The 54,050-nt window shown below is 60.2% G+C and carries 61 protein-coding genes (1 of these 61 running past the window's edge); 24 read left to right on the top strand and 37 right to left on the bottom strand.

Features of this window, described 5'->3' with window-relative positions; translation table 11 throughout:
• The 4 genes in view from proS to BM229_RS06425 are tightly spaced (at most 54 nt apart) and all read left to right on the top strand, a layout consistent with a single transcriptional unit that may run on beyond the window.
• Positions 1-750 carry the 3' portion of a proline--tRNA ligase gene (gene proS / locus BM229_RS06440; protein ID WP_093926792.1) on the top strand. The gene continues 591 nt to the left of window position 1, outside the view, so 750 of the gene's 1,341 nt are visible here — the last part of the coding sequence; its start codon lies beyond the left edge, outside the window; it ends in the stop codon at positions 748-750.
• Between the two features lie 8 nt (positions 751-758).
• Positions 759-1,265, top strand: coding sequence for a DUF2937 family protein (locus BM229_RS06435; RefSeq protein ID WP_093926791.1), 507 nt, complete (start codon positions 759-761; stop codon positions 1,263-1,265).
• Positions 1,266-1,319: 54 nt separating this feature from the next.
• Positions 1,320-2,615, top strand: coding sequence for a lipoprotein-releasing ABC transporter permease subunit (locus tag BM229_RS06430; protein ID WP_243262559.1), 1,296 nt, complete (start codon positions 1,320-1,322; stop codon positions 2,613-2,615).
• Positions 2,608-3,291, top strand: coding sequence for an ABC transporter ATP-binding protein (locus BM229_RS06425; RefSeq protein WP_093926790.1), 684 nt, complete (start codon positions 2,608-2,610; stop codon positions 3,289-3,291). The genes BM229_RS06430 and BM229_RS06425 overlap by 8 nt, the downstream gene beginning before the upstream one ends.
• A 1-nt stretch (position 3,292) precedes the next feature.
• On the opposite strand, the gene BM229_RS06420 is transcribed toward BM229_RS06425, so the two are convergent.
• The 6 genes from BM229_RS06420 to BM229_RS06395 form a co-directional block, all read right to left on the bottom strand.
• Positions 3,293-3,970: a hypothetical protein gene (locus BM229_RS06420; RefSeq protein ID WP_093926789.1), complete on the bottom strand. Its 678-nt coding sequence runs from the start codon at positions 3,968-3,970 to the stop codon at positions 3,293-3,295.
• Positions 3,971-4,182: 212 nt separating this feature from the next.
• A complete protein-coding gene (locus BM229_RS06415; RefSeq protein ID WP_139226264.1) occupies positions 4,183-4,683 on the bottom strand; it encodes a hypothetical protein in 501 nt (166 codons plus the stop codon).
• Positions 4,684-5,035: 352 nt separating this feature from the next.
• The gene (gene parE, locus BM229_RS06410; RefSeq protein ID WP_093926787.1) at positions 5,036-6,991 is read right to left on the bottom strand and encodes a DNA topoisomerase IV subunit B; all 1,956 of its coding nucleotides are present in this window, start codon (positions 6,989-6,991) and stop codon (positions 5,036-5,038) included.
• 96 nt (positions 6,992-7,087) lie between these two features.
• The gene (locus tag BM229_RS06405) at positions 7,088-7,465 is read right to left on the bottom strand and encodes a type II toxin-antitoxin system death-on-curing family toxin (protein ID WP_093926786.1); all 378 of its coding nucleotides are present in this window, start codon (positions 7,463-7,465) and stop codon (positions 7,088-7,090) included.
• On the bottom strand, positions 7,462-7,710 hold the full coding sequence (locus BM229_RS06400) for a hypothetical protein (protein WP_093926785.1): 249 nt from the start codon (positions 7,708-7,710) through the stop codon (positions 7,462-7,464). Before BM229_RS06400 ends, BM229_RS06405 begins: the two co-directional genes overlap by 4 nt.
• A 47-nt stretch (positions 7,711-7,757) precedes the next feature.
• The gene (locus tag BM229_RS06395; RefSeq protein ID WP_093926784.1) at positions 7,758-8,645 is read right to left on the bottom strand and encodes an alpha/beta fold hydrolase; all 888 of its coding nucleotides are present in this window, start codon (positions 8,643-8,645) and stop codon (positions 7,758-7,760) included.
• A gap of 148 nt (positions 8,646-8,793) precedes the next feature.
• On the opposite strand from BM229_RS06395, the gene BM229_RS06390 reads away from it, so the two are divergent.
• Positions 8,794-10,149: an MATE family efflux transporter gene (locus tag BM229_RS06390; protein WP_093926783.1), complete on the top strand. Its 1,356-nt coding sequence runs from the start codon at positions 8,794-8,796 to the stop codon at positions 10,147-10,149.
• 3 nt (positions 10,150-10,152) lie between these two features.
• Here BM229_RS06390 and BM229_RS06385 read toward each other — a convergent pair whose 3' ends face one another.
• Together BM229_RS06385 and BM229_RS06380 are read right to left on the bottom strand one after the other, a co-directional pair.
• The gene (locus BM229_RS06385; protein ID WP_093926782.1) at positions 10,153-10,554 is read right to left on the bottom strand and encodes a hypothetical protein; all 402 of its coding nucleotides are present in this window, start codon (positions 10,552-10,554) and stop codon (positions 10,153-10,155) included.
• 9 nt (positions 10,555-10,563) lie between these two features.
• Positions 10,564-11,766, bottom strand: coding sequence for a pyridoxal phosphate-dependent aminotransferase (locus BM229_RS06380; RefSeq protein ID WP_093927242.1), 1,203 nt, complete (start codon positions 11,764-11,766; stop codon positions 10,564-10,566).
• A gap of 85 nt (positions 11,767-11,851) precedes the next feature.
• On the opposite strand from BM229_RS06380, the gene BM229_RS06375 reads away from it, so the two are divergent.
• The 3 genes from BM229_RS06375 (at position 11,852) to BM229_RS06365 (ending at position 13,097) form a co-directional block, all read left to right on the top strand.
• Entirely contained in the window at positions 11,852-12,253 is a 402-nt protein-coding gene (locus BM229_RS06375; protein ID WP_093926781.1) for a helix-turn-helix domain-containing protein, read from the top strand.
• Entirely contained in the window at positions 12,246-12,512 is a 267-nt protein-coding gene (locus tag BM229_RS06370) for a succinate dehydrogenase assembly factor 2 (RefSeq protein WP_093926780.1), read from the top strand. The genes BM229_RS06375 and BM229_RS06370 overlap by 8 nt, the downstream gene beginning before the upstream one ends.
• An 84-nt stretch (positions 12,513-12,596) precedes the next feature.
• The gene (locus BM229_RS06365) at positions 12,597-13,097 is read left to right on the top strand and encodes a MarR family winged helix-turn-helix transcriptional regulator (protein WP_093926779.1); all 501 of its coding nucleotides are present in this window, start codon (positions 12,597-12,599) and stop codon (positions 13,095-13,097) included.
• Here the strand turns inward: BM229_RS06365 and BM229_RS06360 are convergent.
• From BM229_RS06360 to BM229_RS06340, 5 genes are read right to left on the bottom strand one after another with little or no spacing between them, the layout of a single operon-like run.
• A complete protein-coding gene (locus BM229_RS06360) occupies positions 13,091-13,831 on the bottom strand; it encodes a DUF1194 domain-containing protein (RefSeq protein ID WP_093926778.1) in 741 nt (246 codons plus the stop codon). The two genes, BM229_RS06365 and BM229_RS06360, sit on opposite strands and share 7 nt — an antisense overlap.
• A complete protein-coding gene (locus BM229_RS06355; protein WP_244152126.1) occupies positions 13,828-14,499 on the bottom strand; it encodes a DUF1194 domain-containing protein in 672 nt (223 codons plus the stop codon). Before BM229_RS06355 ends, BM229_RS06360 begins: the two co-directional genes overlap by 4 nt.
• Before the next feature lie 41 nt (positions 14,500-14,540).
• Positions 14,541-14,975 carry a VOC family protein gene (locus BM229_RS06350; protein WP_093926777.1) on the bottom strand — a complete coding sequence of 145 codons (435 nt, stop codon included), beginning with the start codon at positions 14,973-14,975 and terminating at the stop codon, positions 14,541-14,543.
• Positions 14,976-15,002: 27 nt separating this feature from the next.
• Positions 15,003-16,346, bottom strand: coding sequence for a surface lipoprotein assembly modifier (locus BM229_RS06345; RefSeq protein ID WP_093926776.1), 1,344 nt, complete (start codon positions 16,344-16,346; stop codon positions 15,003-15,005).
• Positions 16,343-17,197: a hypothetical protein gene (locus BM229_RS06340; protein WP_093926775.1), complete on the bottom strand. Its 855-nt coding sequence runs from the start codon at positions 17,195-17,197 to the stop codon at positions 16,343-16,345. Before BM229_RS06340 ends, BM229_RS06345 begins: the two co-directional genes overlap by 4 nt.
• Positions 17,198-17,393: 196 nt before the next feature.
• Between BM229_RS06340 and BM229_RS06335 the strand changes: the two genes are divergently transcribed.
• The 3 genes from BM229_RS06335 (at position 17,394) to BM229_RS06325 (ending at position 19,167) form a co-directional block, all read left to right on the top strand.
• A complete protein-coding gene (locus BM229_RS06335) occupies positions 17,394-18,227 on the top strand; it encodes a thymidylate synthase (protein ID WP_093926774.1) in 834 nt (277 codons plus the stop codon).
• A complete protein-coding gene (locus tag BM229_RS06330) occupies positions 18,227-18,706 on the top strand; it encodes a dihydrofolate reductase (RefSeq protein WP_093926773.1) in 480 nt (159 codons plus the stop codon). Before BM229_RS06335 ends, BM229_RS06330 begins: the two co-directional genes overlap by 1 nt.
• Positions 18,707-18,873: 167 nt before the next feature.
• Positions 18,874-19,167, top strand: coding sequence for a hypothetical protein (locus BM229_RS06325; RefSeq protein ID WP_244152125.1), 294 nt, complete (start codon positions 18,874-18,876; stop codon positions 19,165-19,167).
• A 54-nt stretch (positions 19,168-19,221) separates the two neighbouring features.
• On the opposite strand, the gene BM229_RS06320 is transcribed toward BM229_RS06325, so the two are convergent.
• Complete coding sequence (locus tag BM229_RS06320) at positions 19,222-19,428, bottom strand: cold-shock protein (RefSeq protein WP_093926772.1); 207 nt, start codon at positions 19,426-19,428, stop codon at positions 19,222-19,224.
• Between the two features lie 45 nt (positions 19,429-19,473).
• Between BM229_RS06320 and BM229_RS06315 the strand changes: the two genes are divergently transcribed.
• Entirely contained in the window at positions 19,474-19,917 is a 444-nt protein-coding gene (locus tag BM229_RS06315; RefSeq protein ID WP_338117453.1) for an ArsC/Spx/MgsR family protein, read from the top strand.
• Here BM229_RS06315 and BM229_RS06310 read toward each other — a convergent pair.
• The 5 genes from BM229_RS06310 to thrS all read right to left on the bottom strand — a co-directional run bounded on the left by BM229_RS06310 (position 19,914) and on the right by thrS (position 24,587).
• A complete protein-coding gene (locus BM229_RS06310) occupies positions 19,914-20,453 on the bottom strand; it encodes a DoxX family protein (protein ID WP_093926771.1) in 540 nt (179 codons plus the stop codon). The genes BM229_RS06315 and BM229_RS06310 overlap by 4 nt on opposite strands.
• Positions 20,450-21,208 carry an HvfC/BufC N-terminal domain-containing protein gene (locus tag BM229_RS06305; protein ID WP_093926770.1) on the bottom strand — a complete coding sequence of 253 codons (759 nt, stop codon included), beginning with the start codon at positions 21,206-21,208 and terminating at the stop codon, positions 20,450-20,452. The genes BM229_RS06310 and BM229_RS06305 overlap by 4 nt, the downstream gene beginning before the upstream one ends.
• On the bottom strand, positions 21,205-22,050 hold the full coding sequence (gene bufB, locus BM229_RS06300) for an MNIO family bufferin maturase (protein ID WP_093926769.1): 846 nt from the start codon (positions 22,048-22,050) through the stop codon (positions 21,205-21,207). Before bufB ends, BM229_RS06305 begins: the two co-directional genes overlap by 4 nt.
• A gap of 63 nt (positions 22,051-22,113) precedes the next feature.
• A complete protein-coding gene (locus tag BM229_RS06295) occupies positions 22,114-22,416 on the bottom strand; it encodes a BufA1 family periplasmic bufferin-type metallophore (RefSeq protein ID WP_093926768.1) in 303 nt (100 codons plus the stop codon).
• A 224-nt stretch (positions 22,417-22,640) separates the two neighbouring features.
• The gene (gene thrS, locus BM229_RS06290) at positions 22,641-24,587 is read right to left on the bottom strand and encodes a threonine--tRNA ligase (protein ID WP_093926767.1); all 1,947 of its coding nucleotides are present in this window, start codon (positions 24,585-24,587) and stop codon (positions 22,641-22,643) included.
• 173 nt (positions 24,588-24,760) lie between these two features.
• Here thrS and BM229_RS06285 point away from each other — a divergent pair, with 173 nt between their 5' ends.
• The 3 genes from BM229_RS06285 (at position 24,761) to BM229_RS06275 (ending at position 27,708) form a co-directional block, all read left to right on the top strand.
• Positions 24,761-26,047 (top strand): MFS transporter, encoded by a 1,287-nt coding sequence (locus BM229_RS06285; protein ID WP_093926766.1) that lies wholly within the window; start codon positions 24,761-24,763, stop codon positions 26,045-26,047.
• 51 nt (positions 26,048-26,098) lie between these two features.
• Positions 26,099-26,845 carry an alpha/beta hydrolase gene (locus tag BM229_RS06280; RefSeq protein WP_093926765.1) on the top strand — a complete coding sequence of 249 codons (747 nt, stop codon included), beginning with the start codon at positions 26,099-26,101 and terminating at the stop codon, positions 26,843-26,845.
• Between the two features lie 155 nt (positions 26,846-27,000).
• Positions 27,001-27,708: an alpha/beta fold hydrolase gene (locus BM229_RS06275; protein WP_093926764.1), complete on the top strand. Its 708-nt coding sequence runs from the start codon at positions 27,001-27,003 to the stop codon at positions 27,706-27,708.
• A gap of 12 nt (positions 27,709-27,720) precedes the next feature.
• Here BM229_RS06275 and phaZ read toward each other — a convergent pair whose 3' ends face one another.
• Entirely contained in the window at positions 27,721-29,040 is a 1,320-nt protein-coding gene (gene phaZ, locus BM229_RS06270; protein ID WP_244152124.1) for a polyhydroxyalkanoate depolymerase, read from the bottom strand.
• Positions 29,041-29,090: 50 nt separating this feature from the next.
• On the opposite strand from phaZ, the gene BM229_RS06265 reads away from it, so the two are divergent.
• The 3 genes from BM229_RS06265 (at position 29,091) to phaR (ending at position 32,183) form a co-directional block, all read left to right on the top strand.
• Positions 29,091-30,896 carry a PHA/PHB synthase family protein gene (locus BM229_RS06265; RefSeq protein WP_093926763.1) on the top strand — a complete coding sequence of 602 codons (1,806 nt, stop codon included), beginning with the start codon at positions 29,091-29,093 and terminating at the stop codon, positions 30,894-30,896.
• A gap of 152 nt (positions 30,897-31,048) precedes the next feature.
• Positions 31,049-31,492 (top strand): phasin family protein, encoded by a 444-nt coding sequence (locus tag BM229_RS06260; protein WP_093926762.1) that lies wholly within the window; start codon positions 31,049-31,051, stop codon positions 31,490-31,492.
• 142 nt (positions 31,493-31,634) lie between these two features.
• Positions 31,635-32,183: a polyhydroxyalkanoate synthesis repressor PhaR gene (phaR, locus tag BM229_RS06255; RefSeq protein WP_093926761.1), complete on the top strand. Its 549-nt coding sequence runs from the start codon at positions 31,635-31,637 to the stop codon at positions 32,181-32,183.
• Between the two features lie 61 nt (positions 32,184-32,244).
• On the opposite strand, the gene BM229_RS06250 is transcribed toward phaR, so the two are convergent.
• The 15 genes from BM229_RS06250 to secG all read right to left on the bottom strand — a co-directional run bounded on the left by BM229_RS06250 (position 32,245) and on the right by secG (position 46,492).
• On the bottom strand, positions 32,245-33,423 hold the full coding sequence (locus BM229_RS06250; protein WP_093926760.1) for a DegT/DnrJ/EryC1/StrS family aminotransferase: 1,179 nt from the start codon (positions 33,421-33,423) through the stop codon (positions 32,245-32,247).
• Between the two features lie 215 nt (positions 33,424-33,638).
• Positions 33,639-34,943, bottom strand: a complete 1,305-nt coding sequence (locus tag BM229_RS06245) for an NAD(P)/FAD-dependent oxidoreductase (protein WP_093926759.1) — start codon at positions 34,941-34,943, stop codon at positions 33,639-33,641.
• Between the two features lie 14 nt (positions 34,944-34,957).
• Positions 34,958-36,319, bottom strand: a complete 1,362-nt coding sequence (locus BM229_RS06240) for a glutamine synthetase family protein (protein ID WP_093926758.1) — start codon at positions 36,317-36,319, stop codon at positions 34,958-34,960.
• Positions 36,319-37,008, bottom strand: a complete 690-nt coding sequence (locus BM229_RS06235; protein ID WP_093926757.1) for a type 1 glutamine amidotransferase — start codon at positions 37,006-37,008, stop codon at positions 36,319-36,321. Before BM229_RS06235 ends, BM229_RS06240 begins: the two co-directional genes overlap by 1 nt.
• Before the next feature lie 10 nt (positions 37,009-37,018).
• On the bottom strand, positions 37,019-38,353 hold the full coding sequence (locus BM229_RS06230; RefSeq protein ID WP_093926756.1) for a glutamine synthetase family protein: 1,335 nt from the start codon (positions 38,351-38,353) through the stop codon (positions 37,019-37,021).
• Positions 38,354-38,453: 100 nt separating this feature from the next.
• A complete protein-coding gene (locus tag BM229_RS06225) occupies positions 38,454-39,260 on the bottom strand; it encodes an ABC transporter permease (RefSeq protein WP_093926755.1) in 807 nt (268 codons plus the stop codon).
• Positions 39,257-40,141 (bottom strand): ABC transporter permease, encoded by an 885-nt coding sequence (locus BM229_RS06220; protein WP_093926754.1) that lies wholly within the window; start codon positions 40,139-40,141, stop codon positions 39,257-39,259. The genes BM229_RS06225 and BM229_RS06220 overlap by 4 nt, the downstream gene beginning before the upstream one ends.
• A gap of 80 nt (positions 40,142-40,221) precedes the next feature.
• On the bottom strand, positions 40,222-40,959 hold the full coding sequence (locus BM229_RS06215) for a transporter substrate-binding domain-containing protein (RefSeq protein ID WP_093926753.1): 738 nt from the start codon (positions 40,957-40,959) through the stop codon (positions 40,222-40,224).
• A 24-nt stretch (positions 40,960-40,983) separates the two neighbouring features.
• Positions 40,984-41,760, bottom strand: a complete 777-nt coding sequence (locus tag BM229_RS06210; RefSeq protein WP_093926752.1) for an ABC transporter ATP-binding protein — start codon at positions 41,758-41,760, stop codon at positions 40,984-40,986.
• Positions 41,761-41,871: 111 nt separating this feature from the next.
• A complete protein-coding gene (locus BM229_RS06205) occupies positions 41,872-42,312 on the bottom strand; it encodes a tellurite resistance TerB family protein (protein WP_093926751.1) in 441 nt (146 codons plus the stop codon).
• Between the two features lie 66 nt (positions 42,313-42,378).
• Positions 42,379-42,816: a tellurite resistance TerB family protein gene (locus tag BM229_RS06200; protein ID WP_093926750.1), complete on the bottom strand. Its 438-nt coding sequence runs from the start codon at positions 42,814-42,816 to the stop codon at positions 42,379-42,381.
• Positions 42,817-42,901: 85 nt separating this feature from the next.
• Positions 42,902-43,195: a DUF1330 domain-containing protein gene (locus tag BM229_RS06195; protein WP_067627071.1), complete on the bottom strand. Its 294-nt coding sequence runs from the start codon at positions 43,193-43,195 to the stop codon at positions 42,902-42,904.
• Positions 43,196-43,198: 3 nt separating this feature from the next.
• Complete coding sequence (locus BM229_RS06190) at positions 43,199-43,990, bottom strand: 23S rRNA (adenine(2030)-N(6))-methyltransferase RlmJ (RefSeq protein ID WP_093926749.1); 792 nt, start codon at positions 43,988-43,990, stop codon at positions 43,199-43,201.
• 317 nt (positions 43,991-44,307) lie between these two features.
• On the bottom strand, positions 44,308-45,951 hold the full coding sequence (locus BM229_RS06185; RefSeq protein WP_093926748.1) for a CTP synthase: 1,644 nt from the start codon (positions 45,949-45,951) through the stop codon (positions 44,308-44,310).
• A gap of 178 nt (positions 45,952-46,129) precedes the next feature.
• Positions 46,130-46,492, bottom strand: a complete 363-nt coding sequence (gene secG, locus BM229_RS06180; RefSeq protein ID WP_093926747.1) for a preprotein translocase subunit SecG — start codon at positions 46,490-46,492, stop codon at positions 46,130-46,132.
• A 336-nt stretch (positions 46,493-46,828) separates the two neighbouring features.
• Here secG and nthA point away from each other — a divergent pair, with 336 nt between their 5' ends.
• The 5 genes from nthA (at position 46,829) to BM229_RS06155 (ending at position 50,048) form a co-directional block, all read left to right on the top strand.
• The gene (nthA, locus tag BM229_RS06175; protein WP_093926746.1) at positions 46,829-47,446 is read left to right on the top strand and encodes a nitrile hydratase subunit alpha; all 618 of its coding nucleotides are present in this window, start codon (positions 46,829-46,831) and stop codon (positions 47,444-47,446) included.
• Complete coding sequence (gene nthB / locus BM229_RS06170; protein ID WP_093926745.1) at positions 47,443-48,117, top strand: nitrile hydratase subunit beta; 675 nt, start codon at positions 47,443-47,445, stop codon at positions 48,115-48,117. Before nthA ends, nthB begins: the two co-directional genes overlap by 4 nt.
• Positions 48,114-48,440 (top strand): nitrile hydratase accessory protein, encoded by a 327-nt coding sequence (locus BM229_RS06165; protein WP_093926744.1) that lies wholly within the window; start codon positions 48,114-48,116, stop codon positions 48,438-48,440. The genes nthB and BM229_RS06165 overlap by 4 nt, the downstream gene beginning before the upstream one ends.
• Before the next feature lie 80 nt (positions 48,441-48,520).
• Positions 48,521-49,816, top strand: a complete 1,296-nt coding sequence (locus tag BM229_RS06160) for an adenylosuccinate synthase (RefSeq protein ID WP_093926743.1) — start codon at positions 48,521-48,523, stop codon at positions 49,814-49,816.
• A 4-nt stretch (positions 49,817-49,820) separates the two neighbouring features.
• The gene (locus tag BM229_RS06155; protein WP_093926742.1) at positions 49,821-50,048 is read left to right on the top strand and encodes a DUF2842 domain-containing protein; all 228 of its coding nucleotides are present in this window, start codon (positions 49,821-49,823) and stop codon (positions 50,046-50,048) included.
• Between the two features lie 59 nt (positions 50,049-50,107).
• Here BM229_RS06155 and BM229_RS06150 read toward each other — a convergent pair whose 3' ends face one another.
• The gene (locus BM229_RS06150; RefSeq protein ID WP_244152123.1) at positions 50,108-52,318 is read right to left on the bottom strand and encodes a hypothetical protein; all 2,211 of its coding nucleotides are present in this window, start codon (positions 52,316-52,318) and stop codon (positions 50,108-50,110) included.
• A 53-nt stretch (positions 52,319-52,371) separates the two neighbouring features.
• On the opposite strand from BM229_RS06150, the gene BM229_RS06145 reads away from it, so the two are divergent.
• Positions 52,372-53,067, top strand: coding sequence for a thiamine pyrophosphokinase (locus BM229_RS06145; protein ID WP_244152122.1), 696 nt, complete (start codon positions 52,372-52,374; stop codon positions 53,065-53,067).
• Here the strand turns inward: BM229_RS06145 and BM229_RS06140 are convergent.
• Positions 53,003-53,929 (bottom strand): DMT family transporter, encoded by a 927-nt coding sequence (locus tag BM229_RS06140; protein ID WP_093926741.1) that lies wholly within the window; start codon positions 53,927-53,929, stop codon positions 53,003-53,005. The two genes, BM229_RS06145 and BM229_RS06140, sit on opposite strands and share 65 nt — an antisense overlap.
• Between the last annotated feature and the right edge of the window lie 121 nt (positions 53,930-54,050).

Raw genomic sequence — 54,050 nt, 5'->3', positions numbered from 1 at the left:
GACTCGGGCCCGATTGGCGGCGATGACACGCATGAGTTCCTCGTGCTGGCCGAGACGGGCGAATCGGAAGTCTTCTATGACAGCGAGATCACCGATCTGACCTTCGGCGACCGCGAGATTGACCCCAGCGATCATGATGCCTGCCGTGCTGTGCTGGATGAATTCACCTCGCGCTACGCCCGCACGGATGAGACCCACGACCCCGAGCTTTTCGCCAAAGTGCCCGAAGAGCGCCAGCGCACCGCGCGCGGCATCGAAGTGGGGCAAATCTTCTACTTCGGCACGAAATATTCCGACGCGATGAATGCCAAAGTGCAAGGCCCCGACGGCAAACAGGTGCCGGTCCATATGGGCAGCCACGGCATCGGCGTCAGCCGTCTGCTGGGCGCGATTATTGAGGCCAGCCATGATGACAAGGGTATCATCTGGCCTGAGGGTGTGACTCCATTCCATGCGGGTATCGTGAACCTCAAGCAAGGCGACGACGAAGCCGATGCGGCCTGTGACGCGCTTTATAAGAGCCTCAAGGCGCTGGGTCTTGATCCGCTTTATGACGACCGCAAGGGCGGGGCGGGCATGAAGTTTGCGACGATGGACCTGATCGGTCTGCCATGGCGCATCACCGTTGGGCCGCGCGGGCTGAAAAACGGCGTGGTTGAGCTGACCAGCCGCCGTACGGGTGAAAGCGAAGAGCTGCCGCCCGAACAGGCGGTCGAAAAGCTGGCGAAAATCTACGCAGGCATCGCCTGAGGGCTACGATGATCCTGCGGGCGCTGACATTGGCCAGTGGGGTCATAGGGGCAGGAGTTGCGGCGCAAGGCCCGGGGTTTTCCCGGGCCTATGTGTTTGAGCTAGAGGCCGCAGAACGAACGCTCTCCGGTGTTGTAGCGCATTTTGATGCTGCCGCCCGCACCGCCGGGCTTGACCGAGAGGCCGCGCTTGCGCGGCTGCGTGGGTCGGCCTTGTTGGAACGCCGCCGTATCGATCTGACCCGCAACATCGAAAGGCACATGGCGCTTGAGGCGCAGGTGCCGCGACTGCAAACGGCGGGTCCGTTCCTGCGCAGCTATTACCTGTTACGCGCACCTGACGCAGAAGCGTTGCGCGCAACCGTGCAGAAGTTTTCGCCCACCGCGCCGCGCAGCCGTGCCGAATTGATCTTCACCGCCATAGGCTTCATCGCCGGAGCCGCCTTCGCGCGGCTGCTCCTCTGGCTGCCCACATGGCCCGCGCGCTTCCGCCGCCGCCGGGCATTGCGTTCTTGACCCTTCTGGGGCAAAGCCTCAGGTTGCGCGCACCTCAGACCGGAGCCCTCCCGCATGGCCAGCAAACCCACACGCACCGCCCCATTCGCGGCCTTTGAATGGATGATCGCATGGCGCTACCTGCGCGCCCGCCGCGCCGAGGGCGGGGTGAGCGTCATGACGTGGATCAGCCTGATCGGTATTACGCTCGCGGTCTTCGCACTGATTGCCACGCTGTCGGTCCGCTCGGGATTCCGGGCTGAATTCGTCGATACGATCCTCGGGGCCAATGCCCATGTCACCGTCTACACGATGGGCGAGGTGCAGGAAAACGGCCAGATCGACCGCACCATCGCCAACTATACCGAGATGGCCGCCGAGGTCGCGAAAGTGCCCGGCGTGACCCGCGTGGCCCCCTTGGTGCGCCAGCAGGTCATGGCGAACCGGCGTCAGTCCAACGCAGGGGTTGAGGTCTTTGGCATCGCGTCGGATGATCTGATGACCATCCCCGGCATCCAGCCATCAGAGCGTTCCTTCGGCGATATTGGCCGGTTCGAGGAAGGCATCGCCATCGGCAGCGGTGTGGCGCAAAGCTTGGGCGTGGATGTCGGCGATACGATCAAGCTGATCTCTCCCAATGGGGTGAAGACGGCCTTTGGCACCAGCCCGCGTGTGAACGGCTATGAGGTGGTCTATGTCTTTTCCGCTGGGCGGTATGACATCGACAAGACAAGGGTCTATCTGCCGATTGCCGAGGCGCAGAGCTTTTTCAACCGCGAGGGCGTGGCGGATGAGCTGGAGGTTATGGTCGAAGACCCCGAGAGCGTTGACGCCATGGCGCGGGCATTGATGCAGGCCGCAGGTGATCGGGCGCAGGTCTGGACATGGCGCGATGCGTCCGGCTCGTTCCTCTCGGCGCTGGATATTGAGGACCGGGTGATGTTCGTGATCCTCTCGGTGCTGGTGCTGATCGCCGCGATGAACATCGTCTCGGGGCTGATCATGCTGGTCAAGAATAAGGGCCGCGACATTGGTATTCTGCGCACCATGGGGCTGTCCGAAGGCTCGGTCCTGCGGGTGTTCTTTATCTGCGGCGCGTTCACGGGAATCATCGGCACCGCCGCAGGCGTGGTGCTGGGGGTGCTCTTTGCGATCTATGTCGACCAGATTTTCGCCTTTGTGAACTACCTCAGCGGCGGCAATGCTTGGGATGCCTCGATCCGGGGCATCTACTTCTTGCCCGCGAAACTGCAACTGGGCGATGTGCTCTCTGCCGTGGGGCTGTCGCTTGGCCTTAGCTTTGTCGTGACGATTTTCCCCGCCCGCCGTGCGGCGCGGATGAACCCTGTGGAGGCCCTGCGCTATGAATGATCCCGTCCTGCGCCTGAGCGGCATTTCCAAGGCCTATAACCCCGGCGCGCCGAATGAGGTCCAGGTGCTCCGTGGCATTGACCTGACGGTCGCGCCCGGTGAAGTCGTGGCACTGGTTGCCCCTTCGGGCGCGGGCAAGTCGACCCTGCTGCATATCGCGGGGCTGCTGGATACGGCTGACAGCGGTACGGTTGAGATCGCGGGCGATGACCTCACGGGGCAGAGCGACCGCAAGCGCACCGGCGTGCGCCGGGCGGATGTGGGCTTCATCTATCAGTTCCACCACCTGCTGCCGGAGTTCACGGCGCTGGAAAACATCGTGCTGCCGCAGCTTGCCAATGGCGTGGCCCGCAAGGCGGCAGAGGCGCGGGCGCGTGATCTGCTGGCACAGGTCGGCATCGCCGAGCGGGCCGACCACCGCCCCGCCGCCATGTCGGGTGGTGAGCAGCAGCGGGTGGCCTTCTGCCGTGCGCTGGCCAATGAACCGCGCCTGCTGTTGGCGGACGAGCCGACGGGCAACCTCGATCCCTCGACCTCGGATCAAGTCTTTGCCGCGCTGATGGCGCTGGTGCGCGGCACGGGGCTTTCGGCGGTGATCGCCACGCATAACCTCGAACTGGCCGCGCGGATGGACCGACAGATCCGGCTTGAGGCGGGGCAGTTGGTGCCGGTCTAAATCAGCCGCAGATATTGTCGAGCTCGACCCCATCCCAAGGCAGGCCCACGTCATAGGGGCGGCTTTGGGGCAGAGGGGCCACGGGCATGACCTCGGACAACATCGAATGCAACCGCTTGGTGCGCGACGCCTGCGGGTCGAGCGCGCGGCAGCAGACGAATTCCTCGACGATAGAGCCCTGCTGCTCATAACCGAAGTCGAGGAAGCGCGGCTGGGTGTCGACTTCGAAGAGGTAGGGGTCCGGGCTGGTGAACTGCTCCGAGGCCGCGCGCAGCGGCGAGTAGCCGGTAAGCTTGCGGTTCTGCCATTGCCAGACATGGGTGACCTCATGCGCCAGCAGCATCGCGGCGATCAGCCCGATGCGGTCAGGGTGATCGGGGAGGTAGTCTTCGAGGTACCAGTCCTTGTCGAAAAGCAGGTTATTGAACAGCGCCACGGCGGCGGGTTTGGAGGTGACGGTATCGCCCTCTTGCGGCGGCAGGATGCGCTCGCGGCAAGTGGTGCGCGGGCGCGGCTTGCGGGTGAAGGTGACGGCGCGGGTCGGGGCCCCGTCGTGCAAGCGCACGCGGTCGTAGTCGACGGATGTGCCGTGAATGGTGGCGAGATAGGCGCGCTCGTTCTCCGTCAGCGGACGGCCGCAGGCGGTGAGGAGAAGGAGAAGGAGGAGGGCGCGGATCATGGGGGGAGTTAGGACCGGTGTGGGCGGGGGATCAAGGGGGAAGTTGGGTGTGCAAAGGCGAACGGTGCAGGTAACTGCTGTCGCGGTCCCGAGCTATCGTTGTGTGGAAGCCCCTTCCCCATGGGGGGAAGGGAAGGGGCTATGCGCCAAAGGCGCATGGGATACGGAACAGATGTGGCTGGGGGGCGTGCTCTAGAATCCCCACCCCGTATCTACTCTTTTTTTGCGCGAGTTAGAAAATGGTCGGCTAGTTCCCTCAGCGCGGCTTCTTCCTTAACATGAACTTTCGCGTTCGATAAAAGCCAATCCAAGTCAGTTTTGGCTTCGTCGTCTCCAAAAAGTGCTGCGTTTGACCTACGGATTGGCCAAGGATTTTTTCTGACAGAAAAACCACCAATCAAAGGGTGATCATGGGAGAAATACTTAGGAAAAAATTCGATATTCTGGAAAGAAATAGTGGTTGCTAGCTGAAGTCTGTTTCTATTGCTGGGGCCATCCAAGCTCGGAAACTCCGCTGCAAAGGTCTCTTCTAAGGTTCCCGCCTCATCTGGTTCTTGGCTTTCGAGGAGGTTTTTTCTGGCGGGGCGACCTGCAAGCTCTCTTAGGAGAATGAACAACGCATCTAGCATATGCACTTCATTGAAAAATGCTTTGGTAACTTGAGCGTTTCTATACCGGATGTGTGCGGTGCCGTTCTCCTGAAAACGGTACACGACTTCTTCAATGGGAGTAGGACGTAGACCGTCAGTAAATTTCGACGAATAGATTTTCCCGAAGGCAAGGAGGTTTGCACCTTTAGCGGTTCTGAAGGTAGCCTACCATCTTCGATCAGTTTGCTCAGTAAGACGGTAAACTGGTGCCCGTCTCCCTTACGACTTAAAGGGATACGACAATTCAGCGTGATCGCTTTCAACGACTTCTCTATGGTTTGCGCCGCACTCCAGCAAAATTGATGAAGTCTAGCGTTTTGTGCGGCCCATCTTGCGACAAGATAATCTTCTTCGGCGCTATCGAGAAAGTAGGCGTTGACGACCGACTGCGCTATTGGGTGTAGCCCGTTTTCCCTCAAACATCCAACTCCTCCACAAACTGCGCGTTCTGCTGAATATACGCAAACCGCATCTCCGGCTTCTTCCCCATCAGCCGCTCCACCAGATCCCCGGTCTCACCCGGCACGTCCTCGTCCACAGTCACGCGGATCAGCTTGCGGGTCTCGGGGTCCATCGTGGTCTCTTTCAGGTCCTTCGCGTCCATTTCACCCAGACCCTTGAAGCGGCTGACATCGATCTTGCCTTTCCCGCCGAGACCCTTCTCGAGCCACATGTTTTTCTCTGCCTCATCAAGGCAATAGACCCGTTTCGCCCCCTGCGTCAGGCGGAACAGCGGCGGGCAGGCGAGGTACAGATGCCCCGCGTCGATCAGCGGGCGCATTTGGGTGAAGAAAAACGTCATCAACAGCGACGCGATATGCGCGCCGTCGACGTCGGCGTCGGTCATGATAATGATCTTGTCATAGCGCAGATCGTCGAGGTTGAATTTCGTGCCCATGCCGACGCCAAGCGCTTCGCAGAGGTCGTTAATCTCAGCGTTGGTGGTGATCTTGCTGGAGGCTGCCCCGAGCACGTTCAGGATTTTACCCTTTAGCGGCAGCAGCGCCTGCGTATTGCGGTTGCGCGCGCCCTTGCCAGAACCGCCCGCCGAGTCGCCCTCGACGATGAACAACTCGGTGCCTTCGCGGGTCTTGCTGGTGCAGTCGGTCAGCTTGCCGGGCAGACGCAGCTTCTTGGTAGCTGATTTGCGGGCGGTTTCCTTTTCCTGCTTGCGGCGCATCCGTTCCTCGGCGCGCAGGACGAGGAAATCGAGGATCGCACCGGCGGATTTCGTGTCTGCCGCCAGCCAGTTGTCAAAGTGGTCGCGCACGGCGTTCTCAACCAAACGTGCGGCCTCGGTCGTGGCGAGGCGGTCTTTGGTCTGGCCCACGAATTCTGGCTCGCGGATGAAGCAAGACACCAGCGCGCAGCCGCCCGTAATCAGGTCTTCGCGGGTGATGTCCTTGGCCTTGCGGTTGTTCGCCAGCTCGCCGTAGGCCCGGATGCCCTTGAGGATCGCGGCCCAGAAGCCGCCCTCATGTGTGCCGCCTTCGGGCGTGGGCACGGTGTTACAGTAGGACTGGATGAAGCCGTCGCGGGCAGGGGTCCAGTTGATCGCCCATTCCACCTTGCCCGGCACGCCAAAACGCTCTTGGAACTCGACCGTACCGGCAAAGGGGTTCTCGGCATAGGTGGTTGATTTGCCCAAGGTTTCGCGCAGGTAATCAGCCAGACCGCCGGGGAAATGAAAGGTCGCCTCCATCGGCGTGTCGCCGTCTTCGATCTCAGATTTCCAGCGGATTTCGACGCCGGAGAAGAGATAGGCTTTGGAGCGAACCATCTTGAGCAGGCGGGAAGGCTTGAAACGGTGGGCGCCGAAAATCTGTTCATCCGCGTGGAAATTCACTGTGGTGCCGCGCCGGTTGGGCGCCGCGCCGATCTTCTCCACCGGGCCTTGCGGGATGCCGCGTGAAAACCGCTGCTCGAACAACTCGCGGTTGCGCGCGACCTGCACCACCATCGAATCCGACAGCGCGTTAACCACCGAGGCCCCAACGCCATGCAGACCGCCCGAGGTCTGATAGGCCTTGCCCGAGAACTTGCCGCCTGCGTGCAACGTGCAGAGGATCACCTCAAGCGCGGATTTGTCTGGAAACTTGGGGTGCGGGTCAATCGGAATGCCGCGGCCGTTGTCGCGAATGGTGACCGAATAATCGGCGTTCAACTCCACCTCGATCCGGTTGGCATGGCCCGCCACCGCTTCGTCCATTGAGTTGTCGAGCACTTCGGCCACGAGGTGGTGCAGGGCGCGTTCATCGGTGCCGCCGATATACATGCCGGGGCGTTTGCGGACGGGCTCCAGCCCTTCCAGCACTTCGATGGAGGAGGCGTCATAATCTGTGGGTTCTTGGCCGGAAAGAAGATCGGTCATGCGGGCCTGCTCTTTGTTTATGGGTGGGGGTCATTTTGACAGGGCCGCGCGCCGGGGGCAATCGCGGGTTTGTCTTGTCGGGCGGATTTAACCCGGTCAGCTGGCTTTGGCGCGCAGCCAATCAGCAAGGGTCTCTTCGTCGATGCGGCCTTGGGCCACTTCGCGGATCAGGTCGCCTGCCTCGATGGTGTCGTGGTCAAGTTGCACCCCATTGAGATCAAGACAGATATCGAGAACGAGATGCGCGGTTCGCTTGTTCGCGTCGTTAAAGACATGCCCAGTGGCAACCGCCACGCAATAAGCCGCAGCGAGGTCAAAGACATCTTCGATCATGCCGTAGACCAGTCGGTTGTCGACCCGTGCCAGCGCTCCTTCGAGCGATTTGTCCAAGGCCATGCCGGCCAACTCACCAGAGTTTAACGCGGAATCGTGGATCCTGACAACGAGTTCAGGTGAAAGCAGCACATAGGTCATTTATCTTTGAGATAGTCCAGAACCGGCTGATTGATGTGCTTTCTGCGGGCAATGCTCTCCATCACCTCATCCAGTGTGGCCACGCGCGGCTCCTCCTGCAGGGTCGCCTCAGCCGGTACGAAATACCCCACACAGCGCGAATTCTTCATCACTGCGACGGGCTTGCCGCCAGAGCGTTCCAACACTTTATGCGGTTCGCGCATTTCGGTCATGGTGGCGATGTGGTTGGTATGGATGCGGGTCATGGCGTGGCTCCTGAATGCATATCTGAATATACATTCTTTCGCCCATTTTACAAGGGCCGCGTCCCGCACCAGTCGAGGATAGCCTGTGCTACAACCGATGGTTTTTGGTGGTGCAACCAGTGGTCCGCGCCTTCTACCTCAATCCGGGTGAGGTCTGGCGCAAAGGTTTCCAGCCCCGCGGTGGCTTCGGGCAAAAGGGCGGTATCCTCGACCCCCCAGATCAGCAGATGCGGGCAGTTCACGCGCAAACGTTCAACCGGGAATTCTGGCAGGTCGCGCAGGGGCTTGCCGGGGGCCGCGACTTGCAGGGGGGAGGCGCGATACCAGTTGATCATCGCCCTTAGCCGCCCGGGACGCCCCCATTCCGAACGGTAATCCTCAAGCCGCTCTGTGGTCAGCCAACTCAGGTCCATATGCGTCGAAAAGAGCTTTAGCAGCCCGGCGAAATCGTCTTTGGCCAGCCTCACCGCGCTGCCTTCGGCGCGCAGCGCATTGATATATTGCGAGGCGCGGGACTGCGCACCGCCTGCGGCCATGGCACGTTGAAAAGGCACGGGATGCACACCGTTGAGAATGATCAGCCGGGCCACCAATTCGGGCCGGAACATCGCCAGTGCGTAGCCCACCGAAGCACCCCAGTCATGCGCCAAAACCGTCACCGGCCTGTCTCTGATCAACGCGGCCATATCGGCCATGAGATGGGCCATGGCATAGGGCTCAATCCCCTCGGGTGCGCTGCTTTGGCCATAGCCGCGCTGGTCAGGAGCGATACAATGAAAATGGGGGAAAAGCTGCGCGGCCAAATCGGCCCATGCGCCGCCATATTCGGGAAAACCATGCAGCATCAACAGCGGCGGAAGGCTTTCATCGCTCCAGTGGCGGATGAAAATCTCTTGGCCGTTCAATTGGCGGGTTTCGGTCCGTGTAGGTTCCATCGCGATCCCTCCTGCATCCAGCTTTGCCGTTAAGGGCCGCAGACGCAAGGAATTCATGACCAAAACGAGGCCGCAAGCCCACGCAAACCCATGCCAGAGCGCAAAAACCGGCCTTTCCCTTTGCAGCGGCCCGGCGTAAGGCTTGCCCATGACCAAAGTAATGACCAACCGCAATCACGTCCGGGCGATCCTGACGCTTGGCCTGCCGCTGATCGGCGGACATCTGGCACAGATGGCGATCGGCGTGACCGATACGGTCATGCTGGGCTGGTATTCGGTCGAGGCGCTGGCAGCGGTTGTTCTGGGCAGCACCTATTTCTTCGTGCTGTTTATCTTCGGTTCGGGCTTTGCCATGGCGGTGATGCCGCTGGTGGCCGCCTATGACGCCGAGGATGATGAGATTGGCCTGCGCCGCGCCACGCGCATGGGGCTGTGGCTGTCGGTGGGTTTTGCGATGATCGCGCTGCCCGCGATGATCTGGTCACCTGCGGTGCTGGACCTTCTGGGGCAGGGGCCCAACCTTGCCGATACGGCGGGGGATTACCTAAAAGTCGCGGGCTGGGGGATTGTGCCCGCGCTGCTGGTGATGGTGCTGAAATCCTACCTTGCTGCCTTGGAGCGGACGCAGGTCGTGCTGTGGATCACCCTGCTGGCGGCCGTGATCAATGCGATGGCGAACTACGCACTGATTTTCGGCAATTGGGGTGCGCCGGAGCTTGGCGTGATGGGCGCTGCCGTCGCGTCGGTCACGACGCAGTTCGTCTCGCTGATCGGGGTGGTGATCTATGTGCTGATCGCCCTGCCGCAACACAGTCTGTTCGTGAGGCTGTGGCGGGTCGATACCCAGATGCTGGTGCGGGTCTTTACGCTGGGTCTGCCGATTGGTCTGACGACGCTGAGCGAAGTCGGTCTGTTTGCGGCCTCTTCGTTGATGATGGGCTGGCTGGGGACGATCCCGCTGGCCGCGCATGGCATCGCGATCCAACTCGCCTCTCTGACCTTCATGGTGCATCTGGGGCTGAGCAATGTCGCCACGATCCGCGCGGGAAATGCCTATGGCCGCCGCGACGTGCCGCATATGAAGCGCGGGGCGGTGATCGTGACGGGGCTGTCGCTGGTCTTTGCGCTGATCACTATGGTCGGTTTCGTCGGTTGGCCCGAGCCGTTGATCTCGGTCTTTATGCAGGAGGATGAGCCAGCGCGTCTCGAAATCCTCGCCATTGGCACCGGCCTTCTGGTCATGGCCGCGCTGTTTCAACTGGTCGACGGGGCGCAGGTGGTGGCGCTTGGCCTGCTGCGCGGGGTGCAGGATACCAAGATCCCGATGGTGATGGCCGCAATCAGCTATTGGGTGGTCGGGATGCCCTGCTCCTATTTCCTTGGCTTTACGCTGGGGTTCGGAGCCATGGGCATTTGGGCCGGTCTGGTGGCCGGGCTGGGCGTCGCGGGGCTGCTGCTCAATGCGCGATTCTGGGGCGTCACGGTCAAGGCACTGGCCGGGTAACTCTCAGCCCCGATCCATCCGATCCGCCTTTTTGCGCACCAAGGTGCTGCGCAGATCATGCATTGCCAGCAACAGGTCATCGGTCACGGCGTCAAGCTCGGCATCCGTGGCACGCGATTGCACCCATTGCGTGGTGAGGTTCAGATGCTCCACCGCGCGGCGGATGTCCTCGAGCTCGCGCGCAGCAAGAGTCTCGCGGCGCGCCTTGGTCCAACGGGCAATCTCGGTCTGATCGACCTCGGTCAAACGGTGCTGCCCATGGGGCTTTACCTCTCCGTTACGGATATTGACGACGGCGATCTGCTCCATCTCGATCCGGCGCTGGCGGTTCGCGGCATCCAGCCGAAACACCGCCGCGCCATTCTCGCGGACCCTGAAGTAATAGTCGGGAAGATCGCCTGCCATGGTTCGCCTTTACGTCAGCCCGGCGCAGAAAGTCTGGATGCGTGTGCATGCCTCTTTCAGCGCCTCATCCGAGGTAGCGTAGCTGACGCGGAAATTCGGCGAAAGACCGAAGGCCGCGCCAAAGACGACCGCCACGCCGGTTTCCTCAAGCAGCGCGGTGGCAAAAGTCTCATCATCCGAGATTTTGGTGCCCGCCGCCGAGGTCTTACCGATCAGCCCGGCGATGGAGGGATAGACGTAAAACGCCCCCTCGGGCGTCGGGCAGGTGATCCCATCAATGGCCGAGAGCATCTCAACCACCAGATTGCGGCGGCGCACGAACATCTCGTTGTTTTCAGAGATGTAATCCTGCGTGCCGTTCAGTGCCTCAACCGCGGCCCACTGGCTGACCGAGCAGGGGTTCGACGTGCTTTGCGATTGAATCTTGCGCATCGCGCCGATCAGCTTTTCCGGGCCTGCGGCATAGCCGATGCGCCAGCCGGTCATGGCATAGGCTTTGGACACGCCGTTGACGGTCAGCGTCCGGTCGTAAAGCGCGGGTTCCACCTCAGCCGGGGTGCAGAACGCGAAGCCGTCATAGGCGAGGTGCTCGTACATATCGTCACTCATCACCCAGACATGCGGGTGGCGCATCAGCACGTCCGTCAGCGCCTTCAACTCATCCCGGCTGTAGCCCGCCCCGGTGGGGTTTGAGGGCGAGTTGAAGATGAACCATTTGGTTTTCGGCGTGATCGCCTCTTCCAGCGCCTCGGGGGTCAGTTTGAAGTCGTTCTCCAGCGTCGCAGGTGCGATCACCGGCGTGCCGCCCGCCAAGAGCACCATGTCGGGGTAGCTGACCCAATAGGGCGCGGGGATCACGACCTCTTCACCGGGGTTCATCGTGGCCATCAGCGCGTTGTAGAGGATCTGCTTGCCCCCGGTGCCGACGCTGACCTGCGCGGGCGTGTAATCCAGCCCGTTGTCGCGCTTGAACTTGGCGCAGATCGCCTGTTTCAACTCGGGGACGCCATCCACGGGGGTGTATTTCGTCTTGCCTGCGTTGATCGCGACGACTGCGGCGTCCTTGATATTCTGTGGCGTGTCAAAGTCCGGCTCGCCCGCGCCAAGCGCGATGATGTCGCGCCCCGCGGCCTTGAGTTCTGCCGCCTTGGTGGTGACGGCGATGGTGGGCGACGGTTTGACCCGATCAAGGGTCGCGGACAGCAGTTCCATTTCAGCCTCGGCTTGCTTATGAATATCCCCACGTTCATAGGGGGCGTCCCCGCACCCGGCAAGGGTGTCTGGCAGGAGATAAAGCATGACCGACGAGATTGACTGGTACGGCCCCGAGGCCGCCACCTTTGGCGACCGGGTCGCGGCGGCCCGCGAACAGACTGGCATGACCCAAGCGATGCTGGCCAAACGGCTGGGCGTGCGTCTGGCGACTTTGCGCGGCTGGGAAGAAGACCTGTCCGAGCCGCGCGCCAACCGGCTTTCGATGCTGGCGGGGCTGCTCAATGTCTCTATGATGTGGCTGATCAATGGCGAAGGCGAAGGGGTCGATGCCCCCGAAGCGGGCGAAACCGCGCGCCGCGTCGATCTGGAGGAAGTGCTGGCCGACATGCGTGCCCTGCGCACCGACCTGCTGAAAAAGGCCGAGACTGTCGGCAAATTGGAAAAGCGCATTCGGCGCCTTATGACGGAGCCCGCAGATGCCTGAAGTCCATGAACACCGGTTAAAACGCCTGCAAATGCGCTCCATGCGCCGGGGCATCAAAGAGATGGACCTGATCCTATCGGCCTATGCTGAGGCGCGGTTGCCGCAGATGGATGATGCGGGCCTTACGCTGTATGATCAGATGCTCAATGAGAACGACCACGACCTCTATCTTTGGGTGAGCGGGCAGGCCGAAGCGCCCGCCGAATATGCGGCATTGGTCGCGGATATTCGCGGGCAGTTGGCCGAGACGCGCGGTTAATCGCGGAAATTCTTACGGGTTTAACGAATTATTCTGATTTTTTAGCGAGTTTCCAATTCAAACAAATTGAACCGGAGATTTCGCATGAGCATTCACGATCCCGCAACACAGCCCTTGGCTGTGAAAGGTTTCATGGTCGGCTACCTTGAGTCCCTGTCTTTGGTTGAGCGGCTGCACCGCTTGCTGTTGGACGTCATCAAGGATGAGTTTGAGCGCGTTGGCGTGTTGGAAATCAACGCGGTGCAGGCGCTGCTGCTGTTCAACATCGGTGATAATGAGGTCACGGCGGGCGAGTTAAAAAGCCGTGGATATTACCAAGGCAGCAACGTGAGCTATAACCTCAAGAAGCTGGTCGAGATGGGCTATATGCACCATCAGCGTTGCGAGATTGACCGCCGTTCGGTCCGTGTACGGCTGACAGAGAGGGGGCGCTATATCCGCGATGTTGTTGCCGATCTCTTCTCACGTCATGCCGACGGGATGGAGAACAAAGGTGTACTTGGTGATGCCGGGATTGAGGATATCACCCGATCTTTGAAACGGATGGAGCGGTATTGGACAGACCAAATCCGCTATATTTACTGATCCGTGCGGGTAGGGTGGGCAAGTTGCGAGAAAGCGGTCCCATCCAATTCACGCAGCAGTTTTTCGGCCATGGCGCGGCCGTAGTCTTCAAATCCAAGTGCGGTTTGGACAAAGGCATTGGGGCCGAGCATCACCTCGGCCCGGTAGTAGGCCGCCAGCGTGCCAATCGCGGCTTGTTGGCTGTCGTCGGCGGCCGGGTCATCAACGCCGATTACCAACCCGTTGATGGTCAACCCGGGAGGGTCCGCTGCCAAACCGACGCGCAGGTCGCGGGGGCGGGGGCCGAAGTTCGAGATCCCATCACCAGAAATGTCGAGCGTGTGTTTTTGGCAGTCAGGCCGCTCTGCCAGATACTGCGCACCAAGTTGCATGGCCGCGCCGAGGGCGGTACCGGGAGATGTTTGTCGCCGCTGGGTGCTGTGCAAGCGGGCGATGGTATCATCCAGCACGTCGGCATCACTCAGCGTTGTCCACGGCAGGATCACCGCCTGATCCTCTAGGCCGCTCCATTCGTAAACCAGTAGGTCAATGGTATGCCCCGGCAGCGTTAGCAGCGCCTGCCGCACGCGGGGATCATTAAGCGCATTGGCTAAACCACCCAGTTGCAGCCGATACTCGCGCGCATCAACCGAGCCGGAGACATCCAGCCCCAAGGCAAGCGCCTGCCGACAGGCGGCATCCGCCCATTGTGGGGTGCAAAGAGTGAGACAGAAAGCAAAGGCGGCGCGGATCATCCTCTTGAGCCTTGCGTAGATGGCAGCCCACCCAAAGCAGGAGGCGATACCTCTCGGATCAGTTTGACCCGCATGGCTCGCTCAAAATCTGCAAATCCTGAAGCGATGACCATGAACGCTCCCGGCCCATGTAGCACTTGAGATTGGTAGAAGGCGATCAGACCTAACTCGCCTTCGAAATCAGCGGCATTCACGACCAGCCCATTCACGGTGATCCCTGCAAAGGGCACGTCGCGATAGGCGGTTTGGGGGCCAAACCCTTTATTGTTTTGCCCATCGCCTGCCATGTCGATCACGTGGGCATCGCAGATAGGCGCGGCGTCAAACAGCGTCGCCCCAAACCGCAGGGCATGGCCCATCGCGGTGGGCTGCCCGCTTTCGCTGCGTTGACTAGTCTCAATGATATCTGCCGCAGCCATCAGCGCGGCGGGGCGGTCAATCAACCTCCAATCTAGCACGATTTTCTGATGCGCCTCGCCTGACCATTCATAGGCTGCCAGCGCCACGGGCACATCACCGGCGAAAAAAGCCCGCGCGACCAAGGGCGCACGCAGCGCAGCGGCAAGCCCGCCGCGCTGCAAACGGTCCTCCTCTGGATCAACAGAAGAGGACACATCCAGTGCCAAAGCCAACGCAAGGCGGCAGGGCGCCGCCTGAGCGTCGGCCATTGGCGCAAGCATCAGCGCCAGCGCGGCACTGATGCAAAACCTTACCAATGGCCGATGTTTTCCATGCTGGCCCAAGGTTCCTGCACAGGTAGGGAATCGCCTTCTTGCAGCAGCTCAACCGAGATGTTGTCAGGTGAGCGAACAAAGGCCATGCGGCCTTCACGCGGGGGGCGGTTAATGGTCACGCCATTGTCTTGCAGCATTTGGCAGGTTTCGTAGATATTCTCGACCGTATAGGCGAGGTGGCCGAAATGGCGGCTGTCGCTGGGCAAGTCATCATCGCCGTCCCAGTTGTACGTCAGTTCCACATCCGCATGACCATCGGCCTGATCCGGCGGGCAGAGGAAGACCAACGTGAAACGGCCTCCCTCGTTGTCGATGCGGCGCCGCTCAACAAGGCCCAGAAGTTTGTAAAATGCGATGGAGGCGTCGAGATCCTTTACGCGCACCATCGTGTGTAGATATTTAATGGGCATCGGTGTTCCTTTGGTCTGTTGGGACGGTCAGAAAAGGGATTGAAACCCCATATTCAGACCGAAATTCTCTGTCTCAAAGCGGGTGACATTGGAATTTGTCTTCCGCGCTTCAAGGGTAAGTTTAGGAGCGAAACCGTAGGTGTCAAAGTCCGTGAACACCAAGGAGGTCGAAACAACCGCGCCCAGATCGGCACGCGGCTCGGGGCCATAAAGCGGATCGTCATATTGTTTGGCTTGCGTGCTTAAAGCGATCTGCGCGGTGGCCCCCAGTACGGGTTTGGAAAATGTATACTGCACGCCCAGTGACAGGGCGGTGTGTGTCAGCGCTGCGCTGTCGGTGTCAGTGCGCCCAATTTGGGCATTCCACGACAGCCGTCCGCCACTTTTGGTCGGACGGGCCCAATAGCTGCCCAGCGTCGCCGTCACGCCCGAGCGCAGATCACTGTCTTTGCGGTGCGAATAACCAAGTTCCGCGTTCCACGAAAAAAGGCGTTGCTGGGGCCGGAGATAGGTTTGCCGCCAGTCGATTTTGACCTCATCGGCCAGGGGGTCATTGGCAGACCATAGTCTGCCGAAGCTCAGCGACAGGGTCTGGCGCGGTGCCTCTGGACCGGTGGTGAAATCGCGCCCGATCTGTGCCTGCACCCGGCGAAAGGCGAAATCAGAGGCACTGACCCCGGTGGGCACATCGTCATCGGTAAAGACGGTGTGGCTCTCGGTCCAATTCAGGGCAACGAAATTCCGCTCCGTCTGCGTGGTGCCAAAGTTATAGCGCAGCGCCGTGTCTTGGCGCAGTACGAAGCCCGAGATTGGCACGGCGGCGGGGTTGGTAAAAATCAGCCCGCCCAACACAAACGTATTATCGCTGGGGGCACCATTGACGTTGTCGCTGGGGTCAATGCTGAAGGACAGGTTCACCGACCATGGGTTCGTCGTGCTGACATAGCGGTAATCGCGGATGGCGCGGGCGCGGGTGCGGGCATCGGGGGCCACATGCGCCGCCCGACGCAGCCAGAATTGGGCCCGTGTTTTGGCCCCGTCTGATGATAACGCCTGCGCCATGGCCATCGCAGCGCCATAGCGCTCAACCGATCGGTCGGCCGCCTGCCAGCCTTGCCGCGCGGCCTGTCGGGCGCGAGTGTTGTCGCCCAACCTACGCCGGGCATGCGCGTTAAGAATTAGGCTGGTGCTGTCTTTGGGGTCGCGGAGCACCAGCACATCGGTGATCTGGGCTGCGGCCTGTGCATGGCCGCGCGACAGCAATTGCGCGGCGGTCAGCCGCGCTGCTTCAGGCTCTAGCGTGGATTGCGCTGCGCCATGGCCCCCGACCGTCAGGCTCAGCGCAGCGGCGAGGGCCAGCTTTTGCATCATTGTGTGGCGATGAAACCGCCGACTTCACGCACTTCGGAGCCTTCGACAAAGACGATGCCCGCGATCTCGCTTCCGCCCGGTCCGGCAAAGACACCCTGCCAATTGCCGCCAGCGCCTGTCGCTTCGCCAGTGCCATCGAATTCGGTGGCGGTGGAGGTGGCGATGCCGCTGTTCTCAAAATCGATTGTCGTATCGGTGAGCGAGATATAGCCGTCCAATGCGCCGACCGACTGACCATTGGTATTATAGACTTGGCGGTTAGAGATCGACCCGCCCGCCGCGCCGCCTACATCAAAGTCGTCAAAATCGACGCGCAAATTGGCGTCACCGGTGACAAAGGTCACACCATTGTTAACGCCATCTCGCGTCGTGCGCACGGCTGCATATTCGCCATTGTAGGAGTAAATGCCGGACGAAGGAAGGTTTGGCTGATTGCCAAGCCGCTGGGCACCAGCACCGCCGTAGCCGAAATTCACATAGCGGTTGGTCCCGGCCGCGGCGACTTGTGATTGACCCGAATCCGAACGACGGAAGACCGCAAAATACTCAACCTCATTTGTGCCGGATGTTGGTACGCTTTCATAAGCGTCGAAAGAGTTGGAAAATTTTTCGGACTGGATACGCTCGTAAACATTGTCAGGATCATCAAACGGGATGTTGTTGAGCGTCAGCGTATCACTGTCAGGGTCGTAGGTGATGTTGTTCAGGGTCATCAGCTCGTTCTGATCCGTGAAATAGACGCTGTCGCTGCCTGTGTTCGTATCATCGTCGTCGTCGTCGCCGAAAGGTGCTGTGCCACCGCAGGCCGAAACCCCCAAGCCGAGCGCAAGGCCCATCCAAATCCGTGTCATACTGCTCTGCCTCGATATTTTTATGTCTTCTAGTTTTGGCGGACTGTCCCAAAGCGGCGCCCGTTCTGTCAATGTGCTTGGGCCCTGCGGGGAAACTCGGTGCGGAAGTGCAGCCCAAAAGCAATACCACGCTGCTTGAGGATAGGCACGCGGGAGGCTATGCAGAAGCAAATGCCACGATGACGAGGGTTGCCGCGTGAAACAGTACCATGATGCGCTGCGCGAAGTGCTGGAACAGGGGGTGACCTCGACCGACCGAACCGGAACGGGGACGATCTCTCATTTCGGGATGCAGCAACGTTATCGGATGGCTGATGGTTTTCCGCTGGTCACAACCAAGAAGCTGCATCTTAAATCCATCGTGCATGAACTTCTGTGGTTCCTCGCAGGGGATACCAATATCGCCTATCTCAAGGAAAACGGCGTCTCCATTTGGAACGAATGGGCGGATGAAGACGGTGACCTCGGCCCGGTCTATGGCCATCAATGGCGCCGCTTTCCGACGGTGGGGGATGCGATACCGCAACCCGACGGTACGGTGCTGCACCGCGCAGGCCAAGTTGACCAGATCGCAAAGTTGGTAGAGGCAATCCGCGCCACCCCCGACAGCCGCCGTCTGATCGTTTCAGCTTGGAACCCCGGTGAGGTTGACCAGATGGCGCTGCCGCCTTGCCATACGCTGTGGCAAGTGCGCATTGCGGGCGGCAAGCTGCATCTTCAACTCTATCAACGCTCGGCGGATATGTTTCTGGGGGTGCCATTTAATATCGCCTCTTACGCGCTGCTTTTGGAAATGTTGGCCCATGTCACTGGTTACGAACCCGGCGATTTCGTGCATTCCATGGGCGACGCGCATATCTATTCCAACCATGTAGAACAGGTGCAAACCCAGCTTGCGCGGACCCCAAAACCGCTGCCAAAACTGCGGATTGGCCGCAAGGTTAGTTCGATCTTTGATTTCCGCTATGAGGATTTCACTTTCGAGGGCTATGATCCCGATCCGGCGATCAAAGCGCCGGTGGCCGTCTGATGCTAAGCCTGATCGTCGCCCGCGCCCGCAACGGAGCCATTGGTAAAGATGGAGATATCCCGTGGTCTTTGCCCGAAGATCTGAAGTTTTTCCAACGTGAAACGACGGGTGGTGCGATCATCATGGGGCGCCGCACGTGGGAAAGCCTGCCGTTTAAACCACTGAAGAACCGCCTGAACTGCGTGGTTTCAAGTGCCGATATCGAAGGGGTGCATGTGACGCGTGACCCGCAGTCGGCCTTGGGCTACTGCGCGGCCGAGGGCTATCGCCGCGTCTATGGCATTGGCGGTGAGGGGATATACCGCGCACTTCTGCCCTTGGCGGATCGGCTTTTGGTCACCGAAGTAGATGTCGAAATTGACGATGCAGACGCCTTCTTCCCCGATTTTGATCCAGAGGAATGGGTTGAACTTGGGAACCTGTGTTTGCGTGCCGATGGCCCGCGGGCCGTTGCACGGGAGTGGCTGCGCCGCTGCTGAGAGTGGCATGAGCTCCGCGCCGGGCCGAGGCGGCGGTCGCATAGGTTAATGTCTACAAGGCGCCTCCGGGCCAACCGATGTGTTTTGACAAAACACTGGACTTGATGAATCCGTCCCGGCAAGCTTTGCTATATTGAATTTAGGTAAAGCAAATTGCGAGGATTATCATGCGTCTAACCCCAGCTATTGCAGCCGCAGTCGGGCTGTTTTCAACCGCAATGGTCGATCAGGCCGCTGCCGAGCCTAAGATCTATGCCTATCCAAGCAGCGCAAATTACTGTCCGACTGGCTTGCAGCCCATCACCATTTCGGGTGTCATCTGCTGCGGTACCCCGAACCAAACCATGACATATGCCGAGGTCAAATCCCATCCTGTGGTTCGCCGCCACCGTGTCGCGACACCGCGCCGCTCGGCCCGCGTCCCTTGCCCTGAGGGAACAAAGGGCTGTTCGTATAATTGACAGACTATGCAACACCCGGCGCGGAACGCCGGGTGTTCTTTTGCAAAATCTTGGCTAGAGCAGGGCGAGATCGGTTGCCATTTGCCGGCCATCGCGCCCTTCTATCAGTTCAAAACTGACCTTCTGGTCGTCCGCCAGTCCGGTCAAGCCGGAGCGTTCAACAGCTGAGATGTGAACGAATACATCGTTACCGCCGCTCTCCGGGGCGATGAATCCGTAGCCTTTGGTGGTGTTAAACCATTTCACGGTGCCAGTTGGCATAACTTCCGCGCCTCCTTTGTCTTTGACGTATCTGCCCAAGGCAGAATGGCGAAAGCGATTGAATTGCGACCCGCCATAATAGAAAGATCGCGCGGACTTGGGAAAAATCAAGCGATCAAGGGCGAAACCCGCAAAAGGGGCGCAGGATTGCGTGCTAAGGAAATGGTTGTGTTAATTTATGGGCTGAAAAACTGCGACACCTGCCGCAAGGCACGAAAAGCGCTGCCAGAGGCGCAGTTGGTCGATGTCCGAGAGGAAGGCGTGCCAGATGCAGTCTTGGCGCAGGCTTATGAGAGGTTTGGTGCTGCGCTGCCTAATACCCGCTCAACGACTTGGCGGAGTTTGGATGAGGATGCTCGCGCCCAAGACCCCCTTGCGCTGCTCAGGGCATATCCAGCCCTAATGAAGCGCCCTCTTATTGCTGTGGGTGATGCGCTTTTTATTGGTTGGAGCAAAGAGGTAGAGGCCGAAGTTAAAGCGATGCTTTAACTTTTGTGCCCAAGCCATTGATCCAGTGACAGCGGGCCGGCACCCTTTACAATTAGGACCGAGAGTAAGAAGATCCAAAGTGCTCGTTGGTCCAGAATGGGGGCGTCTGGAAACCTGTCAAACCAGCTACCAAGCGCGCTCCACTGGCCATGCCCGAAAAGATCGGTCAGCGATTGAACCGTGACAAAGCCAATCATGGCCAAGGCCGACAGCCGGGTAAATAGTCCCAGCACGATCAGAATGGGCAGGATAAACTCTGCCAATGTCCCGGCCACGACAACAATCCAATGAAGCAGCCCAAGCGCATCACTGTCATAGCCTACCGCCTCAAATGCGCGGGGAAAGATTTGTGCATAAGCACCGGTGGAGGGGCTGAGGATGCCCAAGGGGCCATCGCCAAGTTTGGTGACACCAGCATTCACGAAGTAGACCAGCAGCACTGCTGCAAAGAGGAAACGGGCAAGGGTGGAAAGCAACCAATCGGCCGATTCAAGGCGGTCGGTGGCGTGGCGATAGAGGCCAAGAAGTTGGCTCATTGGGTGTCCTCCGTAGAAATCGCACTGAAAATGCCGTGGCTTAGTGCAAGGGTCAGTGTGGCGGCCAAATCAAACTCAGGTTGAATGTCGACAGTGGCACCATGAGCCTCACCGAAAGTCGTTCCCTCGGCGAGGTGAGACAGCCATGTGGCGCCGCCGGGTGGTAGCAGATGGGGCGCGGGGTCATAGGCGGGCCGGGCAATAACCACGTCTTGAGGGATGTTGCGTGGCTTCGGCGCAGCCTCCGTAAAGTTGTAGCGCCAAATGTCGAAGAGCGGCCAGCGTGAGCGCAGAATGCGCGTCGCAGGCGCTATGGTGAATCTGGCAGCCATCAAGGCGTTAGATGCAAGCGTCTGGAGCACCAGTGGATCAAGTGCGGGAGCATCGGCCGCGTGGTAGGATGACCGCAGGGCAAGATCGAGCCGGGCGGCATCGGCAAGGTATTCAACCTTGGCCAAAGGGGCGAAGCCGGCGATGAATGTGGGGAACTCGGCACCGTAATGCATCATAAGCGGCGATGTCGGTGGATACGCCCGCACATAAAGCGGGGCCAATTCGGCGAAATTGCGGACACCGATCAGCTTGCGAACCAGCGGAAACGCTACTTCGAGCGCGGAGATCAACGAATGAGTGACGTTGTTGCGGTAGACACCATAACGCGCCCCTGCGGGTTGCCCGTTGCCGTCACGTAGGCCCGCAGGCACGGGGCGAGAGGGGTCAAGCAGTGCTGCGCGGAAATCGCGTTGATCTGTCACACCAGCACCTGCGCGGCGCGCTCTGCCTCGGCCCGTAGTACGGACCAGTCGGGCACGTCATTGTCCCACTCTACCAAAACAGGCTTTGGCCCAGTTTGCTCCAGTGTGTAGGACAGCAATTCCCAAACCGGGTCGACGACCGCTTTGCCGTGACTATCAATCAGCAAAGGCGCGCCGTGGTCATCGGTGTCGTCGTCATGCCCGCCGACATGAATTTCACCGACATGCTCAGTCGGAAAGGCATCAATGTAGTCTTGAGGGGAAAGCCCGAGGTTCGTCGCGGAAATGAAGACATTGTTGACATCCAGCAAGAGACCGCAGTCAGTTTGCCGGGTAAGCTCGGTCAAAAAGTCGGTTTCCGACAAGTCTGATTCCGCGAAGGCAAGGTAGCTGGAAGGGTTTTCGAGCAACATTTGTCGCCCCAGCTGGTCCTGCACCTGATTGATATGCGCCGCGACGCGGGCAAGCGTTGCCTCGGTATAAGGCAGAGGCAGGAGATCGTTAAGATACTCCATCCCATGCGTCGACCATGCCAAATGTTCTGAAAAAGACGCGGGCTGTGTTCGGTCACAAAGAGTTTTGAGCCGGGCAAGGTGATCTGTATCCAGTGGCCCTTCGCCGCCGATCGACAGTCCTACGCCATGCACTGACAACGCGAAATTCTCTTGTAGCGCGCGCAGTTGCGCATGAGGGCGGCCCCCATCACCCATGTAATTCTCCGCATGGATTTCGATCCAGCGCACCGGGCCGGGGTCAGCCATCAAGGCATCGAAATGCCGGGCTTTATATCCGACGCCAGGAGCATTCGGCAGTGTGGTGAGGGGGAGGGTATCGTCGCGCATATCGGCCTCCGGCGTGTTGCGGGGCGGGGTTCCGGGCGGGGATGCCGCCCGGAACGCTATAGATTAAGCGGGCAGGTCGCGGTCGAGCGCTTCCAGAGAGCCGGTCCGCTCGGTGCCGTCTGCCATGGCAGGCAGTTCGATGTCGGCACAGGTGCCTTCGTCAACGAGGGTCCATGCGTTGCCTTGGTAATCGGTCACAGAGGTGCCCGCGCAGGTAGTGCCGGGGCCCGCCGCGCAGTCGTTCTCACCGGCCAGCGAAACGCCAAAGCATTTCTCTTGCGAAGCGGCGGTGGCGGTGGTGGCGTGGCTGCTCAGCGCGGCGGCGACGGCCCCTGCGATGGCGGCGGTTTTGAGTGTGGTGGACATTGTCGTTTCCTTCCTGATGGTTTGAACAGGTTTACTAGAGCAGCCTGCTTCCTCACAAGCCAGTCACGAGGGAGTGTGTCACGGTCCCGTCAGAAATCACGCTGAAAACTAGCGAAAATTGTAACCTTCCCGCGCAGGAAGGGAAGGATTGTTACAAAAACGCTCCGGCGGGCAGGGGCCAAGCTGCCCGCAAGACCGCCGGAGCGCAGATTTGTTACAAGCCGTTAGCGCAGGTCAGGCGGGGTCGCGTCCTGCGCCAGTTCGGCGGTGAGTGCATCCAGCGGCTGAACCGAAGTCTGCTTTTGTCCCAGACGGCGCACGGAAACGGTACGCTCTTCAACCTCACGCGCCCCGACGGCGAGGATCACCGGCACTTTGCCGACCGAATGCTCACGGACTTTGTAGTTGATCTTCTCATTGCGCATGTCGGCTTCCGCACGCACACCAGCGGCTTTCAGGGTCTCGACGACCTCGGCCACATAGTCATCCGCTTCAGACGTGATGGAAGCCACGACCACCTGACGCGGGGCCAGCCAAAAGGGCAGCTTGCCCGCGTGTTCTTCGATCAGGATGCCGATGAAGCGCTCGAACGAGCCAAGGGTCGCGCGGTGCAGCATAACCGGGCGGTGCTTGTTGCCGTCTTGCCCGATGAAACTTGCCTCGAGCCGCTCGGGCAGGTTCGCGTCGACTTGAAGGGTGCCGCATTGCCAGTTGCGCCCGATGGCGTCGGTCAGAGTGAACTCCAGCTTCGGCCCGTAGAAGGCGCCTTCGCCCTCCAGCACCTCAAAGTCATAGCCGGCGGCCTTGCAGGCATCGCCAAGCGCCTGCTCCATATTGTCCCATGTCTCATCGGAACCAATCCGCTTTTCCGGGCGGGTGGAGAGCTTGATGGTCCAGTTCTCAAACCCGAGGTCGGCATAGACCTTGGAGAGGAAAGCGATGAACTTGGCGGTTTCCGAGGTGATCTGTTCTTCGGCGCAGAAGATATGCCCGTCGTCCTGAGTAAAGCCGCGCACCCGCATGATGCCGTGCAGCGCCCCCGAGGGCTCATAGCGCGCGCAGGATCCGAACTCAGCCATGCGCAGCGGCAGGTCGCGGTAGGATTTCAGGCCCTGGTTAAACACCTGCACGTGGCAGGGGCAGTTCATCGGCTTGAGCGCGTTCACCGCCTTTTCGCGGGCATGCTCCTCATCGACCTCAACGATGAACATGTTCTCTTGGTACTTGTCCCAGTGGCCGGATTTTTCCCAGAGCTTGCGGTCCACGACCTGCGGAGTGTTCACCTCGACATAGCCGTCGCGGTCTTGCATGCGGCGCATGTAGTCCTGCAGGGTGGTGTAGATGCGCCAGCCATTAGGGTGCCAGAAGACTTGGCCCGGTGCCTCTTCCTGCATGTGGAACAGGCCCATCTCTTTGCCCAGCTTGCGGTGGTCACGCTTGGCGGCTTCTTCGAGCATGTTGAGATGCGCGCGCAGCTTTTCCTTGCCGGTGAAAGCCACGCCGTAGATGCGTTGCAGCATGGCGCGGCTGCTGTCGCCGCGCCAATAGGCGCCAGCGATGGACATCAGCTTGAAGGCATCGCCCGGCACTTGGCCGGTGTGTTGCAGGTGCGGGCCACGGCAGAGGTCTTGCCAGTCGCCGTGCCAATACATGCGCAGCGGCTCATCGCCGGGGATCGCCTCGATCAGCTCGACTTTATAAGGCTCGTTCAGGTCTTCGTAATGTTTGATCGCGCGGGCACGGTCCCAAACCTCGGTGCGGACGGGAGCGCGTTTGTTGATGATCTCTTTCATCTTCTTTTCGATCGCGCCGAGGTCTTCGGGGGTGAAGGGCTCTTTGCGGTCAAAGTCGTAATACCAGCCATCCTTGATCACCGGGCCGATGGTGACCTTGGTGTCGGGCCAGATTTCCTGCACAGCGCGGGCCATGATATGCGCAAGGTCGTGTCGCACCAACTCATTGGCCTGCTCTTCGTCAGACATGGTGTGGATCGCGATGCTGGCGTCGGCTTCGATCGGCCAAGCCAGATCGTAATGTGCGCCGTTGACGGTGGCGCTGATGGCCTTTTTGCCCAGCGATTTAGAGATGTCGGCGGCCACTTCGCCAGCGGTGATACCGGCGTCATATTGGCGGCTATTGCCATCGGGAAAGGTGAGGGAGATTTGGGCCATCTTGGGCGCTCCTCGTCGGTTTGGCGCCTACGAGACGCCCGGTTGCGGGTTATGTGTTGGGCCTATGTGGCGGGGCGGGGGCAGCTTGTCAATGCTGGCACGAGGGCGCGCTGAAAAGTTGCGCGATGCGGGCGGCGCGCTATGTCAGGCGGGCAACAACGAGGACCGGCCAGATGCAAGACGACACGGCGCAGCGCGCTTTTGAGACGATTTCGGGGGCAGATGACCCGGCACCGGGGTTGGACGACAGCGCACAGCAGGCCGAGGCGCGCAATGGGCTGCGCCATATCGTGTCGCTGTCGATGACCAAGGTCGCGGACGGGTTAATCGACCCAAAGCTGGTGTTGGCATGGCTGCTGAGCGCCCTTGGCGCGCCTGCGATTTTCGCGGGTGCCCTGGTGCCGATCCGCGAGGCCGGGTCGCTGTTGCCGCAGATCGCGCTGGCAGGAGTGGTCGAACGGATGGCGCGGCGCAAATGGGCGTGGGTCGTGGGCTCGGTCGGGCAGGGGGTGGCGGCGGCGTTGATCGTGCTTGCAGCGCTCAGTCTTGAGGGGGCCGCAGCGGGCTATGCGGTTTGCGCGGCCTTGGCGCTGCTGGCTGTGTGCCGGGCTGCCTGTTCGGTCTCGTTTAAGGACATCCTTGGCAAGACCGTTGGAAAGACGCGGCGCGGATCGGTGACCGGGCTGGCGGGGTCTGCCTCCTCGATCGGAGTGGTGATCTTTGCGGGGTTGCTGATGTCTGGCCTGTTTCAGAGCCGGGGCGTCGTCGTCGCGGCAATCGCGCTGGCGGCGGCTCTGTGGATCGGCGCTGCGTTGTTGTTTTCAACGATCAAGGAGACTCCAAGCGAGACCGAAGAGGCCAATGGCGTCGATTTCAATCTGTTGCGCGGCAATCGCGACCTGTGGCTTTTCATTCTGGTGCGCGGCCTATTGGTATCGACCGCCCTTGCGCCGCCCTATCTGGTGGTGCTGGCGGGGTCGTCCGAGGCGGGTCAGTTGGGCCAACTGGGCGCTTTGGTGTTGGCCTCGGCACTGGCGTCTTTGGTCAGTTCCTACGTCTGGGGGCGGCTGTCGGATATGTCGAGCCGCCGGGTGCTGATGCTGACAGGAATCGTGGGCGCGGTGGCGATAGCGCTGGCGGTGCTGCTGTGGTTTCTTGGCATGGCGCAGGCGGTCTGGGCGATGCCTGCCGTGCTCTTTATCCTGATGATCGCATATCACGGAGTGCGGCAGGGACGGTCGACCTATCTGGTTGATATGGCACCCAAAGACAGCCGCGCGGCCTATGCTGCCGTTAGTAATACGGTGATTGGGGTTCTGTTGCTGCTGGCGGGGGTGCTGGGCGGAGGGGCCGCGTTGATCGGGCCGCAGGCGACGCTGATGTTGTTCGCTGCGATGGCCGTTGCAGCGGCGGTTCTCGCCCATTGGCTGCCCGAGGTGGAGCATTTGGCTGAGGACTGACTTGCCCTCAACCGCGCCGATGCCCATGATTACGCCAAAGACGGAGGCAGCATGTCAGACAGCAAATTCATCGACACCCCAGAAGGGCGGCGCATCGCGTATCACAAGACCGACGGGGCGGGGCCTTGCGTGGTGTTCTTGGGCGGGCTGAAGTCCGACATGATGGGAACCAAGGCGGTCTTTCTCGAAGACTGGGCGCGGGCCGAGGGGCGTGCGTTTCTGCGGTTCGACTATTCGGGCCACGGTGAATCCTCAGGCAACTTTGCTGAAGGCTGCATCGGCGATTGGCACGAAGACACGCTGGCCGCTGTGGGCGCGTTGACGGAGGGGCCGCTGATCGTCGTGGGGTCGTCTATGGGCGGCTGGCAGGCGCTGTTGTTGGCCCGGCATCTGGCAGAGCGTATTGCCGGGCTGGTGGGCATCGCGGCTGCACCTGACTTTACCGAAGACGGCTATTGGGCAAATTTCACCGAAGCGCAGAAACAGACACTGGCGGAGGTCGGGCAGGTCGAGTTGCCGTCGGACTATATGGAGCCCTATGTCATCACCCGACGCATGATTGAAGATGGACGCAAGCGGCTGGTGCTGCGTGACCCTCTGACACTGCCGTTTCCCGTGCGACTGCTACAAGGCACCGCAGATACCGCCGTCAGCACTGCAACGGCCGTTCGGTTGTTAGAGCACGCCCAAAGCACCGATATGCACCTGACATTGGTCAAAGACGCCGACCACCGCTTTTCAGATGCGCATTGTCTGGCGTTGATTGTGCAGGCAATCGAAGAGGTGTCGGCCCAATAAGGTCGAACGCGGTATGCGTGGGCGGGCATGGAACCGCCGATGCACCCTGCGCCCCGATGCCACCCCAAAATACCCATGTTATGAGGCAGCCAAACCCAAGGGGAACGGCATGAAACCACGTCATTTCAACTGCATAACTGACCAGAAAGCCGCGCATGGCTGAGCCGCTCGTTCTATTGCCCGGTATGATGTGTGACGCCCGTGCATTTGCCCCGCAGATCGAGGCGCTTTCGCCCCGATCGACGGTAGTGCTGGCCCCGATCACCCAAGGGGAACGGATAGAAGAGATCGCCTCAGGTCTTTTGGATCAACTGCCGCAGCGTTTCGCGCTGGTGGGGCAGGGAATGGGCGGCGTTGTGGCGCTGGAATTGCTGCGCCGGGCCCCCGATCGCATCAGCCGCATCGCCTTGCTGGCCACCCATGTATTGGCCGAACTTCCGGCGATTGCAGCCGACCGTGAGCCGCAGATCGTTATGGCACAGTCAGGAAAACTGCGAGAGGCGATGCAGTCGCGTATGGCGTCGGGCTTTCTTGCGCCCGGCGTTGGGCGTGCCGAAGTGCTGACACGTGCGATGGAAATGGCCGAGACGCTGGGCGGCGATGTTTTTGTGCGCCAATCCCGTGCGCTACAACGCCGCCGAGACCAACAAGCAGTGCTGCGCAAATGCAGAGTGCCAGCGCTGGTGCTTTGCGGCGAACATGACGCGCTTTGCCCGGTTAAACGTCATGCTTTCATGGCCGAAATGATCCCTTATGCCAAGCTAACAGTGCTGGAGGATGCAGGCCATATGCCCAGTCTTGAGCAACCAGAGGCCACAACCGCCGCGCTGCGCGACTGGATGCAGCAACCTCTGGCGCTGTAATGGGGCAGCGGATTAGGCCGCTGCTGGTTTTGTTGGCGCTTTCGACTTGTTGGGCTCAGCCTTCTCGGGCCTTTTTGCTTGGGGCTTTTGCGGCTCAGGCGTGCCATTGTTGGCATCGATAAAGTCCAGCACCAAGGGCCGGATGTTGTTGCGCCAGCTCTTGCCCGCGAAAATCCCGTAGTGGCCCGCGCCTTCTTCGAGATGGCTCGCCTTTTTGGAATCTGGCAGGCCGGTCAGCAGATCAAGGGCCGCAATACACTGGCCGGGGGCCGAGATGTCATCCTTGCTGCCCTCAACCGTTTTGACCGCGACAGTTGTGATCTTTCCAATATCGACCTGACGGCCCGCCACGGTAAAGACATTCCGCGCAATCTCGCGTTCTTTGAAGACGCGCTGCACGGTCGACAGATAAAACTCCGCCGGCATGTCCATCACGGCGAGGTATTCGTCGTAGAACTTGTTGTGTTTGTCATGCTCATGCGCCGCTTTTTGCGCCACGCGGGTGATCTGATTGGTGAACGCATCGCGGTGGGTGTCATTGTTCATCGAGATGAAAGACGCCAGTTGCAACAGCCCCGGATAGACCTTGCGGCCCACGCCCGCATATTTGAACCCAACCTGCTGGATCATCATCTGCTCAAGCTGGCCCATGGTCACGCTATGGCCAAAGTCGGTCACATCGGTGGGTTTGGCATCGGGGTCAATCGGACCGCCGATCAATGTCAGCGTGCGCGGCTGTGCTTCGGGCGCTTCCTCGGCCAGATAGGCGGTGGCGGCGAGGGTCAAAGGCGCAGGCTGGCAGACCGCGATCACATGGGTGTCGGGGCCAAGGTGATGCATGAAATCAACGAGGTAGAGCGTATAATCCTCGATGTCGAACTTGCCCGCACTAACTGGAATATCGCGCGCGTTATGCCAGTCTGTCACATAGACGTCGCAATCAGGCAGCAAGGAGATCACGGTGGACCGAAGGAGCGTAGCATAATGACCCGACATCGGCGCGACCAAAAGAACCTTGCGGCCCGTCTCTTCGCGGCCCTGCACAGTAAACTTCAGCAGATCGCCAAAGGCGCGCTCCATCACGGGCTCGATGCTGACCAGACAGTCTTGGCCCTTGGCGCCGACCACCGGGGGAATGTTCCAATCGGGCTTCACCACCATGCGGGCAAAGCTCCGTTCCGTCACCTCGCCCCATGCCGCCAACCATTCCATCGCAGGGTTTGGAAACAGAGAGAAAGCCGGGTAGGATGCCATGGCGAGGGCAGAGGCGCCGAGCCATTGATTGGTGTTCCGGATGGACTCCATCATGTCGTAGGTGGCCATGTAGCGCATGTGGGGGCTCCTTTATGCTGCACCTGCGAAGATAGGAGGTAAGGGTTAAGATGACAACAGAATCCGAAAGTTCAGACCCATCGGCACCCGCAGCACTGTCGCGGATGGCCCAAAACCTTAAGAAAGTTGAGGCGTTAACCGAACGTCTGACCCGCGTGATGGCCTCTCGCGAGGGGCACCAGCCCGCACTGGACGCGCCTAATCAACAGCTTTTTGCGAAGGCCGCGCAGTCCTATTGGGCCGAAGCGATGACCAATCCGGCACGTTTGATGGAGCATCAAATGGGCTATTGGACCAAATCGGTCACCCATTTCGTCGAGGCGCAGCAGGCGCTCGCCAGCGGTGCGGTGGCCCCAGTGGCGGATGACAGCGTGCCCGACAAACGCTTTGCCAATCCGCTTTGGCAGACCCATCCCTATTTCAGCTTTATCAAACAGCAGTATCTGATCAACGCCGAGGCGCTGCGCCAAGCCGTCGAAGACGCCCAAGACATGGATCCTGCGGAAAAGAAACGGCTGGTCTATTTCAGCCAGCAGATCATCGCGATGATGTCGCCGACCAATTTCCTTGCCACCAACCCTGACGTGTTGGAGCGCGCGGTTGAGACCGAGGGCGAAAGTCTTGTGAAGGGGCTTGAGAATTTGATCGCCGATCTAGAGGCGAACAACGGTGAGTTGGTCGTGAAACTCGCCGATGACAGCGCGTTTGAGTTGGGTCGTAACATCGCCACCACGCCGGGCAAGGTGGTGTTTCGCAACCGCATGTTCGAGTTGATCCAATACACGCCCAGCACCGAAGAGGTGCACAAAACCCCGCTACTGATCTTCCCGCCTTGGATCAACAAATTCTACATCCTCGACCTCAAGGCCCAAAACAGCCTTGTGAAATGGCTGGTCGATCAGGGCTATACGCTTTTTGTGGTGTCGTGGGTCAACCCCGATGCCAGCTATGCGCAGATCGGGATGGAAGATTACGTCGAAGAGGGCTACCTTACTGCCATCGAAGAGGTGAAAGCGATCACCGAAGAAAAGCGCGTGAATGTCGTAGGCTATTGTATTGCCGGGACCACGCTCGCTCTGACCCTGTCGCTCCTGAAGAAGCGCGGCGACCCGTCAGTCAAATCGGCGACCTTCTTTACTGCGCTTACTGATTTTTCGGATCAGGGGGAGTTTCAGCCCTTCCTTACCAATGACTTTATCGACGGGATCGAGGCCGAGACGGCGGATAAGGGCATTCTACCATCGGTGGTCATGGCGCGCACCTTTTCCTTCTTACGCTCGAATGATCTGGTCTACGGCCCCGCCGTGCGCAGCTATATGATGGGAGAAACCCCTCCGGCCTTTGATTTGCTTTATTGGAACGGGGACGGGGCCAACCTGCCGGGGCAGATGGCGATGCAATATCTGCGCGGGTTGTGTCAGCGTAATGAATTGGCCGAGGGCGGTTTCAAACTGCTGGGAGAGCGGCTCACGCTGGATGATATCGACTTACCGCTTTGCGCGATTGCCTGTGAAACCGACCATATCGCGCCTTGGAAAGATTGCTATCGCGGTATGCAGCGGATGGGGTCCGAGGACAAAACCTTTATCATGGCGCAGTCCGGCCATATCGCGGGGATCGTGAACCCACCCAGCCGCAACAAGTACGGCCACTATGTTAACGGCGATCTGGGGCAGGACTTTGCGGCATGGCGCGAGGCGGCAAAGTTCCACGAAGGCTCTTGGTGGCCACGTTGGGGCAAGTGGCTGGCCAAACGCGCAGGCAAGATGATTCCCGCGCGTTTCCCGGGAGACGGCGGGCGTGAAACTCTTGCCGATGCGCCGGGTGATTATGTGGCCCGCAAGGCAAGCGATTGATTACGTAACGTAATCTGGCAGTGCTCGATTGCTAATGCTGCAATGCAGAAAAAACTTGAAATGCTGCGCTGCGGCATCTATGTAGGGGTCAGACGCGAATTGAGTGGGTCTTCTCCCGCTCCCCTGCAAATGCAGCTTAAAAGGATAGAGCAATGACCAATACACCTGATATGACCGCGATGTTCAAAGACGTTCTGGGCGCTTTCCCTATGGATAACTCCGCCATGAAAGACGCGTTCAAGAACACAGCAACTCTTAACGAGAAACTGTCCGGCGTTGCGTTTGAGGCAGCCGACAAATCCGCTGACATCTCTACCGCTTGGACCAAAGACACGCTGACCCGCCTGACCGCGATGACCGCAGCGAAGACCGAGCCGACAGACTACGCCAAAGCGATGACCGAGTTTGCATCCGCTTCCGCCGAAGCCGCAGCCGAGCATATGGCCGCCTTTGCCGAAGTTGCGAAGAAAGTTCAGATGGAAACTGTTGAGCTGATGATGTCGGCTGGCAAAGACCTGCAGAACGAAGCGACTGCAACAGCGACTAAGACAGCTGAAAAAGTTCAGACCGCAGCGCAGAAGCCTGCCACGAAGTAAGCCGTTTGGCGGTCCTGCCGCGACGCATAGAGATAGAAAAGGGGCGGGCCTTGCCGGGTCTGCCCCTTTTGTTATGCGCCCTTTCTATTTGCCGATCCCTGTCCTAAGCTGCAATGCAGCACCACTGGCCGGGAGGAATATCATGGCGGAGAAACCAAAGCCCTTGCTGATAAAGCGCTATGCCAGCCGCAGGCTCTACAACACCGAGACCAGCGATTACGTCACATTAGAAGACATCGCCGGTTTCATCCGTGATGGCCGGGAAGTTCAGATTGTCGATCTGAAATCTGGTGATGATCTGACCCGGCAGTATCTGCTGCAGATCATCGCTGAACACGAAAGTCGCGGCGAAGCCGTCTTGCCTGTCGATGTGCTTACCGATTTGGTGCGCAGCTATATGTCGGGCAATGTTTCGGTTGTGCCGCAGTTCTTGCAAGCCTCTTTCGACATGCTGCGCGATGGGCAAAGCAAGGTGGTCGAAAACATGAGTGCGATGAACCCAATGGCCAAGATGCCCGGCATGGAGGCGATGCAGGCGCAGCAAGAAGCCTTCATGAAAGCAATGACCGGCGGCTGGGCCAAATCCACCGCCCCAGAGCCGCCGAGCCAGCAGGCGGAACAGGGCGATGATCTGGATGCGATTAAAAAGCAGTTGGCGGAGTTGCAGGATAAATTGTCAAAGATGAACTGAGTTTGCCATCAGTGAGATTGATATGAGGGAGCCCATGTGCTCCCTCATTTTCGTTTAGGGCTTACGCCGCCCGCGCGTCGGCGACATCCGCCAATGCCCTCAGGATCACATTCGCCACCGCATTGATCTCAGCTAGGGTCAATTGCACCGGCAGGCGCACATCACATGCACGCATTAACATGGCACGTGTGCGGGGAAGGTCGGGTAGGTCTTCGATGAATTGCCAGTTCCAGAAGGCGCGGGCGTTGTCGGTGCTTTGGCCAAAGACCTGTACTTTGACGCCTGCCGTCTCTGCCGTTTCAGCAAAGGCACGGACCTTTGCGTCGGAAAGGCCGACCAGATTGAATTGGATCGAATCCGGGGCGCGCGTCTCTCCGGGGAGGGGGCTGGGCACGTCGATCAGGGGCGAGGCCGCAAGCCGGGCAGCCATGTGATCGTGGTTGCGTAAACCGTCAGCCACGCGGCGCGGCAGATGCGGCAGTTGCGGGCGAATGATCGCGGCCGAGAGGTTCGACATGCGCAAATTGTAAAGCGGCAGCCGGTTCTGCCACTTGGCAAAGCTGTCCTGTAGGGCGGCATGTTTCTTCCAGTTATGCTCATAAGCGCCCGACATGATGATGGCCCGCGCCACCAGATCGGCGTCATCGGTGATCAGGATGCCGCCTTCGCCCGCATTGATCATCTTGTAGGACTGGAAGGAAAAACAGCCGACCTTGCCAATGGTCCCGATCTTCCGTCCCCGCCAGAGCGTGCCCAGCGAATGGGCGGCGTCTTCGATCACCGGCACGCCAGCGGCCTCGCAAAGCCCCATGATCGCATCCATATCCGAGGTATGCCCCCGCATATGGCTGATGATCACGGCCTGAACGCTCGGCAGTTTGGCGGCGAAATCCTCCAAATCGACGCGGTAATTCTCGCCCACTTCACAAAGCACCGGTTTGCAGCCTGCGTGGATCACCGCAGAGGGCACGGCGGCGAAAGTAAACCCGGGGATCAGCACCGACACCTCTTTCGGCAGGTCCAAGGCGAGCAAGGACAGAAACAGCGCGGCAGAGCATGAAGAAACGGCCAGCGCATATTTGCTGCCCATCATCCGCGCGAATTCGACCTCAAGCAGGGAAACAGGCGCGTCCTTCGCAGCGGTGTAGCGAAAAAGATCGCCACTTTGCAAAAGCTCCGCAACGGCGGCCTCCGCTTCGGCAGGGATCGGTTCGGCGCGGTGCATGTCGGGCAGAGTCATATTTCAAAATCCTGAATAATGATTTCCAGAATAGTAAAACAATCCACCGCGCAAACCAAGGGGGATGCCCCCACAACTGGTCACCCCCTCTTTATCTTCATCCTTTCTCAAATACCCGCGGGGGAATCGCGCCCCGGGCGCGATGGGGGCAGGGCCCCCACATTTCCCCGGCCAGCTCCAAACCGTAGCCGCCTGCGATAGGCCTAAAGCCTAAATCAAAGCCCGAGCCGATCCCGCGTCGCGTACCAAAGCATGGCTAGCACCAAAAGCGGGCTGCGCAGAGACGCGCCGCCGGGGAAAGCCTGCGTCGGGATCGCGGCCATCGTGTCGAACCCATCGGCATTGCCTTCGATCGCCTTGGCCATCAGATAGCCCGCGTGGGTCGCCGTACCGACCCCGTGGCCAGAGTAGCCTGAGGCCGAGAGGATATTGGGCGCAAGCCGCGCGACATAGGGCAGGCGTTTCATGGTAATGCCAAGGGTGCCGCCCCAAGCATAGTCAATCTTCACATCCTTCAATTGCGGAAAGACCTGCGACATCGGTTTGCGCACCTTGGCGGCGATGTCCTGCGGAAAGCGGTAGCCATAGCTTTCGCCGCCACCAAAAAGCAGCCGACCGTCATTCGACAGGCGGAAGTAGTTCACGACAAATCGGCTGTCGGCCACGGCCACGTCGCGCGGCAGCACGTCTTTCACCCGGTCTCCCAAGGGTTCTGTTGCGGCAATGAAGTTGTTGATCGGCATGACCCTAGCCGCCACTTCACCATTCAAATTGCCCAGATAGCCATTGCAGGCCAGCACCACATGGTCGGCGGTGACGCTGCCGGTGGCGGTCTGCACGATGGCTTTGCTGCCTTCGACGATATTCTCGGCCGGACTCGTCTCATGGATACGCACGCCTGCCGCTGCGGCGGCGCGGGCGAGGCCAAGCGCGTAGTTCAGCGGATGTAGATGCGCCGCACCCATATCGAGCACACCGCCCTTGTAGTCGGGCGAGGGGCAGACGGATTGCAACGCGGCGTGATCCAACACCTCGATCTCATCATAGCCGTAGTGCTTTTGCAGATGCTCCGCATAGTCGTGTAGATGCCGCACGTCAGAGGTGGTCGATCCGGTCCATGCCACGCCGGGTTTCAGGTGGCAGTCGATCTCATGCTTTGCGATCAGTGATTTGACGAGGTTTTTGGCCTCTTGTCCCATCTCCCAGAGCTTGCTGGCATGCTCTTGGCCCAGCATCTTTTCCAGACCGTCCTGCTCAACACGCTGGCCCGACCCCAACTGCCCGCCATTGCGGCCCGACGCACCGAACCCCACGCGCTGCGCGTCCAACAGCACCACGTCATAGCCCGCTTCGGCCAGATGCAGCGCAGCCGATAGGCCGGTATAGCCCGCGCCAACGACACAGACATCGGCCTTCGTATCGCCCTGAAGCGGCGGGTAGGCCCTGTGCTTCGTGGCGGTGGCGGCGTACCAGCTTGTGGGATACTGGCCGGGCGTGTCGTTGGCGTAGAGCAGGTTCATCGGGCCTCCGGGCGTTAGACGTTCATCAGCAGATGTTCACGTTCCCAAGGCGAGATGACCTGAAGGAACTCCTCATATTCCGCCCGTTTCACGATGGAATAGACGCGGGCGAACTCCGGACCCAAAGCCTCGTGCAACTCTGTGGCTTCCTCGAAGAGGTCAAGCGCTTGGCCCAGAACTTGGGGGATGTCCCCTTCGCCGACATAGGCGTCACCTTTGAATTCGGGCAGCGGTTCTTTCTGCTGGATCAGGCCCAGATAGCCGCAGGCGAGGCTGGCGGCGATGCCGAGGTAGGGGTTGCAATCCATCCCCGCGAGACGGTTCTCAACCCGGCGCGATTTTGGCCCCGAGAGCGGCACGCGGATGCCTGTGGTCCGGTTGTCGCGGCCCCACTCAAGGTTGATCGGCGCGGCGTGATCCTTGACGTAGCGGCGGTAGGAGTTGACGTAGGGCGCGATCACGGCCAGCGCCGAGGGCATGTGGTTTTGCAGCCCAGCAATGAAATGCTGGAAGGGTGCAGTCTCTTCCCCATCCGCATCGACAAAGATGTTTTCGCCGGTTTTCACGTCCAGCACCGAATGGTGGATATGCATCGCGCTGCCCGGCTCATCGGCGATGGGTTTGGCCATGAAGGTGGCATAGCACTCGTGCCGCATCGCCGCTTCGCGGATCAGCCGTTTGAAATAGAAGACCTCATCGGCGAGCCGCACCGGATCGCCGTGTTGGAGGTTGATCTCAAGTTGGCCAGCGCCGCCTTCCTGGGTGATGCCGTCGATCTCAAAACCCTGCGCCTCGGCGAAGTCATAGATGTCGTCGATGACGGGGCCGAACTCATCCACGGCGGTCATCGAATAGGCCTGCCGCGCCGCTGCGGGCCGGCCCGAGCGGCCCATCATCGGTTGAATTTCCTTGGCCGGATCGATGTTGCGCGCCACAAGGAAGAATTCCATCTCAGGGGCCACCACAGGCTCCCACCCCTTGTCGCGGTAGAGTTGCACCACGCGCTTCAGGACGTTGCGCGGCGAATAGGGCACTGGCTCATTGTTGCGGTCGAAAGCGTCGTGGATCACCTGAAGCGTCCAGTCGCCGGTCCATGGGGCGGCGGTGGCCGTGTCCATATCCGGGCGCAGAATCATGTCTTTTTCGATAAACCCGTCATCGCCCGCCGCTTCGCCCCATTCGCCGGTGATGGTCTGGTAAAAGATACTGTCGGGCAAATGAAAGTAATCCTGCCGCGCGAATTTCGATGCCGGGACGGCCTTGCCGCGGGCGATGCCGGGCAGGTCGGGGATGATACATTCCACTTCGTCCAGACGCCGGCCCTCAAGATAGGCGCGCGCCGCTTCGGGTAGTGCTTCTGTCCAATCCTCGGCCATCAGGCCCTCTCTTTCCTGTTGTCTTTAAAGAATGCGGCCATTTGGTCCGCGATTTTTTGGTTATCGATGGGGCCACCAAGCGCGGCGGTGGCCTGTTCAAGCTGGTGGTCTGGCACCACGCCCTTGCCACGGGTCTTGATCAGACCGTCAATGAAGTCATGCCCGAATTCGGGGTGCGGCTGAACCGTCCAGATGCGGTTGTCATAGGCCAGCGCGGCATAGGGGCAGAAATCAGACGAGGCGACGACCTTCGCACCCTCGGGCAGTTCGACAACCTGATCTTGATGCCATGCGTTGAGCGCCAGCTTGTCTCCGTCCATGTCGTATTCGGTGCGGCCAATCGACCAGCCGCCGGTGAACTTTTCAACCTTGCCACCCAGTGCTTGGGCAATGATCTGATGGCCGAAACAGACGCCAATCATCGGGCGGCCATCGGCATAGGTCTCGCGGATGAAATCCTCCAACGGGGGGATCCAGTCGTGATCCTCGTAAGCGCCGTGTTTGGACCCGGTGATGAGCCAGCCATCGGCCTCACTCACGCCTTCCGGGAAGATGCCATCAACGACCGACCAGATCTGAAAGCCAAAGTCATGACCGTCCAGAAGCTTGGTGAACATTTCGCCATAGTCCCCAAGCTCTTTGCGGAAGTCATCGGGGGAATGGCCGGTTTGCAGAATGCCGATTTTCATGTGTCACCTGTTACACAGTGTCGAGATAGATCTCGACCTGTTCCTCTGGGGTCAATTCCTGCATGTAATGCAATTCTTGGCGTTTCGTCAGCACGAAGTTGCGGACCATCTCGGGGGCAAAGATCCGTGCGACATGGGGGCAGCCCTCAAACAGGTCGATCGCGGTTTTCCAATCGCTGGGCATGCGCGGCAGATCGGCGGCATAGGCGTTGCCGGTGATTGGGGCAGGCGGCTCTGCTCCATCTTCGATCCCGTTAAGCGCCGCGCCCAGAACGGCAGCCAGCATCAGATAGGGGTTCACGTCGCCGCCAGAGACCCGATGTTCGATCCGCCGCGCCTTATGGCTGCCCGAAGGGATGCGGATCGCTGCGGTGCGATTCTCATAGGCCCAGCATACCCCGGTGGGCGCATGGGATTCCGGCACCATCCGGTCAAAGCTGTTGGCATGCGGACAGAAGACCAGCGCCGAGCCCTGCATCGCGTTCATGCAGCCCGCCACGGCGTGGCGCAGCGTGTCGGTCCCCTTGGGCCCGCCATCGTCAAAGATGTTGTCGCCATTTTCATCCAGCACCGAAAAATGCGTGTGCAGACCGGAGCCGGAGTAATCCTCATAGGGTTTCGCCATGAAGCTCGCCGCAAAGCCGTGCCTCCGCGCCAGACCTTTGACCAGCATCTTGAACAGCCATGCGTCGTCGGCGGCGCGCAGGGCGTCGTCGCAATGCATCAGGTTGATTTCGAACTGGCCCAGACCCGCCTCGGAAATGGCGGTGTCGGCGGGGATGTCCATCTCTTCGCAGGCGTCATAGAGATCGGTGAAGAACAGATCGAACTGGTCGAGCGCGCGGATCGACATGGTTTCAGCCGCCTTGCGCCTCTTGCCAGAGCGCGGCGAGATCGGCACCTGAAGGTTGCGGCCCGAATCGTCGATCAGGAAGAATTCCAGTTCCACCGCGCAGACGGGCGTGAGGCCGCGCGCCTTGTAGCGGTCAAGCACGGCACGCAGCGCGTGGCGCGGATCGCCGGGGTAGGGGCGGCCATCTTCGCGGAACATCCAGATCGGCAGCAGGGCCGAGGGCGCGTCGAGCCATGGCATCGGCATAAAGCCCCGCTCAGTCGGTTTCAGCACGCCATCCGCATCGCCGCTCTCGAATACCAGCGGGCTGTCGTCGATATCCTCGCCCCAGATGTCGAGGTTCAGCACCGACACCGGAAAGCGGGTGCCTTCGGTCGTGACCTTATCGGCAAAGCGCGAGGGAATGCGCTTGCCCCGCGCTTGGCCATTAAGGTCAGCGGCGGCCACACGGATGGTGCGGACTTGGGGGTTTTTACGAAGCCAGTTGTTCATACGTCACCTGCAAGGGCGGTGGGCATGTCACAGAGCGGTTCGCCCGAGGGCAAAAGCGGTCGGCGCCCACGCGCCGCGTAATTTGATCAAATAATGGATACTACCGGATCAAATTGGGACGCAAGCGAATTTTACGGCGTTGGGCCTGTGGAAGGTGCCGGTTGAGGCGGGAATTGATCAAACCGAAGACGCCAATGATGCAGAGCGTCAGAAGGATGAAATAACCGGCAAGAATGGGATAGGGCACGAAGGGGTTGAAGGTTTTGTCGGCAAAATAGCTGGCGTAATAGAGCGCGTCACCGCGTTGTTGCCATGCCGGGAAACCGCTGAAAAACACCAGTGTCGTGGCGTGAAACAGGAAAATCGCCTCATTCGTATAGGCGGGCCAAGCGAGCCGCAGCGAGGTGGGCCAGATCACCCGGCGAAAGCGTGACCAACCCGACAGACCATAGGCATCTGCGGCCTCCACATCGCCCTTGGGAATGGATTGCAGCGCGCCGTAAAAAATTTCGCCCGAATATGCGGCAGTGTTGAGAAAGAGCACGATCAGCGCCCCAAGCCATGCTGCGGTGAAGGGGGCGAAGAAAGCGTATTCGGACTTCAGTGACAGAAACAGGAAGTAGCCAAAGAAGAACTGGATGAAGAGCGGCGAGCCACGGAAGATGAAGATAAACCATTCCGCGGGTTTGCGGAACCATGGGTTCGCGCTGGCCTTGCCAACGCCAAGCGCCGTGGCAAAGAAGAAGCCGGTCAGCAGGGCGATAACGCCAAAGTAGATGTTCCACAGCATCCCTGAGCCGATCAGCGTGAACTGTTCGCAGAGCGTAAAGTTCTCGCGCGGAAGCAGCCGTTCGCCGATGCCGAGCGAGCGTAGGCCGTAGTCTTGTATGGTCTGAAGACAGCTCATGCGCCGGCCCTCCGCTGTGCTTCGCCGCCCGTGGTGGCTTGGCCGCGTGTCAGTCGTTTCATCAGCCGGTCCAGCGCGATTTCGGAGATGCGGGTGAAGAGCAGGTAAAACACCAGAAGCGCGAGGAAATACCACATGCGCCAGTCGGGGTGCGGATAGTCGGTGAAGCGCGGCGTCTTGGTGCCGCCCAGTTCACGTGCCCAATAGACGATATCTTCGACGCCCAGCAGGAACAGCAGCGGCGTGGCCTTAATCAGCACCATCCAAAGGTTGCTAAGGCCGGGCAGGGCATAGACCCACATCTGCGGCACCAGCACCCGCCAGAAGGTCTGGCGGTGGCTCATGCCATAGGCCTCTGCCGTCTCTAGCTGGGCGCGGGGCACGGCGCGCATGGCACCAAAAAGCACATTGGCCGCGAAAGCCCCGAAAACAATGGCAAAGGTAAAGACCGCGAGGCTGAAGCCATAGGTCTCATGTACCCATTGCGCCGCATTGCCGAGGGGCATCTTGGCCGCTTGGCAGACCACGAAGTCATTGCCTTGGCGGACCGGCATGTCCCAGTCGGAACAGAGTACCTTATGGCGCAGATACTCAATGCCCTGATCCAAGGCGATAACGAAAAACAGAAAGAAGGCGATATCGGGCACGCCGCGCACCAGCGCGATATAGCCCTTGCCGACCCAGCTGAGCGGCGCAAACCGCGCGCGCGCCATCATGGCCCCGCCAAAGCCGAAGGCCAGCGCCACGGGCGCGGTCACGGCAAGCAGCATCAAGACCTTGAGGAAGGACATGTAGAACGACATATGGACGCCGGTTGTCAGGTAACAGGCGGTCCAGAACCAGTCGTCCAGGATCGATGGGTCAGTACAGAAAGAAAACATGGGCCCCCATGGGCTGATCCGCGCGAGGGTGCCGCGCAGGGAAGGTCAGGCGCGCCGCGAGGGGCGCGCCTGAGGTTGGATCACTCGTAGGTGGTGGTGTCTTCGCCGAACCACTTTTTGAGCATCTCGTTCAGCGAGCCGTCTTCTTTCATCTCGGTGATGACGGCGTCGAATGTTTCGCGCAGTTCGGTGTCGGACTGGCGCAGACCCATGCCGATGCCACCGCCGAGCGGCACATCGTCGCCCACGAACATCAGCTCACCGCCGGATTCCTCGACGATTGGCACGAGGTAATCTTTGTCGGCGAAGACTGCATCCGCTTCGCCATTGCGCACGGCGGCAACGGTCTCTTCGGGGGTCGCGAATTCGATCAGCGTGGCACCGCTTTCAGCGACATAACCCGCCTGAATGGTCGCGGTCTGGCCGGCAACAACGCCGCCTTCAAGGTCGGCTTCTTCGGAAGCTGCGACATAGGCCGAGGCGGTGGGCGGATAATAGTTCTGCGTGAAGGCGATAACTTCCTTACGCTCGTCGGTGATGCTCATGCCCGCCATGATGGTGTCATAGTTGCTCGACACGAGGTTGGGGATGATGCTGTCCCAGTCGTTCTTGACCCATTCGCAGGTCAGCTCGGCGCGTTTGCACAGCTCGTCGCCCAGTTCGCGCTCGAACCCATCAACTTCGCCAGCGTCGTTGATGAAGTTGTAGGGGGGGTAGGCGCCCTCGGTGCCCATGCGGATGGTTTTGCCATGGGCTTCGGCCATCGCGAAACCAGCGGTCATGCTGAGCGCGACGCTTGCCAGTAGGATCTTTTTCATTTGGTAACTCCCTTTGGTTCTTGTTTACGCAGGCTGGGTTGCCGAAAGGAACCCACGCAGACGTTCCGATTTGGGCGCGCCGAAGACCTCTTCGGGCGTCCCTTGTTCTTCGATCAGACCTTGGTGCAGGAACACGACATGGTCGCTGACATCAGCGGCCAGTTTCATGTCATGGGTCACGATCACCATCGTGCGCCCCTCTGCAGCGAGGTCTTTGATAACTTTAACAACTTCCTGCTCAAGCTCGGGGTCGAGCGCGCTGGTCGGTTCGTCAAAGAGCAGCGCCTCGGGCTCCATGCAGAGTGCACGGGCGATGGCCGCACGCTGTTGCTGGCCGCCAGAAAGCTGGGCAGGGTAGGCCTCACATTTGTCGCCAATGCCGACTTTTTCGAGGTAGCCGCGGGCGGCGCGCTCGACCTCGGCGCGATCGCGGCCCAGCACGGTCAGCGGCGCTTCCATGACGTTTTGCAGGATCGACATATGCGCCCAGAGGTTGAACTGCTGGAACACCATCGACAGGTTGGTGCGGATGCGCAGCACCTGTTTGGCATCTGCCGGGCAGCGATGGTGGCCATCGCCTTTCCAGCGGACCGGCTCACCTTTGAAGACGACTTCGCCCTGCTGGCTGTCTTCCAGCAGGTTGCAGCAGCGCAGCAAGGTCGATTTACCAGAGCCTGAAGAGCCGATCAGCGAAATGACATGGCCACGGGGGGCCGTCAGGTCGACCCCTTTGAGAACCTCCAGCGCGCCATAGGCTTTGTGAAGGTTCTTGATCTGGATAACCGGGGTATCTGTCGTCACGGAAACTGTCGCCAATCTGTCATTTCAGTGCGCTATAAAGCGACGAATCGACACAGATTGCAACGCAGACTTTCGCCTCTCTCGCCTCGCAGCGCCGATGATTACGCTAGGTCAACCTTCCTTAGCGACGCGCTGGCGGGCCATGGCGCTGTCGGTGTCGGTCACACCCAGAAGGTTCGACACCAGCCGCAGCAGCGCGTCTTCTTCGTCCGAGCGGCTGCCGTCGGCCAGTACAACCTGCCAAAGCGCCTCGATGACGTCCAAACGACGTTCATAGGGGACGGCATCCTTGATCGCACGGGTAAAGCGCACGGTGTCGGGGGCTTGGGTCTCAAGCTCTTCGGCCTCTTTGCGCAGAGCGGTGGCATCGGCCTCGTTGAGGCCATAGCGCTCAGCCGCGATCCGGTCGATCAGACGCCGTTCGCTCATCGCATAGTCATTGTCAGACCGGGCGATGCGCACCAAAAGCGCGGTCAGCGCGAGGCGGGCGTCATTGTCGGCCAATGGGTCGGGCTCGGGCTGGGTCAGCCGCTTGAGAAAATCACCAAACATGTTTTGCGATGTAGTCCTACTGCTGGCAAAGGCTAACGGGCCTTCGCGCGGGGTGAGAAAGGGGGGTCAGAGCGTATTCAGCGCATTGGCACGGGCGGCGGCCATGTCATCGTCCGAAAGGCCAAGCGCGGTTTCGATGGCGACAAGCTGAATTTCCTCATCATCGTTGCGCGCCCCATCCGACAGGGCCACCTGCCACATCGCCTCACCCAGTGCTTTGCGGTCGGCATAGTCGACCTCTTCGCGCAGGATACGGGTGAACTCAGGCGTGCCGGGCGCGTCACGTTCCAGCGCCTCACAAGTGGCGCGCAGTTTGGCGGCCTCAATCGGTTTCAATCCAAAGGTCCGCGCCAGAATCTGGTCGATCTGGCCGATCTCAGAGGCACGGTAGTTACGATCCGCAAAGGCCACACGCACCAAAAGCGCGCCCAGTGCCAGTTGGGCATTGGGCTGCGGCAAAGGTTTCGGCTGTGCCTTGCGGCGGGGGAACAGTCGGTTCAGCATGGGGCTCACTTATCGCAGGTAACAGGGTCGCCATAGAGGAAACTGCGCATCGGGGGCGCTGGTTCTTGCAATGGTCCGCATGGATTTAGCTGTCATAGCCTTCGACGATCACCAAAGACCCATCAGCCACGTTTAGGCGGATGTCTTTCGCGCGCTGGTAGCCGGGGCTTTCGTAGCAGGCGACCGCGTCGGCATAGCTGTCGAATTCCAAGACAACAGTGCGGGCGCGCATCTGGCCTTCGCGGACCTGCTGGGTGCCGCCGCGCACGAGGAAACGCGCGCCGTAATCTGCGAATGGTTTGGCATTGGCGGCGCGGTATTTGTCATAAATCGCGGTGTCGTGGATATCCATGGTGGCGATCCAATAGCCTTTTGGCATTTGTTAACTCTCCTGTTGGGTCAAAGTAGCGAAACGGGCGGTGAGGTTCTGCGCCTCAGTTTCCAGCCCGTAGGGGTGATTGATCACGAACATGCCCGAACCGACCATGCCATGCCCGGGGCGCGCAGGCGCGAAGCGCACTTCGTGGCGCAGCGCATCGGGGTGGTTGGCGGTGAGCGTGTCGAGCATGGGTACATGCGCGCGGTTGGTCAGGATCGGATACCACAGGACGATGATCCCGACGTTCCATGCGCGGCTAAGCTTGGCGATCTGGCGCGGGATGGTCTCGTAATCGGTCTTGATCTCATAGGAGGGATCAATCAGCAGCATCCCCCGGCGCGGCGTGGGCGGGGTGAGGGCAAAGGCCATCTCGAACCCGTCGCTGAGGTGACATTTTGCGGGATAGGGGGACATCGCCAGATCGAGGGCGCTGTGCTCTTGGGGGTGCAACTCGGCCAGATGGATTCGGTCATCGGGGCGCAGCAGTTTCGCAGCCAGCAGAGGAGAGCCGGGATAGGCGCGGGGGCCGTGGGTCTCGCGCAGGTCTTGCAAAACTTGGGAATAGGGGTGATCGGGGGCGAACCAATCGGCCACCTTGTCGATGCCCTGCCGCGCCTCGCCGGTCTTTTCCGCCGCCGCATCTGACAGGTCATAGAGCGCCCGTCCGGCATGGGTCTCCAGATAGGTAAGCGGTTTGTCCTTGTGGGTGAGGTACGACAGCATCCACGCCAGCAACGCGTGTTTCTGTACGTCTGCAAGGTTTCCGGCGTGGTAGATGTGTTGATAGCTGAGCATGGCCTAGCTGTAGCGGAGTGGTTGGCGGGTGCAACGCGAAAGAGCGGGAGCTAAGGGCCAGCGCCTGTCCGCGGGTGAGCGAACCAAACCGCAATCCATGCCACTTTATGGTGCTACCGTGATGTGTTCTCGCAGAAGTACGCGCCCGTCGCGAAATCGCCTACCCGACGCACCGCAGGTGCGCCGAATGAATGATGGCACGCCTACGGCGTGGCGGGCGGGCAGGCGATGGCCCGGCGCCTGCGGCTTCATTCCGGGCATTTTAGTGATTGCCCGGCAGAAAAAAGGCCCGGCGTTTAACGCTCGGGCCTTCGATCTTATACCAACCGCGACACATCCTTCGCGGCGCGCACGAAATCCTTGAACAAGGGATGCGGATCAAACGGCTTTGACTTCAGCTCGGGGTGGAACTGCACCCCGATGAACCACGGGTGATCCGACCATTCTACGATCTCTGGCAGTTTGCCATCCGGCGACATGCCCGAGAATTTCAGCCCAGCCTTCTCAAGCTGTTCCTTATAGGCGATGTCGACCTCATAACGGTGACGGTGACGTTCATCGATCGTAGTGGTGCCATAGGCTTCGGCCACGCGCGACCCTTCGACCAGCGTCGCGTCATAGGCACCCAGACGCATGGTGCCGCCCTTATCGTCGTCCACCTTACGCGCGACTTTATGGTTGCCTTGCACCCATTCTTTCAGGTGATAAACCACCGGCTCGAAACGCTTTTTCCCGGCTTCATGGTCAAATTCTTCGGAGCCTGCGGTTTTCAGGCCCGCGACATTCCGCGCGGCTTCGATCACCGCCATTTGCATACCAAGACAAATGCCAAGGTAGGGCACCTTGTGTTCACGCGCATATTTCGCCGCTTTGATTTTGCCTTCGGTGCCGCGTTCGCCAAAGCCGCCGGGGACGAGGATCGCGTGGAAACCCTCGAGATGGGGACCGGCGTCTTCGCTGTCGAAAATCTCGGCGTCGACCCATTCGACCTTTACCTTGACCCGGTTCGCCATGCCGCCATGGGTCAGCGCCTCGGCAATGGATTTATAGGCGTCTTCAAGTTGGGTGTATTTGCCAACGATGGCCACCTTCACTTCGCCTTCAGGGTTGTAGATACGGTCGGCCACATCTTCCCAACGTGACAGGTTTGGCCTGGGGGCCGGGGTGATCTGGAAGGCATCCAGCACCGCTTGATCCAACCCCTCGCGGTGATAGGCAAGCGGCGCTTCGTAGATTGATTTCAGGTCCTGCGCAGCAATTACGCTATCGGGGCGTACATTGCAGAACAGCGCCAGCTTCTCGCGCTCTTTCGCGGGGATCGGCCCTTCGGAACGGCAAACCAGAATGTCGGGCGCAATACCGATAGAGCGCAGTTCCTTGACCGAGTGCTGCGTCGGCTTGGTTTTCAACTCGCCGCTGGCCTTAACGAAGGGCAGCAACGTGAGGTGCATAAAGATACACTGCCCACGCGGCTTGTCTTGGCTGAACTGACGGATCGCTTCGAAAAAGGGCAGACCTTCGATATCGCCCACGGTGCCGCCGATTTCACAAAGCATGAAATCGACCTCGTCATCACCAATGTCGATGAAGTCTTTGATTTCGTTGGTCACATGCGGAATGACCTGAATGGTTTTCCCTAGGTAATCGCCGCGGCGTTCCTTCTCTAGCACGGTGGAGTAGACCCGGCCCGAACTGATGCTGTCGGTCTTGCGTGCGGCAACGCCGGTGAAGCGTTCGTAGTGGCCTAGATCAAGGTCGGTTTCCGCGCCATCGTCTGTGACGAAAACTTCGCCATGCTCAAAGGGCGACATCGTGCCGGGATCGACGTTCAGATAAGGGTCCAGCTTGCGCAGACGTACCGAAAAGCCGCGTGCCTGAAGCAAAGCGCCCAAGGCTGCCGAGGCCAGCCCCTTGCCCAGAGACGAGACCACACCGCCGGTGATGAAAATATAGCGTGCCATGTGATCAGAGACCCCCGTGAATTCAAAGTTTGTAGCAGGCAAAAACCAACCAAACGCGCTGCAGAAAACCGCAGCCCACGGGATTTAAGCCTTACAGGATTCGGACATTCAAAGCAAGGCCCGCCGCAACATGATGTTGCAAACTCGGGCCGTGCCTCAAGGTTTTGTGTTCGTTAGGTTAATCGGCCGCAGGGACCAGCGGTGTGTTGCCATCCGCAGAAGGCGGCAGCAGATCATCGCCTGCGGGCAGGGCAGGGCTGCCATCTTGGTTCTGTGCGGGCGGTGTCGCGCTCAACCGGTCAATAACCGACGAGCCCGCCGATTTCTCAGCCGCGATGATGGTCAACGTGATCGATGTTGCAATGAAACCAGCGGCGAGGATCCAGGTAATCTTGCCCAAAGCGGTAGCAGCCGAGCGGCCAGAAACAGCGCCGCCGCCACCACCGATGCCAAGGCCACCGCCCTCAGACCGTTGCAGCAGCACCACAGCAATCAGGCCAAGGGCCAGAATCAGGTGAATGATCAGAACGACATTTTCCATGGGCGAGACTGCTTTCGGTTTTGGTTGGCGGGTATCTATTCGTCTTTGCCCATGGGGGCAAGGGTGGATTGCCGCGCGGCGGCGATCGGATTGGATAGGGGGCAGCGCGGGCGCCGACAGACAAAGACCGTCGCATGAGTGCGACGGTCTTTTGAAGCGGTACTCAACCACAATATGTAAGAGGGCTATCCTGGAATTAAGGTGGTGCAGACTCGCCTCGTAAAGATACCATAACACAAAATGGCACCAAATTCGCCTGTATTGTTTGCAGGGAAATGAATGGATTGTGCGTTTTCGGCGATGGACAGCTGATCACGGCTCGGGCAATCTGCCGCCATGCCACATGATCATTCAGACCACGACCATCCCCATGCGCTGCTGCCGCCTGAACCCGCTCTTAGGGTCAAGGCGCTTGAGACACTGCTGACGCGCAAGGGGCTGATCGACCCCGCTGCGCTGGATGAGATCATCGACACCTACGAAAACCGCATCGGCCCGCGCAACGGCGCAGAGGTTGTCGCCCGCGCGTGGAGCGATCCTGACTTTCGCGCGGCGCTGCTTGAGGATGCGACCGCCGTGGTGGCCGAGATGGGGTTTTTTGGGCGGCAGGGCGAGCATATGGTCGCGGTCGAGAATACCGACGAGCTGCATAATATCGTTGTTTGCACCCTATGCAGTTGCTATCCTTGGCCGCTGTTGGGCATCCCGCCCGGCTGGTATAAATCCGACGCTTACCGCGCCCGCGTGGTGCGTGAACCGCGCAAGGTGTTGGCAGAGTTTGGCGTCGAACTGCCCGAAGAGACCGCCGTTCGGGTCTGGGACTCGACCGCCGAGGTTCGCTATCTGGTCATTCCGCAGCGCCCTGCTGGCAGCGAAGGGCTGGATGTTGATGCGCTGAGTGATCTCGTCACCCGCGACAGTATGATCGGCACCGGATTGGCCAAAGCGCCATGACCCGCGTACATGACATGGGCGGGCGTTTCGGCGATGGCACAGTGACGCCCGAGGATGAAGACGTGATCTTTCACGCCGATTGGCACCCACGCGCCTTGGCGCTGACCTTGGCGACCGGCGCATTGGGCAAATGGAATATTGATGTCTCGCGCCATGCGCGGGAATGCCTGTCACCGACTGATTATGCGCGGTTCAGCTATTACGAGAAATGGATCGCAGGCGTGGCCGATATGCTGGTCGCGCGTGGGGTGGTCACCCGTGAGGAACTCGCGGGCATGGCCGACCCTACGTCAAGCCCGCTGGCCGAAAAGACGCTTAAAGCGCAGCAGGTTGCAGGAGTGCTTGCACGTGGCGGCCCGGCGGATCGACCATCTGATATTGTGCCGCTCTTCGCGCCCGGCGATGGGGTCGTCACCCGTAAACAGCCCGAAAACACCATCGTTCCCGGTGGCCATACCCGGTTGCCCGCATATGCCGCGGGAGCAAAAGGGCGGGTGCTCCGGCTGCATGGCACACATGTATTGCCTGATAGCAACGCCCATGATCTGGGCGAGGCACCCGAGCCGCTTTATGCCGTGGCCTTCCCGGCCAGCGAACTCTGGGCGCATCCCGAACATCCACGTGATGAGGTCGTGCTCGATCTGTGGCAAAGCTATCTGGAAGCCCCATGAGCGCCCCGGAACCGGCCTTTGAAGCGCCTTGGCATGCGCAGCTTTTCGCGCTGACGGTGCATCTGAACGAGAGTGGCCTTTTCGACTGGCCCTTTTGGGCCGACCGGTTTGGCGCGACACTTGCCCGACACGGGCTGGCGCGCGAGCTGAACGGTGGAGAAGACTACTTCAACGCTTGGCTGGAAACCCTCGAAACCCTGCTGATTGATGCAGGCCACGCCCGTCCCGGCGATCTACGCGCCCTACGCGACGGGTGGGAGACCGCCTATCTCAGCACCCCGCATGGCGATCCGGTGCATCTGAAGGCAGGGCAAAGCGTCTAAATCCGCTCCTGCGTTTTTTCGAGTTTCACACGCCTGCCACTGTCGCTATACGGGCGCGGGACATCGCAAAGGAATATATCATGGCCAATGTCGTCGTTGTCGGCGCCCAATGGGGTGACGAGGGAAAAGGCAAGATCGTTGACTGGCTCAGCGAACGCGCAGATGTGATCGCACGCTTTCAAGGCGGGCATAACGCGGGCCACACTCTGGTCATCGACGGCAAAGTTTATAAGCTGCACGCGTTGCCTTCGGGCGTGGTGCGCGGCGGTAAGCTGTCTGTCATTGGCAATGGCGTGGTGCTGGACCCGTGGCACCTGTTGAAAGAGATCGAGACGATCGAAGGGCAGGGTGTCGAGATCAGCCCCGAGAACCTGATGATCGCGGAAAACACGCCGTTGATCCTGCCGTTCCACGGCGAACTTGACCGCGCCCGCGAAGAAGCGGCGAGCAAGGGCACCAAGATCGGCACTACCGGTCGCGGCATCGGCCCCTGTTACGAAGACAAAGTTGGCCGCCGCGCCATCCGCGTGGCCGATCTGGCCGACCCCGCGACCTTGGAAGCCCGCGTTGACCGTGCGCTGCAGCACCACGACCCGCTGCGCAAAGGCTTGGGCGTTGAAGCCATCGACCGTGATGCGCTGATTGCGCAACTGCAAGAAATCGCACCGAAAATTCTGCCTTTTGCCGCACCTGTTTGGAAAGTGCTGGCCGAGAAGCGCAAGGCGGGCAAGCGCATCCTGTTTGAAGGCGCGCAGGGCGCTCTGCTGGACATCGACTTTGGCACCTATCCCTTCGTCACGTCGTCGAACGTGATCGCGGGGCAAGCGGCGACCGGCGTGGGCCTTGGCCCCACCGCCATCGACTATGTGCTGGGCATCGTCAAAGCCTATACCACCCGCGTCGGCGAAGGCCCGTTCCCGACCGAGTTGGAAGACGCCGACGGCCAGCGTTTGGGTGAGCGGGGCCATGAATTTGGCACCACCACCGGGCGCAAGCGCCGCTGCGGTTGGTTCGACGCGGCCCTGCTGCGCCAGACCTGCGCCACCTCGGGCATCACTGGCATTTGTCTGACCAAGCTCGACGTGCTCGACGGGTTCGAGACGCTAAAGGTCTGCGTTGGCTACGATCTGGATGGCGAACGGCTCGACTATCTGCCGACCGCCGCCGAGCAGCAGGCGCGCTGTGTGCCGATCTATGAAGAACTGCCCGGTTGGACCGAATCGACCGAAGGCGCGCGCAGCTGGGCGGACCTGCCCGCCAATGCAATCAAATATGTGCGCCGGGTCGAAGAGTTGATCCAATGCCCCGTCGCACTTGTCTCCACCTCGCCGGAGCGGGAGGACACCATTCTGGTGACCGACCCTTTCGCGGACTGATCTGATGGCGCTGAGCTATAAAGCACGTCGCCGTTGGGCGCTGGTGATCCTGCTGATCGGGCTGCCAAGCTATATCATGGTGGCGGTCTGGACGGTGGCCCAATTCGACCGCCCGCCGGTGCTGCTTGAGCTTGGCATTTATGTTGCCCTTGGCATCGTCTGGGCACTGCCGTTCAAATTTGTCTTTAAAGGTATCGGACAGGCGGACCCGGACGCGGACGACGACCAGTAACACGCAATAAAAAAGCGCCCCGCGGGGCGCTTTTTCGTATCTGCAGTTTGGTCGGGGGTTTAACCCACGGCGCGGTGATCGGGGCGGTAGCCAATCTCATCCGAAACGGTGAACCGCCCGCCTTTGATTTTCTCGATCTTGCCTGCGCGCAGCAGTTGACCGAAGGAGCGCAGCCCGTCTTCGCGGGTGAAGTCCGGCAACCCGATCGAGCGGACCTTGCCCATCAACTGCGGGCGGGAGAACTGGTCGCGCCCCTCGACAAAGGACATGTAAGACGCCGCCGCCTCAAGCAGTTCGGGCAGCTTGGTAGCGCCCATGTCGGCGGCGAAATCGGCAAAGCTTTCGGCGTCGGGGTTGGTTTTGACCGGCTCGACCACGGCGGCCACCCGGCGCGGACGCACGGGGCCCGCGCTGCGCAGCTTGTCCACGTCGATGCGCTGTTCGGCCACCAGTTTGAGCGGGGCGGGGCGGGCATCGCTTGAGGGACGCTCAGTCCGCACAGGGCGGCTAACCGGACGGCGCGGGCGGACCACATCGGCCAGATCTTCGCGGTAAGCGTCGTCCGAGGTTTCGGTCGTGGCGCGGCCACCCATGGCTTCGTCTGCTTTTTTGGCAGCGACGGCGGCACGCAGATGGGCAAAAGCATCGCGGCGCGTGGTGCTCTCCGCCTCGTCCATTTTGTTGTCAGTTTCTGCCATCAGGCGCGACATGTCTGGGCCGGCTTCATCGTCGATGGTGGGCAGGCTGTGACGTGCGGCTTGGGCAGGCTCAACTTCTTCCTCGGCCAGTTCGGGTGCGTCTTCGACCGCTGCCGCAGGGGCGATATCTTCTGCGGCTTCCTCGGCGGGCTCTGCTTGCTCGGTCGACTCAACCTCTGCGGCAGGCGTGAAGTCTTCCTCCTCAGCAAGCGACACCTCTTCCTCGGCCATTTCGACCTCTGGCTCAGGCGTCTCTTCCTCTTGCAAGGGGGCGGCACCACCAAGCTCGGCTTCCAAAGCTGCCAACTCACGGGCCAATTCATCTTCGTCTTCTTTAGAAAGGGATGAGCTGGGCTTTTCTTCCGTTTTTGCGGCTGAGGCTTCCTTTGGCGTCTCGGCAGAGACTTCTTCCAGATCGCCACGCGCCACGGCGGCTTCAAGATCCGCACGTTTGACCTTGATGACCCGGCCTTGGCGGGGCAGATCGGCAGCGTCTATTTCCGGTGCGCCTCCGGCGTCTGCATCAAAGAGGCTATCGTCAGCTTCAGCAGATTCAACTTCATCTTCCTCAGCGGCATCAAGACGGTTGAGGATGTCGGCAAGATCGTCGTCTTCCTCTTCAACATCAGCTTCGGCCATTTGCGTGGCTTCGTCGGCGTCCAGCGCATCTTCGATGTCACGGCGGGCGGCGGCGATGGCGGCTTGGTTGTCTTCGGCCGCGGCACGGGGGGCGGCTGCGGCAGGTGCTACGTCCGGAGTCGCGGCGGCTTCTTCCTCGTCATAGCCCGCTGCGTCGTCTTCGTCCTGCTGGGCGACAACGGCGCGAATGCGCTGCAGTTTGGCGGCGATGCTGTCGGCAGGTGCCGCGTTTGCTGCCGGAATTTCTTCTGCCGTGGCAGTCTGCGCTTCGTCCTCGTAATGGGAGTGCGGCTGCGGGCTGCTGGCAAAGAATGCTTCCGCATCGTTGGCATCTTCATTGTCTGTTGTGGGCGCCGGTGCTGCAGCGACGGGGGCTGCCGCAGGGGCAGGCTCGGTCATCATGGCGGTGTCTGCAATCTCGGCTTCGGGCGCAGCAGGCGTTGCAACAGCGGCAGTATCGGCAATCTCGGCCTTGAGCGGGGCCGATGCTTCTTGCTGTGCTGGCGCTTGCTCTGCACTGCGGGGCGCTTCGGGGGGCGCGGCTTTGGCTTGAACAGGGGCGGTTTCAGCGGCAGGGGCTTGCGCTTCGGCGCTGTGATCTTCCAGCGCGCTCAGCACGATCTTGCCTTCCTGCTCGCGGGCCTGAACCCGGCGGGAAACCTCTCTTTGGGCGATCCGCGCCAGCATGTCGGCGTCGGGCTGCGGCGGTTCGGCACCGAAGTAGCGGTCATCCGAGGCCAGGTCGCGGAAATATTCGGCAATGGCCTTCATGGTGCCAAAGGAATCGTCGAAGCCTTCCAGCGTGCACGAAAAAGTGCCATAGGAGACCGTCAAGATTTTGTTGCTGTTCATCATCGGATGCTCGTCCTCTGCGGTGTTGCAGATATTGTTTACCACGATGTCCAAGACCAAAGCGGCTCGAATCTGTGCCATTCAACGTATGATTTCAAGGCAAGATTAAGGCAGATTTCCAAAAGGGGCGTTAATTGACCACTACAGACTACATAGTTCGGGACAGCGGTCCAGTCACGTTGATCGGTGGTGGGGAGGCCTTTGAAGGGGACCTGGAGGCAGCGTTGGTATTGGCCCCAACATGTGTCGCGGCCGACAGCGGTGCCGCGCTGGCGGTGGCAGCGGGGGTGTCATTGACGGCTCTTATCGGTGATCTGGATTCCACGCCGGCCGAGGTGTTGGCACAGGTGCCAACCGAGCGGTGCCACCGGATTGCAGAGCAGGAGAGCACAGATTTCGAAAAGGCGCTCACCCGGATCGACGCGCCATTGGTCTTGGGGGTTGGTTTTACCGGGGCGCGGGTGGACCACCAGTTGGCGGCCTTCAATACGCTCGCGGCCCATCCGCATCTGCCTTGCATTTTGCTGGGCGCACAGGAGATCGTGCTGCTGGCACCGCCCCAGATCACGCTGCCCACGGCGGCGGGGGATGTGGTGTCCCTTATGCCGCTGGCCCCGGTTCAGGGGCGCAGCGTTGGATTGGAATGGCCGATTGACGGGTTGGACTTTGCCCCCGGAGGACGAATTGGAACGTCAAATCGCGCCTTGGGGCCGGTAAAGCTTGAGATTTCAGGGCCGGATATGCTGCTGATCCTGCCGCGCCGCCTTATGGCGCCACTGGCGGCGCAACTGCTGCGGCCAGTGCACGTGCCGTGGCCCGCTCGCGCATAATCACATAAAGGCCCGCACCGACGGTGATCAGGATGCCCAAGCCCGCCAAAGGGTTTGGCAAATCGGAAAAGATGAGCAGCCCCAGCAGCGTGGCGAAAGGGATCTCAAGATATTGCATCGGAGCCAGCGTGGCCGAGGGGGCAAAGCGCAAGGACCATGTCATCAGCAAATGGGCGATGGTGCCGAGAATCCCAATGCCCAGCAGGAGGGTCCAATCCACTGCATCGGGCTGGATGATCTGAAGCGGCGCGATGTCGGTTGCAGAGCCAAGAGCGAGTAGAGGTAGGATGATCATTACCGCCATCACGCCGCTGACGGCCTGAAGGCTGATCGGGTCGGTTTGTTTTGCGATCTGGCGGGTGACCAGCATGAAAAATGAAAAGACCACCGCCACCATGATGGGCAGCAGTGCAGGCCATCCGACATTAACGAAACTGGGCTGGACGATAAGAAGCGTGCCGAGAAATCCAACGATGCTGGCGCCCAGACGACGAGAACCAACTTCTTCCTTCAGGATAAACTTGCCGAGCAGCAGCATGATGAAGGGCATGACAAAGGCAATGGCAACGGCATCGGCCAAAGGGAGATACTTGAGTGCTGTGAACATCGCAGCGATACCCGCGATGTGCAGGATGGTTCGCAGAAGGGTAAGCCAGAGTACGCGCCCCCGCATGCGCCACGCGCGACCTGATGCCCAGACGAATGGTATAAGGATCAGCGCTTGAACGGCAAAACGAATAAGCACGACCTGCCCAAGCGGGACCGAAGCACCAAGCAGTTTGGCCACCGCATCGCCCACGGGGGCTAGAATGCAAAAACCCATCATGAGGGCTATTCCGACGAGAGGGCGATCCTGCTGCATTGGATTACGCTACGGAAGATCGCTGCTGGATGCAATCTTTGGTTGTAATTATCTGCCCACCTATCGTGGTATTCTAGGCAGAGGCAGAGGCAGAGGCAGAGGCAGAGGCAGAGGCAGAGGC

Source organism: Sulfitobacter dubius, from assembly GCF_900113435.1.
In the GTDB taxonomy this organism is placed as follows: domain Bacteria; phylum Pseudomonadota; class Alphaproteobacteria; order Rhodobacterales; family Rhodobacteraceae; genus Sulfitobacter; species Sulfitobacter dubius.
Note: the sequence above shows the minus strand (reverse complement) of the source record. Positions and strands in the feature narration are given on the sequence as shown.

Excerpts from the sequence above, each read along its gene's own strand:
- BM229_RS06435 (WP_093926791.1), top strand. The coding sequence starts at position 759 with ATGATCCTGCGGGCGCTGACATTGGCCAGTGGGGTCATAGGGGCAGGA.
- BM229_RS06430 (WP_243262559.1), top strand. The coding sequence starts at position 1,320 with ATGGCCAGCAAACCCACACGCACCGCCCCATTCGCGGCCTTTGAATGG.
- BM229_RS06425 (WP_093926790.1), top strand. The coding sequence starts at position 2,608 with ATGAATGATCCCGTCCTGCGCCTGAGCGGCATTTCCAAGGCCTATAAC.
- BM229_RS06420 (WP_093926789.1), bottom strand. The coding sequence starts at position 3,970 with ATGATCCGCGCCCTCCTCCTTCTCCTTCTCCTCACCGCCTGCGGCCGT.
- parE (WP_093926787.1), bottom strand. The coding sequence starts at position 6,991 with ATGACCGATCTTCTTTCCGGCCAAGAACCCACAGATTATGACGCCTCC.
- BM229_RS06405 (WP_093926786.1), bottom strand. The coding sequence starts at position 7,465 with ATGACCTATGTGCTGCTTTCACCTGAACTCGTTGTCAGGATCCACGAT.
- BM229_RS06400 (WP_093926785.1), bottom strand. The coding sequence starts at position 7,710 with ATGACCCGCATCCATACCAACCACATCGCCACCATGACCGAAATGCGC.
- BM229_RS06395 (WP_093926784.1), bottom strand. The coding sequence starts at position 8,645 with ATGGAACCTACACGGACCGAAACCCGCCAATTGAACGGCCAAGAGATT.
- BM229_RS06390 (WP_093926783.1), top strand. The coding sequence starts at position 8,794 with ATGACCAAAGTAATGACCAACCGCAATCACGTCCGGGCGATCCTGACG.
- BM229_RS06385 (WP_093926782.1), bottom strand. The coding sequence starts at position 10,554 with ATGGCAGGCGATCTTCCCGACTATTACTTCAGGGTCCGCGAGAATGGC.
- BM229_RS06380 (WP_093927242.1), bottom strand. The coding sequence starts at position 11,766 with ATGGAACTGCTGTCCGCGACCCTTGATCGGGTCAAACCGTCGCCCACC.
- BM229_RS06375 (WP_093926781.1), top strand. The coding sequence starts at position 11,852 with ATGACCGACGAGATTGACTGGTACGGCCCCGAGGCCGCCACCTTTGGC.
- BM229_RS06370 (WP_093926780.1), top strand. The coding sequence starts at position 12,246 with ATGCCTGAAGTCCATGAACACCGGTTAAAACGCCTGCAAATGCGCTCC.
- BM229_RS06365 (WP_093926779.1), top strand. The coding sequence starts at position 12,597 with ATGAGCATTCACGATCCCGCAACACAGCCCTTGGCTGTGAAAGGTTTC.
- BM229_RS06360 (WP_093926778.1), bottom strand. The coding sequence starts at position 13,831 with ATGATCCGCGCCGCCTTTGCTTTCTGTCTCACTCTTTGCACCCCACAA.
- BM229_RS06355 (WP_244152126.1), bottom strand. The coding sequence starts at position 14,499 with ATGGCCGACGCTCAGGCGGCGCCCTGCCGCCTTGCGTTGGCTTTGGCA.
- BM229_RS06350 (WP_093926777.1), bottom strand. The coding sequence starts at position 14,975 with ATGCCCATTAAATATCTACACACGATGGTGCGCGTAAAGGATCTCGAC.
- BM229_RS06345 (WP_093926776.1), bottom strand. The coding sequence starts at position 16,346 with ATGATGCAAAAGCTGGCCCTCGCCGCTGCGCTGAGCCTGACGGTCGGG.
- BM229_RS06340 (WP_093926775.1), bottom strand. The coding sequence starts at position 17,197 with ATGACACGGATTTGGATGGGCCTTGCGCTCGGCTTGGGGGTTTCGGCC.
- BM229_RS06330 (WP_093926773.1), top strand. The coding sequence starts at position 18,227 with ATGCTAAGCCTGATCGTCGCCCGCGCCCGCAACGGAGCCATTGGTAAA.
- BM229_RS06325 (WP_244152125.1), top strand. The coding sequence starts at position 18,874 with ATGCGTCTAACCCCAGCTATTGCAGCCGCAGTCGGGCTGTTTTCAACC.
- BM229_RS06320 (WP_093926772.1), bottom strand. The coding sequence starts at position 19,428 with ATGCCAACTGGCACCGTGAAATGGTTTAACACCACCAAAGGCTACGGA.
- BM229_RS06315 (WP_338117453.1), top strand. The coding sequence starts at position 19,474 with ATGGCGAAAGCGATTGAATTGCGACCCGCCATAATAGAAAGATCGCGC.
- BM229_RS06310 (WP_093926771.1), bottom strand. The coding sequence starts at position 20,453 with ATGAGCCAACTTCTTGGCCTCTATCGCCACGCCACCGACCGCCTTGAA.
- bufB (WP_093926769.1), bottom strand. The coding sequence starts at position 22,050 with ATGCGCGACGATACCCTCCCCCTCACCACACTGCCGAATGCTCCTGGC.
- BM229_RS06295 (WP_093926768.1), bottom strand. The coding sequence starts at position 22,416 with ATGTCCACCACACTCAAAACCGCCGCCATCGCAGGGGCCGTCGCCGCC.
- thrS (WP_093926767.1), bottom strand. The coding sequence starts at position 24,587 with ATGGCCCAAATCTCCCTCACCTTTCCCGATGGCAATAGCCGCCAATAT.
- BM229_RS06285 (WP_093926766.1), top strand. The coding sequence starts at position 24,761 with ATGCAAGACGACACGGCGCAGCGCGCTTTTGAGACGATTTCGGGGGCA.
- BM229_RS06280 (WP_093926765.1), top strand. The coding sequence starts at position 26,099 with ATGTCAGACAGCAAATTCATCGACACCCCAGAAGGGCGGCGCATCGCG.
- BM229_RS06275 (WP_093926764.1), top strand. The coding sequence starts at position 27,001 with ATGGCTGAGCCGCTCGTTCTATTGCCCGGTATGATGTGTGACGCCCGT.
- phaZ (WP_244152124.1), bottom strand. The coding sequence starts at position 29,040 with ATGCGCTACATGGCCACCTACGACATGATGGAGTCCATCCGGAACACC.
- BM229_RS06265 (WP_093926763.1), top strand. The coding sequence starts at position 29,091 with ATGACAACAGAATCCGAAAGTTCAGACCCATCGGCACCCGCAGCACTG.
- BM229_RS06260 (WP_093926762.1), top strand. The coding sequence starts at position 31,049 with ATGACCAATACACCTGATATGACCGCGATGTTCAAAGACGTTCTGGGC.
- phaR (WP_093926761.1), top strand. The coding sequence starts at position 31,635 with ATGGCGGAGAAACCAAAGCCCTTGCTGATAAAGCGCTATGCCAGCCGC.
- BM229_RS06250 (WP_093926760.1), bottom strand. The coding sequence starts at position 33,423 with ATGACTCTGCCCGACATGCACCGCGCCGAACCGATCCCTGCCGAAGCG.
- BM229_RS06245 (WP_093926759.1), bottom strand. The coding sequence starts at position 34,943 with ATGAACCTGCTCTACGCCAACGACACGCCCGGCCAGTATCCCACAAGC.
- BM229_RS06240 (WP_093926758.1), bottom strand. The coding sequence starts at position 36,319 with ATGGCCGAGGATTGGACAGAAGCACTACCCGAAGCGGCGCGCGCCTAT.
- BM229_RS06235 (WP_093926757.1), bottom strand. The coding sequence starts at position 37,008 with ATGAAAATCGGCATTCTGCAAACCGGCCATTCCCCCGATGACTTCCGC.
- BM229_RS06230 (WP_093926756.1), bottom strand. The coding sequence starts at position 38,353 with ATGAACAACTGGCTTCGTAAAAACCCCCAAGTCCGCACCATCCGTGTG.
- BM229_RS06225 (WP_093926755.1), bottom strand. The coding sequence starts at position 39,260 with ATGAGCTGTCTTCAGACCATACAAGACTACGGCCTACGCTCGCTCGGC.
- BM229_RS06220 (WP_093926754.1), bottom strand. The coding sequence starts at position 40,141 with ATGTTTTCTTTCTGTACTGACCCATCGATCCTGGACGACTGGTTCTGG.
- BM229_RS06215 (WP_093926753.1), bottom strand. The coding sequence starts at position 40,959 with ATGAAAAAGATCCTACTGGCAAGCGTCGCGCTCAGCATGACCGCTGGT.
- BM229_RS06205 (WP_093926751.1), bottom strand. The coding sequence starts at position 42,312 with ATGTTTGGTGATTTTCTCAAGCGGCTGACCCAGCCCGAGCCCGACCCA.
- BM229_RS06200 (WP_093926750.1), bottom strand. The coding sequence starts at position 42,816 with ATGCTGAACCGACTGTTCCCCCGCCGCAAGGCACAGCCGAAACCTTTG.
- BM229_RS06195 (WP_067627071.1), bottom strand. The coding sequence starts at position 43,195 with ATGCCAAAAGGCTATTGGATCGCCACCATGGATATCCACGACACCGCG.
- BM229_RS06190 (WP_093926749.1), bottom strand. The coding sequence starts at position 43,990 with ATGCTCAGCTATCAACACATCTACCACGCCGGAAACCTTGCAGACGTA.
- BM229_RS06185 (WP_093926748.1), bottom strand. The coding sequence starts at position 45,951 with ATGGCACGCTATATTTTCATCACCGGCGGTGTGGTCTCGTCTCTGGGC.
- secG (WP_093926747.1), bottom strand. The coding sequence starts at position 46,492 with ATGGAAAATGTCGTTCTGATCATTCACCTGATTCTGGCCCTTGGCCTG.
- nthA (WP_093926746.1), top strand. The coding sequence starts at position 46,829 with ATGCCACATGATCATTCAGACCACGACCATCCCCATGCGCTGCTGCCG.
- nthB (WP_093926745.1), top strand. The coding sequence starts at position 47,443 with ATGACCCGCGTACATGACATGGGCGGGCGTTTCGGCGATGGCACAGTG.
- BM229_RS06165 (WP_093926744.1), top strand. The coding sequence starts at position 48,114 with ATGAGCGCCCCGGAACCGGCCTTTGAAGCGCCTTGGCATGCGCAGCTT.
- BM229_RS06160 (WP_093926743.1), top strand. The coding sequence starts at position 48,521 with ATGGCCAATGTCGTCGTTGTCGGCGCCCAATGGGGTGACGAGGGAAAA.
- BM229_RS06155 (WP_093926742.1), top strand. The coding sequence starts at position 49,821 with ATGGCGCTGAGCTATAAAGCACGTCGCCGTTGGGCGCTGGTGATCCTG.
- BM229_RS06150 (WP_244152123.1), bottom strand. The coding sequence starts at position 52,318 with ATGGCACAGATTCGAGCCGCTTTGGTCTTGGACATCGTGGTAAACAAT.
- BM229_RS06140 (WP_093926741.1), bottom strand. The coding sequence starts at position 53,929 with ATGCAGCAGGATCGCCCTCTCGTCGGAATAGCCCTCATGATGGGTTTT.